General features: G+C 61.9%; 47 protein-coding genes (1 of these 47 running past the window's edge). 21 read left to right on the top strand and 26 right to left on the bottom strand.

What is annotated here, in order from left to right; all coding sequences use genetic code 11:
• Positions 1–194: 194 nt before the first annotated feature.
• Both HY962_13920 and HY962_13925 read right to left on the bottom strand, forming a co-directional pair.
• Positions 195–1,055 (bottom strand): metallophosphoesterase, encoded by an 861-nt coding sequence (locus tag HY962_13920; GenBank protein ID MBI5648023.1) that lies wholly within the window; start codon positions 1,053–1,055, stop codon positions 195–197.
• A gap of 33 nt (positions 1,056–1,088) precedes the next feature.
• On the bottom strand, positions 1,089–1,733 hold the full coding sequence (locus tag HY962_13925) for a hypothetical protein (protein MBI5648024.1): 645 nt from the start codon (positions 1,731–1,733) through the stop codon (positions 1,089–1,091).
• Between the two features lie 297 nt (positions 1,734–2,030).
• Here HY962_13925 and nth point away from each other — a divergent pair, with 297 nt between their 5' ends.
• From nth to HY962_13950, 5 genes are all read left to right on the top strand, one after another.
• A complete protein-coding gene (gene nth / locus HY962_13930) occupies positions 2,031–2,768 on the top strand; it encodes an endonuclease III (protein ID MBI5648025.1) in 738 nt (245 codons plus the stop codon).
• A gap of 12 nt (positions 2,769–2,780) precedes the next feature.
• Positions 2,781–4,148, top strand: coding sequence for an MFS transporter (locus tag HY962_13935; protein MBI5648026.1), 1,368 nt, complete (start codon positions 2,781–2,783; stop codon positions 4,146–4,148).
• A gap of 59 nt (positions 4,149–4,207) precedes the next feature.
• Complete coding sequence (locus HY962_13940; GenBank protein MBI5648027.1) at positions 4,208–5,614, top strand: M28 family peptidase; 1,407 nt, start codon at positions 4,208–4,210, stop codon at positions 5,612–5,614.
• A gap of 272 nt (positions 5,615–5,886) precedes the next feature.
• Complete coding sequence (locus tag HY962_13945) at positions 5,887–7,323, top strand: hypothetical protein (GenBank protein ID MBI5648028.1); 1,437 nt, start codon at positions 5,887–5,889, stop codon at positions 7,321–7,323.
• Between the two features lie 4 nt (positions 7,324–7,327).
• Positions 7,328–8,065, top strand: a complete 738-nt coding sequence (locus tag HY962_13950) for a class I SAM-dependent methyltransferase (protein MBI5648029.1) — start codon at positions 7,328–7,330, stop codon at positions 8,063–8,065.
• Here the strand turns inward: HY962_13950 and HY962_13955 are convergent.
• On the bottom strand, positions 8,062–9,168 hold the full coding sequence (locus HY962_13955; GenBank protein MBI5648030.1) for a CapA family protein: 1,107 nt from the start codon (positions 9,166–9,168) through the stop codon (positions 8,062–8,064). The genes HY962_13950 and HY962_13955 overlap by 4 nt on opposite strands.
• Entirely contained in the window at positions 9,165–9,491 is a 327-nt protein-coding gene (locus HY962_13960; GenBank protein ID MBI5648031.1) for a HigA family addiction module antidote protein, read from the bottom strand. Before HY962_13960 ends, HY962_13955 begins: the two co-directional genes overlap by 4 nt.
• A 138-nt stretch (positions 9,492–9,629) precedes the next feature.
• Between HY962_13960 and HY962_13965 the strand changes: the two genes are divergently transcribed.
• A complete protein-coding gene (locus HY962_13965; protein MBI5648032.1) occupies positions 9,630–10,577 on the top strand; it encodes an ABC transporter ATP-binding protein in 948 nt (315 codons plus the stop codon).
• The gene (locus HY962_13970; protein MBI5648033.1) at positions 10,574–11,344 is read left to right on the top strand and encodes an ABC transporter permease; all 771 of its coding nucleotides are present in this window, start codon (positions 10,574–10,576) and stop codon (positions 11,342–11,344) included. Before HY962_13965 ends, HY962_13970 begins: the two co-directional genes overlap by 4 nt.
• Positions 11,345–11,565: 221 nt before the next feature.
• Here the strand turns inward: HY962_13970 and HY962_13975 are convergent, their stop codons facing one another.
• From HY962_13975 to HY962_13990, 4 genes are all read right to left on the bottom strand, one after another.
• Positions 11,566–12,315 (bottom strand): L,D-transpeptidase family protein, encoded by a 750-nt coding sequence (locus tag HY962_13975; protein MBI5648034.1) that lies wholly within the window; start codon positions 12,313–12,315, stop codon positions 11,566–11,568.
• A 96-nt stretch (positions 12,316–12,411) separates the two neighbouring features.
• Positions 12,412–13,884 carry a hypothetical protein gene (locus HY962_13980; protein MBI5648035.1) on the bottom strand — a complete coding sequence of 491 codons (1,473 nt, stop codon included), beginning with the start codon at positions 13,882–13,884 and terminating at the stop codon, positions 12,412–12,414.
• Between the two features lie 11 nt (positions 13,885–13,895).
• A complete protein-coding gene (locus tag HY962_13985; GenBank protein MBI5648036.1) occupies positions 13,896–14,741 on the bottom strand; it encodes a hypothetical protein in 846 nt (281 codons plus the stop codon).
• Between the two features lie 417 nt (positions 14,742–15,158).
• Positions 15,159–16,067, bottom strand: coding sequence for a hypothetical protein (locus tag HY962_13990; GenBank protein MBI5648037.1), 909 nt, complete (start codon positions 16,065–16,067; stop codon positions 15,159–15,161).
• Positions 16,068–16,183: 116 nt separating this feature from the next.
• Between HY962_13990 and HY962_13995 the strand changes: the two genes are divergently transcribed.
• The gene (locus HY962_13995; protein ID MBI5648038.1) at positions 16,184–17,038 is read left to right on the top strand and encodes a WYL domain-containing transcriptional regulator; all 855 of its coding nucleotides are present in this window, start codon (positions 16,184–16,186) and stop codon (positions 17,036–17,038) included.
• Between the two features lies 1 nt (position 17,039).
• Here HY962_13995 and HY962_14000 read toward each other — a convergent pair whose 3' ends face one another.
• Positions 17,040–18,956, bottom strand: coding sequence for a redoxin domain-containing protein (locus tag HY962_14000; protein MBI5648039.1), 1,917 nt, complete (start codon positions 18,954–18,956; stop codon positions 17,040–17,042).
• A 272-nt stretch (positions 18,957–19,228) separates the two neighbouring features.
• Here HY962_14000 and HY962_14005 point away from each other — a divergent pair, with 272 nt between their 5' ends.
• Together HY962_14005 and HY962_14010 are read left to right on the top strand one after the other, a co-directional pair.
• Entirely contained in the window at positions 19,229–20,113 is an 885-nt protein-coding gene (locus tag HY962_14005) for an SDR family oxidoreductase (protein ID MBI5648040.1), read from the top strand.
• Positions 20,114–20,158: 45 nt separating this feature from the next.
• Positions 20,159–21,304, top strand: coding sequence for an acyl-CoA dehydrogenase family protein (locus HY962_14010; GenBank protein ID MBI5648041.1), 1,146 nt, complete (start codon positions 20,159–20,161; stop codon positions 21,302–21,304).
• Between the two features lie 336 nt (positions 21,305–21,640).
• Here HY962_14010 and HY962_14015 read toward each other — a convergent pair whose 3' ends face one another.
• A complete protein-coding gene (locus HY962_14015) occupies positions 21,641–24,220 on the bottom strand; it encodes a hypothetical protein (protein MBI5648042.1) in 2,580 nt (859 codons plus the stop codon).
• A 1,535-nt stretch (positions 24,221–25,755) separates the two neighbouring features.
• Between HY962_14015 and HY962_14020 the strand changes: the two genes are divergently transcribed.
• From HY962_14020 to HY962_14055, 8 genes are all read left to right on the top strand, one after another.
• A complete protein-coding gene (locus HY962_14020) occupies positions 25,756–27,132 on the top strand; it encodes an aspartate ammonia-lyase (GenBank protein MBI5648043.1) in 1,377 nt (458 codons plus the stop codon).
• Between the two features lie 137 nt (positions 27,133–27,269).
• Positions 27,270–28,493, top strand: a complete 1,224-nt coding sequence (gene hydF / locus HY962_14025; GenBank protein MBI5648044.1) for a [FeFe] hydrogenase H-cluster maturation GTPase HydF — start codon at positions 27,270–27,272, stop codon at positions 28,491–28,493.
• Between the two features lie 175 nt (positions 28,494–28,668).
• Positions 28,669–28,866 (top strand): histone H1, encoded by a 198-nt coding sequence (locus HY962_14030; GenBank protein ID MBI5648045.1) that lies wholly within the window; start codon positions 28,669–28,671, stop codon positions 28,864–28,866.
• Positions 28,867–28,950: 84 nt separating this feature from the next.
• A complete protein-coding gene (locus HY962_14035) occupies positions 28,951–29,865 on the top strand; it encodes a Fe-S cluster assembly protein HesB (GenBank protein ID MBI5648046.1) in 915 nt (304 codons plus the stop codon).
• Positions 29,835–31,082, top strand: a complete 1,248-nt coding sequence (locus HY962_14040) for a membrane dipeptidase (GenBank protein ID MBI5648047.1) — start codon at positions 29,835–29,837, stop codon at positions 31,080–31,082. Before HY962_14035 ends, HY962_14040 begins: the two co-directional genes overlap by 31 nt.
• A gap of 398 nt (positions 31,083–31,480) precedes the next feature.
• The gene (gene sucC / locus HY962_14045; protein ID MBI5648048.1) at positions 31,481–32,683 is read left to right on the top strand and encodes an ADP-forming succinate--CoA ligase subunit beta; all 1,203 of its coding nucleotides are present in this window, start codon (positions 31,481–31,483) and stop codon (positions 32,681–32,683) included.
• A 185-nt stretch (positions 32,684–32,868) separates the two neighbouring features.
• Complete coding sequence (locus HY962_14050) at positions 32,869–34,137, top strand: hypothetical protein (protein ID MBI5648049.1); 1,269 nt, start codon at positions 32,869–32,871, stop codon at positions 34,135–34,137.
• Between the two features lie 198 nt (positions 34,138–34,335).
• The gene (locus HY962_14055; GenBank protein MBI5648050.1) at positions 34,336–34,557 is read left to right on the top strand and encodes a hypothetical protein; all 222 of its coding nucleotides are present in this window, start codon (positions 34,336–34,338) and stop codon (positions 34,555–34,557) included.
• Here HY962_14055 and HY962_14060 read toward each other — a convergent pair.
• Both HY962_14060 and HY962_14065 read right to left on the bottom strand, forming a co-directional pair.
• Positions 34,502–35,341 (bottom strand): alpha/beta fold hydrolase, encoded by an 840-nt coding sequence (locus tag HY962_14060; protein ID MBI5648051.1) that lies wholly within the window; start codon positions 35,339–35,341, stop codon positions 34,502–34,504. The genes HY962_14055 and HY962_14060 overlap by 56 nt on opposite strands.
• Before the next feature lie 65 nt (positions 35,342–35,406).
• The gene (locus tag HY962_14065; GenBank protein ID MBI5648052.1) at positions 35,407–36,384 is read right to left on the bottom strand and encodes a deoxyhypusine synthase family protein; all 978 of its coding nucleotides are present in this window, start codon (positions 36,382–36,384) and stop codon (positions 35,407–35,409) included.
• Positions 36,385–36,580: 196 nt separating this feature from the next.
• Here HY962_14065 and HY962_14070 point away from each other — a divergent pair, with 196 nt between their 5' ends.
• Positions 36,581–37,222 carry a hypothetical protein gene (locus tag HY962_14070; protein MBI5648053.1) on the top strand — a complete coding sequence of 214 codons (642 nt, stop codon included), beginning with the start codon at positions 36,581–36,583 and terminating at the stop codon, positions 37,220–37,222.
• 42 nt (positions 37,223–37,264) lie between these two features.
• On the opposite strand, the gene HY962_14075 is transcribed toward HY962_14070, so the two are convergent.
• The 6 genes from HY962_14075 to HY962_14100 form a co-directional block, all read right to left on the bottom strand.
• Positions 37,265–39,019: a T9SS type A sorting domain-containing protein gene (locus tag HY962_14075; protein ID MBI5648054.1), complete on the bottom strand. Its 1,755-nt coding sequence runs from the start codon at positions 39,017–39,019 to the stop codon at positions 37,265–37,267.
• Between the two features lies 1 nt (position 39,020).
• Positions 39,021–39,485 (bottom strand): hypothetical protein, encoded by a 465-nt coding sequence (locus HY962_14080; protein ID MBI5648055.1) that lies wholly within the window; start codon positions 39,483–39,485, stop codon positions 39,021–39,023.
• A 3-nt stretch (positions 39,486–39,488) separates the two neighbouring features.
• A complete protein-coding gene (locus HY962_14085) occupies positions 39,489–40,889 on the bottom strand; it encodes a glycosyl hydrolase (GenBank protein ID MBI5648056.1) in 1,401 nt (466 codons plus the stop codon).
• 150 nt (positions 40,890–41,039) lie between these two features.
• Positions 41,040–41,831 (bottom strand): 3-ketoacyl-ACP reductase, encoded by a 792-nt coding sequence (locus HY962_14090; protein ID MBI5648057.1) that lies wholly within the window; start codon positions 41,829–41,831, stop codon positions 41,040–41,042.
• Positions 41,828–43,330: an NADH:flavin oxidoreductase gene (locus HY962_14095; GenBank protein ID MBI5648058.1), complete on the bottom strand. Its 1,503-nt coding sequence runs from the start codon at positions 43,328–43,330 to the stop codon at positions 41,828–41,830. Before HY962_14095 ends, HY962_14090 begins: the two co-directional genes overlap by 4 nt.
• Before the next feature lie 3 nt (positions 43,331–43,333).
• Entirely contained in the window at positions 43,334–43,732 is a 399-nt protein-coding gene (locus HY962_14100) for a methylated-DNA--[protein]-cysteine S-methyltransferase (GenBank protein MBI5648059.1), read from the bottom strand.
• A 279-nt stretch (positions 43,733–44,011) separates the two neighbouring features.
• On the opposite strand from HY962_14100, the gene HY962_14105 reads away from it, so the two are divergent.
• A complete protein-coding gene (locus HY962_14105; protein MBI5648060.1) occupies positions 44,012–45,712 on the top strand; it encodes a hypothetical protein in 1,701 nt (566 codons plus the stop codon).
• Between the two features lie 98 nt (positions 45,713–45,810).
• Here HY962_14105 and HY962_14110 read toward each other — a convergent pair whose 3' ends face one another.
• The 5 genes from HY962_14110 to HY962_14130 all read right to left on the bottom strand — a co-directional run bounded on the left by HY962_14110 (position 45,811) and on the right by HY962_14130 (position 55,182).
• Positions 45,811–46,464: a T9SS type A sorting domain-containing protein gene (locus HY962_14110; protein MBI5648061.1), complete on the bottom strand. Its 654-nt coding sequence runs from the start codon at positions 46,462–46,464 to the stop codon at positions 45,811–45,813.
• Between the two features lie 65 nt (positions 46,465–46,529).
• Positions 46,530–50,900: a PKD domain-containing protein gene (locus HY962_14115; GenBank protein MBI5648062.1), complete on the bottom strand. Its 4,371-nt coding sequence runs from the start codon at positions 50,898–50,900 to the stop codon at positions 46,530–46,532.
• A gap of 265 nt (positions 50,901–51,165) precedes the next feature.
• Positions 51,166–52,431, bottom strand: a complete 1,266-nt coding sequence (locus HY962_14120; protein MBI5648063.1) for a hypothetical protein — start codon at positions 52,429–52,431, stop codon at positions 51,166–51,168.
• Between the two features lie 122 nt (positions 52,432–52,553).
• Positions 52,554–53,786, bottom strand: a complete 1,233-nt coding sequence (locus tag HY962_14125) for a T9SS type A sorting domain-containing protein (protein MBI5648064.1) — start codon at positions 53,784–53,786, stop codon at positions 52,554–52,556.
• 160 nt (positions 53,787–53,946) lie between these two features.
• Entirely contained in the window at positions 53,947–55,182 is a 1,236-nt protein-coding gene (locus HY962_14130) for a class I SAM-dependent RNA methyltransferase (protein ID MBI5648065.1), read from the bottom strand.
• 374 nt (positions 55,183–55,556) lie between these two features.
• Here HY962_14130 and HY962_14135 point away from each other — a divergent pair, with 374 nt between their 5' ends.
• A complete protein-coding gene (locus HY962_14135; GenBank protein ID MBI5648066.1) occupies positions 55,557–56,120 on the top strand; it encodes a hypothetical protein in 564 nt (187 codons plus the stop codon).
• A gap of 39 nt (positions 56,121–56,159) precedes the next feature.
• On the opposite strand, the gene HY962_14140 is transcribed toward HY962_14135, so the two are convergent.
• From HY962_14140 to HY962_14150, 3 genes are all read right to left on the bottom strand, one after another.
• A complete protein-coding gene (locus tag HY962_14140; GenBank protein MBI5648067.1) occupies positions 56,160–56,603 on the bottom strand; it encodes a hypothetical protein in 444 nt (147 codons plus the stop codon).
• A 65-nt stretch (positions 56,604–56,668) separates the two neighbouring features.
• Positions 56,669–57,322: a hypothetical protein gene (locus tag HY962_14145; protein MBI5648068.1), complete on the bottom strand. Its 654-nt coding sequence runs from the start codon at positions 57,320–57,322 to the stop codon at positions 56,669–56,671.
• Positions 57,323–57,425: 103 nt separating this feature from the next.
• Positions 57,426–57,671 carry the final stretch of a DUF4116 domain-containing protein gene (locus tag HY962_14150; GenBank protein ID MBI5648069.1) on the bottom strand. It continues 795 nt past the right edge of the window, so the window shows 246 of its 1,041 coding nt (coding positions 796–1,041); the start codon falls outside the window, past its right edge; it ends in the stop codon at positions 57,426–57,428.

Raw genomic sequence — 57,671 nt, forward strand, 5'->3', positions numbered from 1 at the left:
CGTCGCGCTTCGACTCCGCTCAGCGAGACACTATTTCGTTGTTCCGCTCTCCCGCTATCCCGCTGTCCCGCTGTCCCGCTGTCACGTCGCGCTTCGACTCCGCTCAGCGAGACACTATTTCGTTGTTCCGCTCCCGCTGTCCCGCTGTCCCGCTCTCCCGCTGTCCCGCTCTCCCTCTGTCCCGCTGTCTCGATTTATAGCAGCAGCCGCTCAGCGGTCGCGGGAACGGCGGGATCGAAACGGATGAGAGCGAGTTCGGGTCCGTCGTGCGCGGCGCCGAAGGCGTGTGTGCAGCCGATGGTTTCGCGCCAGGAGCCGGTGAGACGGGCGGATTCGTGTATGTGTCCGTGCAGGGTGACACGGGGCTGCCGGTGCTCGATCCAGCGTCGCAGCGCAATGCTGCCGACATGCACATCGACGGGCGCGTGATCAACCTTCACGCCGTCGAGCGCGGCTCGGTCGAGCGCGCCCCCGTACGGCGGCACGTGCGCGAGCAACACGAGGCGTTCGGCATCGAGATTCAACGCCAGTTCCTGGAGGTCGTCGGCGATGGTGGCATGCACAATGCGGTGCGCTTCCACCGGCACCGTGTGCAAGCCCTGTTCGGGCGGAATGCAACCCGGATCCACGTAGCGCGACACGTCGTACCGCTCCCAATCCTTGAGACGGAACGGCGAGGGTGTCACGTACGAATATCCCGCCACCACCCAGGCGCCGGTGTCGAAGGTCCGCTGCTGCGCGTAGTGCCAGAGGCCCTCCTGTTCGCCCGCGAGCAGGCCGTCCACAAGTACGGCCGGATCGTCGTTGCCGGGAATCAGAAAGACCCGCGGATACGCGCTCCCGAGTTCGCCGTGCAGAGCACGGAATCCGTCGAGCAGCACCGTCGTGTGAAATTCCTCGATGCTCGTATCACCCGCGCGCAGGACGCGGAAACCCGAGGGATAGATGTCGCCGCCGACGCACAGCACGTCGGGCGGATTTTCGCGGCAGACGCGGAACAGCTCGGTGTAGCGGCGCGTGCGTCCGTGCAGATCGGAGACGAAATACCAGGTCATGTCGTCCGGATGTGCGCGAGAATGCCGCGCGTCTCAGCGGCGGCCGAAGTAGTACGAGACACCGACGGTGAGATACGAGAAACCGTCCCGCTGATCCCCTGAGACGATGTTGTCGAGTTCGTCGGAAGACGTGAGATTGCTTCCGTATGTAAGTCGGAGGTACAGCGGTTTGCGTCCGCGATACATGAGAATTTCCATGCCGACGCCGCCGCCGTACGTGAAGATGGTTTCCGTCTCGCCTTCCACCGTGTTGCCGTTGGTGACAAACTGCGGCTTATGTGTGAGGCCGCCGAGACGGAGGAAGACGAAGGGCACGATGGCGCCGCGGCTCCATATAAAACGGCCTTCGAACTGTGTGCCGTACCAGCCGTAGAAGGTGCTCGCCGTCTGTCCACCGAACGAGGAACTCATCGTCCCGAGACCCGCAAACAGGCCCGCGCCGAACTGCGGATGGAAGAGGTAGAGAAAATCGAGCGTACCCATCACGCCGACGCGGTAATTGTCCGACGACTTTGTCAGATCGTCGCCCAGCAGAGTAAATCCGACGTTGGAGCCCAGGCGCACCGACTTCGCCTGCGGCGCATTGCCGAACTTCCCGCGCTGTGCGGGAGCCGGTGCCTGCACGAGCAGCATGAGGAGCGCGATCCCGGAGATCATCGCGATATGCCTGTGTGCCATGCGTCCTTCCGTTCTGCAATGGGGGAAAAGCGGAATCGCCAGTCCCTTCCCGATACGGCAGAAAGTGTGAGAGAGAAACGAAGGGAAAGGGATGCTGAAAGATACAGGATTGTGCGGGAAATGCAACGGGATCGCGTGAAAAATCGCCTCAGCGCTACCGCGCGGGCTCCATGCGAGAGGACCATCCCGCCTCTTCAACGAGCCGGATCCGTGAGGATCGATACACGGCCGTATTGCCGCAGAGCGGCGTTGCGCGCATATTGCACCATTCCGTCCATCACCCTTTCCCCCGCCGCAATGAAAAAGAGCATCGCATCCCAAACTCCGAAGAAGCGTTTTCCTGCGGCGCTCGCGCTGCTGCGCGAGGTGTTTCCCGCCCCCGCATGCGCGCTGACACACCGGAACGCCTTCGAGCTGCTCGCAGCGACCATTCTCTCGGCGCAGTGCACCGACGAACGTGTAAACATGGTGACTCCGGTACTCTTCCGCGCCTATCCCGACGCGCGCGCAATGGCCGCGGCGCCGCTGGACGGGATCATCGAGATCATACGCAGCACCGGTTTCTTCCAGAACAAAGCGAAGAACCTCAAGGCCTGCGCGCAGGCGATCATGGAGAGGCACGGCGGAGAGGTGCCGCGCACGATGGACGAGCTGACCGCGCTGCCGGGCGTGGGCCGGAAGACCGCAAACGTGGTGCTCGGCAACGCCTTCGGCGTGCCCGGCTTCGCCGTCGACACACATGTGACACGGCTCGCGAATCTGCTGGGCCTTGTCGACACCGAGGACGCCGTAAAAATCGAGGCGGCGCTCTGCGCGCTGATGCCCGAGGAGGATTGGACCGACGCGAGCCACCTCCTCATCCTGCACGGCCGCGCCACCTGCATCGCGCGCCGCCCCCGCTGCGGCGAGTGTGTCATCGAACATCTGTGCCCCTCGAGCACACTCCGCGCCGAACTCCCGACCGCAGGCCGCACCTCCGCGAAGGCGACGGCCACAGCCCCACACCGGAGCGCCCGCACGCGGCGCGCCTCCTGAGCAGGACCACACATGGAGCCCGTCACCACACCCCGTCATCCGCTGCGAGAACTCGTCGAACCCTTCGTGCATTTCGCCCGCGCCCCCAAGGCGCTGTGGGGCGTTAACAGCTCGTACTTCATCGAGGGCCTGTGTTACTTCGGCATCCTGACCCTGCTCGCCATCTACTTCAACGAGATCGTCGCCCTCGACGACGCGCAGGCGGGATGGGTGCTGGGCGCCTTCACCGGCGGCATCACCCTCGCCATGTTTTTCTTCGGGGAACTCGCGGACCGCTGGGGCGTGCGCACCGCGCTGATGCTCGCGCTTATCCTTATGGTCGCCGGTCGCATCCTGCTGACACTCGCGCCCGGCTTCGGCGGCACCGGCTTCGGCTCGCCCGTGTTTCTCTCCGCCGCGGGGGGTCTGCTGCTCGTCGTGCTCGGCTATGGCATGTATCAACCCGCCGCCTACTCCGCGGTGCGCCAGTTCACCAATGCCACAACCGCGCCCATGGCCTACGCCATGCTGTACGCGCTGATGAATCTCGGGAGCTTCGTCGCCGGCCTCGTGTCGCCGCGCGTGCGCGGCTCCTTCGGCATCGAGGGCATCTACTGGGTGTACACCGCGTTGACCGTCGTCAGCGTCCTTCTTGTCGCGGTACTGATGACCCGCGCGGCAATGCAGCGCGCGCGTTCCATCGCCGGCGGAGACGAAACCGGCACCACTAAAACAGCGGAACCGAAAACAAAAACTCCCTTCGACTTTATACAGTGGCTGCGCGAACATCCGCTGCGCGACATACGATTCTCGTTCTTCATTTTTGTACTGATCCCCGTGCAGACCCTGTTCGCGCATCAGTGGCTCACCATGCCGCAATACACGATTCGTGCATATCCGGGCTGGGTGGCGGAGAACATGGAGACCTTCGTCAATCTCAATCCCCTGCTCATCTTTGTGCTGACGCCCATCATCGCGGCGGCCACCGTTCGTGCAAACGTGTACCGCATGATGATACTCGGCACCTTCGTCATGGCCCTGCCTACTTTCCTGCTCGCGCTGGGCCCGAACGTTATCACGCTGTTCGCCTACATCGTGATCGTCTCCGTCGGTGAGGCGATGTGGCAGCCGCGTTTCCTGCAGCTCGCCGCCGAACTCGCGCCCGAGGGCAAGACCGGTATGTACATGGGCATCGCGCAGTTCCCGTGGTTCCTCACCAAGGTGCTCACCAGTCTGTACTCCGGCACCATGCTCGCCGCCTACTGTCCCGAAAGCGGACCGCTGAACACGGAAATGCTCTGGCTCATCTACGGCGGCATCGCCATGGCCTCGCCGCTCGGACTCTTCGTCGCGCAGAAGTGGATGGGCAACCGGCTGCAGGGTGTGAGGGGGCAGGGATGATGAAGGAGAATGGAGTAAATGGGGGGAATGGAGTAAATGGGGGGAATGGAGGACGAGGGATGAGATGGGTGGGTGTGGTGATATGGTGTGGTCTGCTGTGTGGTGTTGCCGAAGGGTGGGCGCAGGAGAAGGATGTGTGGAGAGAGATAATCGGATCCGCATATCTGGATAACGGTTCCTACAGTTTTCTGCAGCGATTGTGCGACGAGGCGGGCGGGCGGCTCACGGGCAGCGCGGCCGACACGGATGCACGCGGCATCCTGCAGGAGGAATTACGGAAACTCGGCATCGAGTCGCGGCAGGAAGAATACCACTTCCCCGGATTCGTGCGCGGCGACGACCGCGTCACAGTACGCGCGCCGTTCGAGCAGCAATTACGCGCCGTGGCTTTGGGATACACCGATGCAACACCCGCCTTCGAGGCGCGGCTCGTCGCGCTGCCCATCGGTGATGCCGAGGATTTCCGCGGGACCGACTGCCGCGGAGCCGTGGTGCTTGCGGGCGGCGAAAACGCGCCGGGCAGGCCCACACCGCTGCGCTACGAGACCATCGACTTCGCGGCGAAACACGGCGCGCGCGCCGTGCTCTTCGTGAACAACAAACCCGGCGGTCTCACCCTGGTCGGTGTCACGAACTTCCAGGGCACACCGAGTCCCGTACCCGCCTTCAGCATCACATTGGAAGAAGGCAAACGCTTGCAGCGCCTGCTCGCTGCGGGGCGGACCGTGACCGTGGGCATCGACACGCGGTCGCGTTGCCAGCAATTGGAATCGGCGAATGTGGTCGCGACCTTCCCCGGCAAGACGGCGCGCAAAATTGTTATCGGCGCGCATTTCGATTCGTGGGATGTGAGCCAGGGCGCGGTGGACAACGGCGTCGGCTCGGCGATACTCTTCGACGTCGCGCGCCTGCTGCACCGATTCGCGCGCAACCGCGAGTACACGATAGAATGCGTGTGGTTCAACGGCGAGGAACTCGGGCTTTGGGGCGCAAAAAAATACATCGAGCGACACACGGGCGACGACATCGCCGCGCTGATCAACATGGACATGACCGGCACGCCCACCGGCTTCAACGCGATGGGCATCGATGCCCTCATTCCCTTCCTCGCGAAACTCGCGGCGGACATGCCCGGATTCAATCTCAGCAGCAATGTGGCCAACACCCCGTGGACAAACAGCGATCATCAGCCCTTCATGCTGCACGGCATTCCCGCCATCACGCTGCAGGCGCATCTCGACGAAACAATGGTGCGCCACTATCACGACTTCGGCGACACCTTCGACAAGGTCAGCCGCAAATATCTCTCCGACGCCGCGGCCGTGGTCAGCGTGCTCGTCTTTGAACTGGCGAATCACAAGAATCCCGGCCTCGTACGCCGCAGCCGCGACGCGACGATCGACTTTCTGAAAAAACACAAACTCGAAGAAACGCTGCGTAAACAGAGGGAATGGATCTTCGAATGATGGACGGATTCGATATCGTCTGTGGGGTTCGCTCTGCGACGTGGGGCCTGTGCAGGGTCGTATTGGAAGCCGATGGACACAGGACAGAAGACAGGAGTCAGGAGACAGGAGCCGGGAGAAAGGCGGTCGACGTCGCTGAGTTTTCTGGAACGACGGCGGCCGAAGACCGGACAAAAGCCTCCTTTGCTCCGTTCCTCCCTGTGTTTCTTTTTCTTTTGCTTTTGGCGTGTCCAACGCTCCCAGCGGGTGCGCAGGTGCATGCAGCGGGATACGTGACGAATTGGAGCTGGTATGCGCGCAACAAGCTCGTGCGGCCGGCGACGTTTCCGTACACACGCTACACAATGCTGCACTACGCGTTCTTCGCACCGCAGACCGACGGACGCATCCTGCTCACGGATCCCTGGGCCGATAAAAATCTTCTGCTCGGCGACATCGACTGGAGCGTGGCGCCCGCGGGTTACGACTCAGCGAACGACTTCGGCAATCCCGCCTATCACAGACCGGGCACCTCGCTCGTGGCACACGCACATGTGGCCGGAGTGCCCATCACCGCATCGGTGGGAGGCTGGACCCTTTCGACACCCTTCCCCGCCCTCGCCGCGACAGCCGCGACACGCGCGCGCTTCGCCCACGAGTGCGGCCGCCTGGTCCGCGCCTTTTCCCTCGACGGCATCGACATCGACTGGGAATACCCCGGCTACACGTCACACGGCGGCGGCGACGACGACTACAGAAATTTCACCCTGCTCATGCGCGCCGTGCGCGACACGCTCGACGTGGCCGCGCGCGAAACCGCGCGCCGCATGTATCTCACCGCCGCGCTTGGATGTGTGCCCGCACTGTTCGAACGGCTCGAGTGGGCACAACTCGGTGGGAGTATGGACTGGCTGAATCTCATGACCTACGACTTCTCCGGTCCGTGGGATGCAACGGTGAACCATCATGCCGCGCTCTACGCGTCGCCGGGCGCCGATCCGTCACTCTGCATCGATGCGGCGGTGCGCAGACTTACGCAGACACACGGCGTGGATCCCGCGTTCATCGTGCTCGGGATTCCCTTTTACGGACACGCGCTCAAGACACGCGGACCGGCCGCGCTCCACGCTCCCGCTCTCGGGCAAGCCGACGCGGCCACGTTTCCAGACGAGGGCGGCGCTCCACCCTATCACCGCATCATCACACAGCGCGGACTGTTCACGGAGCATTGGGACAGCGTCGCGGCCGCGCCCTATATGCTCGGCACGGGCGGACTCACAACCTTTGTCACCTACGACAATCCGCGCTCCGCGGCAAGCAAGGCGGTGTACGCGCGCACACAGCGGCTGCGCGGCGTCTTTGTCTGGGAGGCAAGCATGGATTGTATCGAAACGGCACCCGGCAGCGGCATCATCGCCGCGACACCACTCATCGACACGATTCGCGCTGCGCTCGACATTCCGACACACCTGTCCACCACAGCACGCCCGATATCGGATCGATTACTCCTATATCCCCAACCGGCGGGAGAGGTCTTGCACATCGACGCCTCATGGAACGTATCGACGGATGACGAGTATCTTGTCACCGACATGCTCGGACGTGTACACCGACGCGACCGCGGCGACGCAACACGCATCCCGCTCGCGGGCCTGCCCGCGGGAAGCTATCTGCTGCTCGTGTACCGCCACGGCGGCGCGGCGCAGTGTCTCGTATTTGTGAAACACTGAAACAATGCCGGGACCACACGCATCCTGGGCCGGCGTGTACGAGCAGGCCTGCCTCTCGACCTTCGGCAGGGACTACCGCCGCATGACGGAAAAGAGCATGCAGACCATCGCCGAGTGGTTACAACCGCCTGCGCGTATCGTGGACTTCGGCGCCGGCGCAGGCAGAATGGCCCTGCCGCTGGCCCAATGCGGCTACTCCGTCACAGCGGTGGATTCGTGCCAGGAGATGCTTGACGCGCTGAAGCAACAGCGGCGGGGTGCAAATCCGCGCTGCGTCGTTTCCACGATCCGTGATTTCACCACCTCGCGGCCCTTCGACATGGCCCTGTGCCTGTTCACCGTCCTTGTCTACATCCTCGAAGACGAGGACCTCGACGCGTCGATGCAGGCCATGGCCCGCGCGCTTGCGCCGGGCGGTTTCCTGTTCATCGACGTGCCCGGCGAGCAGCTTTTCCAAAGCTTCATCCATGAAGATGCAACCCTGCGTCGCGAGGTGTCTGTCGCCGATATCGGGGACGGGCGGTTCAATTACAGCGAGTGTATCACCGTCGCGGGAGATGGCGACACTGTGACGTACACGGACGAATTCCCCATCCGACACTGGCCGCTGACACACGTACTGCAACTTCTGCGGCATCACGGCTTCGAGGAAGCTGCGGATGTGTCGCGTCGATTTTCGAGAACCGGATCGATGTATCTGCTTCTCCGGAAGACCGGAACGAGGAGCGGGCGCGCGCGTTAGCGCGTCCCACGTGAAACGTCGTGCGGCAAACGTATCACACCGTCGTCGTCCACGCTCACCCCTGTCTCCGGAAAATCCGCCCGATTCAATTCGCGAAGCAGAGGAAGTACGGCTTTGCTGCTGTCGCGTTGAGCCCCGCCGGGCTTTTGCTGCACGACCGCGTGCAAGCGGCCGCGACGAAACGCACCATCGGGCGCAAGACGCGCTTCCAGTATGCAGGAGATGCCGTTCGGTCCGTTGAGATTAAACATGGCCCAGGTGGCGAAGTTGCCGAGTGAATAGGCGATGAGCCGGTCCTTATATACTTCCATGCCGCGGACGACATGCGGTCCGTGTCCGATCACAATGTCTGCGCCCGCGTCCACCATTGCATGCGTGAAGAGCCGCAGCGAGCCGCGCTTCTCGCCGAAGGCCGTCTCCTCGCCATACGGGACGTGTTGATGTTTTGCGCCTTCCGCGCCGCCGTGGAAGGACACGATCACGATGTCGGACGAATCGACCGCGCGGCGCAATAGTGCGCGCGCCGCGTTGAGGTCGCGCAGGTTGTTTGAATCCTCGTCGTAAGAAAACGCGACCAGCGCAATGCGCCGCGTCCCGGCCGTGTGATAGCGGATACTGCCCGGCGGACCCGACCAGCCGATGCCTGTGCTGTCGAGCGCGCGGATCGTGCTCGTCCGACCCGCCTCCCCGAAGTCGAGCGCGTGGTTGTTGGCGATGCTGAGCAGGTCGAAACCCGCGTCCACAAGATGGCGCACATAACGAACCGGCGTGCGGAAGGCGTAGCAGTTCGGCTCATTGTCCGCACATTTTTCCGAGCGCCCCCCGTCTATCAGCGGCCCCTCGAGATTGCCGAAGGTGATATCCGCGGCGCGGAGAATATCGCGCACATCGAGGAACAGCGAATCACCGTCCGAGGGCGGCAGCAGCGCGCCTTCAGGGAATGTGGATCCCATCATGATATCGCCCACGGCGGTCAGGACGAGCACGCTGTCGTCCGCGCGGCGAACGTCGGATGGGCGCGCGTCACGTCGCTCACCGGCTTCACATCCGGAGGCGATGAGGAGGGTACCCACAAACACGAACACTGCGTACCGGGCTATCACCTCTTATGGCTCCTTCTGGTGGAGACGTAGGGCTGGATCGACTCCGCCACCACATGTACAAGTTCCTCTTCGGCACGCTCAATATCGTACCGTACCTGCAGGTTCATCCAAAACAGCGGCGATACGTCGAAGAATGCCGCAAGACGGACGGCCGTATCCGCGGTGATACCGCGTTTCCCGAGGACAATCTCATTGATGCGACGAGGAGGAACCGCGATGTCTTTCGCGAGACGATACTGTGAGATTTCAAACGGGATGAGAAATTCGTGCAGCAGGATTTCGCCCGGGTGCACTGGGGGCAGCTTTTTATTGTAATCAGCCATGGTAATCAACCACCTCTTCGGTTTCCTTGCACTCGAACGATAGTATCATGGCCAATGATAACGTTTGTCGTTACTATTGTCAAACGATCTGTGTGCGGTTGCTTTCGCGGCACGCTTCCCACACCTATCTTCCCGCTCATGGACTCCCCCGCTATCGACGTACAGGATCTCGTCAAGATCTATAATCCCGGCAAGCCCGACGAGGTGCGCGCGCTCGACGGACTGTCGTTCCGCGTGCCGCGCGGCAGCATCTTCGGTCTGCTCGGACCAAACGGCGCGGGCAAGTCGACGCTGTTAAAAATTCTGACCACTCTGCTGCCGCACAGCAGCGGACGCGTGTCGGTGATGGGCCATGACGTGCGCCGCGATCCCCTTGCGGTGCGCCGCAACATCTGCATCGTGCTGCAGCAAAACGCCGTGGAGCAGTTCCTTTCGGTCGAGGACAATTTCAAGACTTTCGGGCGCTTCCACGGCCTCAGCGCGCGGGAGGTGGCCGAGCGCAGCGAACGTCTCTATGACGTGTTCGGACTCGAGGCCGAACGCACGCAGAAAGTGATAGACCTGAGCGGCGGCTTCAAGCGGCGTGTGCAGGTGGCGAAGGTGTTCATGATCGACGCCCCCGTGATCTTTCTCGACGAAGCCACGACAGGCATGGATCCGATCAACAAACGCGCGACGATGGACGCCGTGGCGAGCGAGGCGAAACGCGGGCGCACCGTGGTGCTGACCACACACCTGCTCGAGGAGGCCGAGGAACTCTGCGACACCATTCTCTTCATCAACAAGGGCCGCGCGGTGCTCGAGGGCGATCTGTACACGATCAAGGCGCGCGCACACGCCATCGTGGACGTCAGCGCCACCTTCGAACGCATCGACGATGGGCTCGCCGCCCGCATCCGCGCTCTGCCCTCCCTGCGCACACAGATCATCGGAAGCACGGCGGTGCTCACCGTCAACGCCGACGCGCAGCCGCCCTATCCCCTGCTCGGCAGTCTGCTCGCGCTCGGCACCGCACTCACCTTCGAGGTGCGCGGCGCGACACTCGAGGACGTGTTCCTCGACGTGATGCGGGAGGAGACGCCATGAGCCGCTTCGCCTTCATCGGCGCGGTGATGTACCGCGAATTCAAGGTGCGCACCACCAGTCTCACCTGGATACTGTTCGACATGGCCGTGCCGCTGTTCCATCTGCTGCTGTTCGGCATCGGACTCAACACCGCCTTCACGACGGGGGTCGCGGTGTCGGGCAGCACCGTGTCGTACAGCACATTTTTCCTCGCCGGCGTACTCTCGATGTCGGGCTTCGGACTCGCGATGAACGCATCGTGGGGATTTTTCTCGGACCGCGACAACGGCATCTTCTATGAGTTCCTCACATACCCGATGACGCGCGGTGAATTCCTGCTCGGAAAAAACCTCTTCTACGCGTGTTTTACCACGGTGCAGGCCTCGATCACGCTGGGCATCGGCGCGCTGCTGCTCGCCATCCCGGTGCGCTGGGACATGCTGCCCCTGCTGCTCGCGGCGAACATCGTGTTCACGGCGGGCTGGTTCTTTTTCCTCTCGCTGTTCGCGCTGCGTATCCGGCGCAACGACATGTACAACACCATCATCAACGTGTTGTACTTCGTGCTGATGTTCGCAAGCAGCATGTTTTTTCCGCTCGACAACGCGCCCGGCTGGCTCCGCGCGGTCGCGCTCGCGAATCCCCTTACCTGGAGCACCGACACACTGCGGCACCTCTCCGTGGGTATCGGAGATCCGGACCGGATACTCCTTTATGCGGGCGCCTTTCTCGCCTTCTCCGTCGTCGGCTTCATCGCCGCCGTCCGCTCCCTGCGCAGCGCCGCGTGATGTCGGACAGCGGGAGAGCGGGACAGCGGGACAGCGGGATAGCGGGATAGCGGGACAGCGGGACAGCGGGACAGCGGGGCAACGGGACAGAGACACAGTGTCTCGCTGAGTCCCGCGAAGCGGGAAAGCGCGACGGGACAGCGGGACAATGGGACAGAGACACAGTGTCTCGCTGAGCGGAGTCGAAGCGCGACGGAACATCGGAATTCCAAAACGCGGCGTCAGCGAGTACGAACGGTGTAGGAGCCGTGGGGTGTTGTAGTGACGCGCGGCACGGACTTTTCCGCCTCGAAAGCTGTGTACACTGTTTCGAGTCCGGTCCAGAAACGCAGCAGGTCGGCATCATTCCGAGCATTCTTGCGAAGCACGTCGTACACATCACCCTGCATTCTGCACGGGAAGACGTGGACGGGAATGCCGCGCTGGCCGGCGCGGCGCGCGTCGGAACACAGGATGTATAGCTCCTGTATTTCCTCGGTGCTGATCGAGATGCAGCCGATACTGACACACATGCCGTGTATGTAGATGTCGCCACCGAGACGCCGCGTGCGCGGATTCCGCGCGCGGTCGGCCGCGTTGGGGTAATCGATGCGCATGGAGAGGTGGTAGCTGCTCCACGGATTAAAGAGGTCGATCGTATAACACCCCTCGGGGATCTGGCCGTCGCCCTCCTCGTTTTTCGGGCCCGCTTCGCCCGACGTTCCGCAGATCCGGTACTGTCGCAGCTTCACACACCCGTCCCCGCGCTGCGCCCACACCTCCACCACGCGCTCCTCCTTGAACACGCGCAGATAGAGCCGCAGGGTGGCGCGTGTCACACCCGCGGCGCGCACGGCCGCTGTGAGCGCCGAATCGGTGGCACGGCGAGCCGCCGCGACACGCGGTGTTTCACGGACGGCGCGCTGCGCCGCGTTCTGCGCCGACACAGCCGCCACGAGCAGCACACAGAGCACAAAGATTCGTCGTAGCATTGTCATCCCCTGTAATTACGTGTTTGGTATTCTTGTTTGCAACGGCGGGGCGGACCGGAACACCGTCGCTTTCCGGTCCGCCGTCCGATGCCGCCCTTATTTCAACGCCGTCTCGTCGCGGTACAGCGTGAGAGGATACCGTTCGCGCACATTCCCCGCGCTGATCGACACGATGGCGGGCGTGCCCTCGGTCGAGACTTTGCCCTTCAACGAGAATATCAGCAGCGTGTAGGCCGGATACGTGCGCAGCTCGACATCGTCAAGCAGATCCCTTCCGGCCTCATCCTCCACCGACAGCGTGATCTCGCCCTGTTGTACCGGAACGCTGTACTCGCTGCGGCGTCGGCCGTAGCGCGATATCTCGACCTCGAATTTCTGGGTGATGGGATACTCGCCGTTACGCACGAACGTGGAGGGATCGATACGATACGGCGTGTCCTCGACACGGATCACAAACTCGGACGACCCCCGGCCCTTGACGGAGTAGGGCTTGCCGTCGTACGTGGCGCGGAGCACAAGATTCCCCGCCTTCACGGGTTTGAATTCCACATCCTGTCCGCTGCGCCCGAGCACTTCGCGCCCGTCTTGCAGCAGTTGCCACTTGTACTTGCTCGAGACCGTGAGGCCTGCGACACCGATACGCGCGCGGAAGGTTTCGTGCACGAACACACGCTGCGGCACCGCGGTGCCGGCCGCGTCGGACACCGACACGGTGAACGCCGCGGTCGCAGCGCTCTGCGTGCCTTCACCCCGATTGTCGTGCGCCGACAGAGTGACACGGTGTTTGCCCGGTTCGGCGAAGGAGCCCTTCCACACCAGCCCCGCGCCCTCCGCGATGACCGTGCCGCTGCTCGGGGTGATGGAGACACGCGAGGGATCCGTGCCCGACACGGAGACCGGCACGGCGACCTCGAAACCCGCGGCGGTTTCGGCGTCGGCCACGTCGAGCGAGAGCGGATCGGCGTCCGACACCACCGTGACAGCCATGCTCGACGTCACATGTTCACTGCGGCGCAGCATCGTGTCGGCGCTCATGCCGGTGAGCTGTTCGAAAACCGCGCGCTCGATTTCGAAGTCGCCGATGCGGATTTTGCCGCCGCCGCTCAATCCTGCAAAATCAGTGCCCGTGACACCCTCGAAGGTGTAGCGCCCCGAGGATCCGGGACGGAAGTCGAAGACGAAGGCCTGTTCGCCATTTTCGTTGCGAAGGAATTCACTGCGGATGTCGCGACCGAATCGCAGCGTGTCCACAACACGGCCGTCGCGGCGCACGGTGATGCGCGGACTGACGGTCACCTGCCTGTCGGGACCGAGTCCCATCACCGCAAATCGAATCGCGCGCGTTTCGCCCACACGCATCATCGCGCTGCCGCTGGTCACGGCGACGGGGATGCTGTTGGCGAGCTGCAGAACCACCTTCCGCACCATGTCACGCAGCCGTTCCTGCTCGGCGAGCAGGGCGCTTTCGGCGTCGTCGCGTTCGACGATGATGATAAGCAGTTCGCAGACCACGGCGAGGTACAGGAAGAAATAGACCTGGTACTTGGCGTAATGACGGGCGCTGTTCATGACCGGCCTCCTTAGAGCGCCTTCGACGGCCTGATCGACGACGAGACCAGCGCGCCGTGACGCTCCTCCAGTTCGCGGATCACCGACTGCAGGCGCGCCTTGACATCCTCGTACGCCAGGTCGCCCGCTGGCGGTGGCGGCGCCTCGGGAAGCTCACCGCCTGTGTCGCGCTCGTACCATGTGGTCATGCCGAGCATGCACAACACGCTGATCTCGATGATGATCGCAACGATGATGAGATCGGGCTGATGCGGCACCAGGAATTTAATACCGCGGAGTCCGATAATCAGGATCAGGAACGCGGTGCCGATGAATGCGAGTGCCGTGATGTTGTTCCGGTACAGCGGGATGAAGTCCTCGCGCATGAAGCCCGCGAAGGCGGTGCGGATGCGGCCTCCGCGCGAGAGCCATTTCTGCGGCTCGCGCGTGAACAGGCGCCCCAGATCGGGCGCGATGGATGTGGCGAGCAGGAATTTGCCCGTCGCCTTGTGCAGCGCGCCGCGGAACAGGATGAGCCCGAGCGGAGTGAAGAACAGCACGACGCAGAGCAGCGACAACGCGAGCACCGACGTGATGACACGCATGTCGATGATGAACGTCGAGGTCCCGATGCGGGTCACATATTCTCCGCTCCACAGATTCGCAAAAACACCGCCCTCGGAGGGCAGGAGGCGCTGCAATTCGGCGATGCTGGCCTGCGTGAGATCACGTGCGGGCGTTTCGGCGCGCAGGCGCGATTGTAAGTCGGACAGCGTGATGCCGCCCTGTGTATCGAAATCGGCGGGGGCGGGCATCGCGAACGCCGAAACGGCGCAGACGAGTGACAAGACGATAGCGGCCAACAGGAAGTGTTTCATGGCGCGGTCCTCCTCCGGAGTGACGTGGCGGGGATTCGACACGCGCGGGCGCCGCCCTGCATGCTGCCGCGGGCGGATCTTCGGACCCGCGCGCGCGTGTGAGTGATACGGTCGATGATACGTGTGAACATTGTGTGTCTCGTGTTGAAGTACCTACGTATCAGAGCAGTATCATGGCCACCGGAGATGTGATGAGAAGGATGTCCCGCAGAAATTGTTCAAGAACCGTACCACAACACGACCGCGTTTCCAGGCCGGAGACGAGACATTCAGCACTTCGTCCGTGAAGAGGATTCACGCCGCGGGCATAAATGTCACAATCCCCGGCTTCGACGCCGGAACGGGCCGCGCAGACCTCCCTCCCCTCGCGGCCACCCATGCTGGGCTGTTCCGGTATGCCGTGCACAGCGGACACGGTCAGGCGCCGAGACGCAGCGCGGAAAAGTGGACAAGCTGTTCGTCGACATAGAGCCCGAAGCCCGTGACCGTTTCTGTCTGGAAACGCTGTTCGGTTCCGAGAGCGGCGCCGGGGAAAGTGCTTCGTTCGACGGTGTCCATCGTGTCGAGGAAATCGAGCGTCTTGTACTCCGCCTCCGCCCGCCCGAGTTCCTTCCCGGTCGGTGCGAGAAACACCATCTCGAGTCCGATGCCGCGCAGGAGTTTGGGGAAGTACTCCGCGTAGATGTCCCGGCGGTTAAAGACGTCGACACACACAAGATCATTGTCGATAAAAAACGCGCAGCCGTTGGCGTCGGGTTCGTTTGTGAAACTCGCGAGGAAGTCGCCGTGATCCGCGCGGCGCGCCTCGAAGATGTCCGACAGCGACGAGGTCGGCGAGCGCACTTCGTGCAGATGCTGATACGAGGCGACCCTGTCCCAGATGTCGCCCTGGTCCGACAGGTAGCCGCGTTTGTTCTGCAGATTGTCGTGCACCTGCTGGGACTTGCCAGAGCGCAGCTTCGACGGCGCGACGTAGTCCGACGGCGAGAATCGTTTCGACACCATCTGCCAGCGTCCGCCCTCGACGCAGGTGACGGCGATGGTGGTTTTGGAGCCGGCACCGATGAGCATCGATGTGTTGATGACGCGGTTCTGTTTGGCGCCGATCAGGATGTCGCCGTCCATAAAAAAGACGGGCTGTGCGGCGGTGTTGATGACGAACAGTTGGTTGACACTTCCCGATTCGCTGACCTCGCGCACTTCGAGCAGGCCGGCTTTCATGGCACGGTCACCGCTGATATATTCCAGCGTATCCCGCGCGACAGTGGTGAACTGCAGGGCCGCGAGGCGGTTGTTGACGTGAAAGGCGAGTGGTTTGACGATCATGAGGTCCTCCTGTGTGATGTCGCAAATCTATCGCACCCCGGCGCCCGTTTCGGTATCATTCGATGATACTTTCGCGTGGAACACACAGCATTTATTTGTCCCTCCCGGATTCCGCCATGCACGAACAACTGACCAGGATCAAACGGCAGATCGAATTGATAGGCCTCGCCGTACACACCGACACGGGCATCACGATAGACGGGTTGGCCGAGATGTACGGCTGCGAGCAACTGACCATCAAGCGCGACCTCAGCGCCCTGCGCGCGCAGGGAGTGGACATCCATTCCACGCGCAGGAGCGGCGTACAGCTCACCGGACAGCTCGAGCGGCGCCGCATTCAGGAATTCATCATCCAGTACCTCGCAATAACGATGTCCGACAGCGCCGTCGACAAGGCCACCGCGACGATGGTGCAACGTCTGGACACGCGCGCGCTGGGACTCGTCGTGGCGCTGCAGCGCTGCGTGGAGACCTCGACGATGGTGGTGATCGACTACGAGAAGGAGGCCGGCGACATCGAGACCGGGCGCGCGCTGTGTCCGCTGCTCCTCTTCGAGAGCGACGGCCTCTGGCGTCTGCTCGCGCAGCACGACGGGCACATCAAGCAGTACCACCTGCACAAGATCCTCGCTGCGCGCGTCACGGCCAAGCCCTTCGTGCGCGTGTCGCAGAAGGTGATCGACGACATGTTCCGCCATTCGTTCCGGAGCTGGATCGGCACCGAGGCGCACGAGGTGCGCATCGAACTGTCGCCGCTCTGGGCACGCCGCATCAAGCCGCGGCAGCTCTTTGATTCACAGATCGTGGAGCAGCGCGACGACGGCTCGATCGTGTTCGAGACCATCGTCAATTCGCTCGAGGAAATCGCCTCGTGGGTGGTGAGCCGCGGCGCGGGCGTGCGTGTGCTTGCGCCCGATGCGCTGAGGGAGCGCGTGTGCGAACTGGCGCGCGGCGCTCTGTCGAACTACTGACTTACAGCTCGCTGCTCAGCAGCATGTCGATCTGCAGCGTCAGTTCGTTCATCATCTCCTCGCCGCCGTTGAAGCCGATGCTCTTGAAGGCGATTGCGCCGCGCGTGTCGAGTACGAACTTCGTCGGAATGCCGGTCACGCCGTAGGCATCGACCATTCCGTCGTCGTACAGCACGGGAAATGTGTACTTGTTGTCGGCGATGAATTTTTTGACGAGTTCCTCGCGTTTCGCGCCCTTCTCGTTTTCCCAGGTATCGAGCGCGAGGATACGCACACGGTCGTTGCCGGAGTATTTTTCGTACACCTTCTGCAGATACGGGAAGGACGCCTTGCAGGGTCCGCACCACGTGGCCCAGAAATCGATCACCACCACCTTGCCCTTGAGCGCGGCGAGGGTGACTTCGCCGCCATCCATCGTCTTGAGTGTAAAATCGCGCGCGGGAAGCGAGAGCCGCTTCTTGCGCAGCTTCTCGCGCAGCTCCTTGCGCGCGTACTCACGCGCCGCGCTGATATCGGCCTCCGCGCCCTCGGCGCTTCCGTGCACCGCGGCGTAGGCGCGGCGGTAGCGGCCCAGAAGTTCCTCGCCGCCCTTGCCCGCGCGCACCGCGGCGCGCGCCGTTTCCAGCGCCTTGTCGTGACGGCCCGCCGTGTTGAGCGCATCGAGATATCCGGACGCAATCTCCTCGTTCTCACCCTTCGCGCGTGTGTTCGCCTCCTCCATCGCAACGAGGGCCTCGTCGAGTCGGCCGATGCGCAGCAGCGCGGTGGCATAGGTGTGCAGAATCATGGCGAGCTGATAGTCGTTGTTCTCCTTCCATTCGCGCGTGCTGAGATAGGCCGGTTTTGTGGACGTTTCGGGCGCGCGCAGCAGATCGATGCCGCGGCGCGCGATGTCGGATGCGCGATGCGCGAACTCCGGCGCGCGGCCCGGCTGTGTGCTGTCTTCGAGCATCGCCCAGGCGATGGTGTTCATCATGGCGCCGTCCTTGCGCGGCGACATCTCGACCAGCATGAGCGCGCGGTCGTATTCGCGGAGCTGCACGAGACTGTTCGCCATGGTGGATTCCAGGGTCCTGCGCACCTGCTCGTCGGGTTGGAAGTCGCGCATGAAGGCCTCCACAAGCGCGAGCCGTTTCGCCGCGTCGCGTTCACGATTGATGGCGCCACGCGCGGCGCTCTCGGCGATTTTCCCGCGCGGATTTTTCGCCACTGCCGCCGCGCGTAATTCCTCGGCCCGCTGTTTGCGCCCGATCCGATCGAACACCGGCAGCAGCTCGACCTGCGCCGTCTCGTTGCCCTCCTGCGCCGCGAAGAGTTCGTCCGCTTCCCTGCCGATGGTCTCCCGCAGCTTGTCATCGGGATTCTCGCGCAGGAGGATGTTCCACAGCGCCACACGCGCGGACACATTCGACGGATGAAGTTCCAATTCCTTGCGCAGCGACACCTTGGCGCCGTCAGCGTCCTTTTTCTTCTCGAATCCCATGGATCCGCCCGACCGCAGCACCAGGGCCTGCTGCTGCAGAGCCCCCTTCACCGGCTTATTCCCCGCGTGGACAAGAGCCGTCCACACATCGCCGCCGTTGTCGTCGGTCTTGTCGCCGGCCACAAAACGGAAGAGCAGCATCTGCGTTTTTGTTTCGAGGGGCGGGAGTGTGGCAGCCCACAGCGCGCCCTTCGCGGTCATCGGGATTTCGTGCAGCAGCGGCATCTCGCCCTCGCGCAACATCAGCACATGCAGTGTCACATCACGCGCGCCGAGAAGTTTTGCCTTCGGATGTGTCGAAAGGTAGGAGACGGAGACGTTCTGGCCTATCGACGGTTTCTCCGGTTTGATACTCGCAAGCGGCTTTGGTGAAGCCAAGGCCTGCATGGAAATGGACAGAACGATGAACAGGAGAAGGGACGTAAGCAGGCGCATGATTTCCTCGAGAATGGGTCCGTGAATATACGGCGGGCGATTTTGGTGGAAAAGAAGACATACTCCCGTGGAAGAGATATCCCGGAAGGTGATCGATACAGCATCACCGACCGAATCGGTGCTGCCGGATCCGCGTCCACCCGCGCTTCCGAAACGGATCCGTGCCCCGATCCGCCCTTGTGCTCTTCATCCCCGCCTTCTTTATCATTTCTCCCAAAAAATGAATATCTTAAGGATTCATCATAGCAAACCATGAGTTTCCTTATCCGAATATGACACGAAAAGACACCAATGCATGGGCATTGATCCTGGGAGTTTCCTCGGGATTCGGCGCCGCGGCGGCGCGCGAGCTGGCACGGAACGGATACAACATCCTGGGCGTGCACCTCGACAGGCAGGCCACAATGCCCGCCGTGACCCGGCTCGTGCACGACATCGAACGCTGCGGCCAGAAGGCCGTCTTCTACAACATGAACGCGGCCGACGAGAAGCGCCGCCACGAAGTGCTCGACACCTTTGTGGACGAACACCACAAACACGGCAAGGCCGAGATCCGCGTGCTCTTCCACTCGCTCGCGTTCGGCACGTTGAAGCCGCTGGTCGGCCGCAACGACAGCGAGATGATCACACGCGCCCAGCTCGAGATGACCCTCGACGTCATGGCGAACTCGCTGGTGTACTGGACGCAGGATTGCGCGCGGCGCGGACTGATCGGCCGCGGCACACGCATCTTCACCATGACCAGCGACGGCGCGAATCTGCAACTCCCGTATTACGGCGCCGTGTCGGCGGCGAAGGCGGCGGTCGAGGCCTACATCCGCCAGCTCGCGCTCGAGCTGGGTCCGCGCGGCATCATCTGCAACGCCCTGCTGGCTGGCGTCACCGACACACCGGCGCTGAATAAAATTCCCGGCGCGCGCAACATGCTCTTCGCCGCGAAGGCGAAAAATCCGATGGGCCGCGTGACTACGCCCGAGGATGTGGCCCGAGCGGTGATGGTGCTCATGCAGCCGGGAGCGGAATTCATCAACGGCAACACCATCGGCGTGGACGGCGGCGAGAGCAAGATCAGCTACGTCGGCCAGCGCAACTCCTTCCAATACTCCGATCTGAACCTGCTCGCCGAGAGCACCTGGGATCCCACCGACGTGTCCTGAAGCACACGATAGACAACTCTTCCTGTCACAATCACGCATCAGCCCATGAACCTATTTCAGTTCACCGAAGAGCAGAACATGCTGCGGGAGATGGTCCGCGACTTTGTCAACAACGAAGTCAAACCCATCGCGCGCGACATCGACGAAAACGAAAAAATCCCGACCGACCTCATCAAGAAGATTGGTGAAGTGGGCCTGCTCGGCACCGTGTTCCCGGAAGAATACGGCGGCGGCGGATTCGGTGAAGTGGGGTATTGCATCGCGCAGGAGGAAATGGGACGCGGATGTCTTTCGACCGCGACCATGATCGGCGCGCACATGTCGATCGGGTCGAACGCGATCTACATCGGCGGCTCCGAGGAACTCAAGCAGAAGTACCTCGTGCCGCTCGCGCGCGGCGAGAAGATCGCGGCCTTCGGCCTCACCGAGGCGATGGCCGGGTCGGATTCGTTCAACGTGCGCACAAAGGCGGTGCAGGACGGCGATCACTACATCATCAACGGCGAGAAGTTGTGGATCACCAACGGCGGCATCGCCGATTACGTGTCGCTGTTCTGCCGCACCGAGCGCGGCGTGAGCGCCTTCGTGATCGAGACCGCGTGGGAAGGATTCCATGCGGGTCCGGCCGAGAAAAAGATGGGCATACGCGGCAGCACCACCAACGCGATCACCATCTCGAACATGCGCGTGCCGAAGGAGAACATGATCGGCTCCGAGGGACGCGCCTTCCTGGTAGCGATGAAAACGCTGGACGCGGGTCGTCTCGGACTCGGCGCCTGCTGCGTGGGCGCCGCGAAGGAAGCGATCGAACTCTGTACAAAATTCGCGAAGGAACGCCGCCAGTTCGACGAACCCATCTCGCATTTCCAGGCCATACAGTTCATGCTCGCCGAAATGTACGCCACCGTGTACGCGATGGAGAGCATCGTGTACCGCACCGCGGCCGACTACGACGCCGGCAAAAAAATCTCGACACAGTCGGCCATCGTGAAGCTGATCTGCAGCGACGGCCTCGACCGCGTGGTGGATCTTGCCGTGCAGATCCACGGCGGTATGGGCTACTCGCGCGAACTCCCCATAGAGCGCATGTACCGCGACTCGCGTATCAACCGTATCTTCGAAGGCACAAACGAAATTCAGAAGCTTGTGATTTCACACGATGTGCTGAAGCGCAATGGCGCGTGGGTTTGAAGCGTTAAGACGTAAAGAGGTAAAGACGTAAAGGGGTAAAGACGTAAAGAGGTAAAGGGGTAAAGACGTAAAGAGGTAAAGGGGCAAAGTGCCGTGTCATCGAAGTACCGCGTGGCGGGAAAAGATGACACGGCGTTTTATTATTGCCCGGTAAAAGCACCATCCCGCGAAACACACAAAAGAACACGGAACAAGGTTTTATCTGTTTCCATTGTCACCAGCAAATTGAGGCAGAAGACGCCAGTGTGGAGGACTCAGCGAGACACCGCTCAACGCGTCACGCCTTTACTCCTTCACCCCTTTACCCCTTTACTTCTCTACCCCTTCACGCGCAAGTCATCGCAGTACAAGTACACGCCGCGTAGAGCGATGCACGCCGGAGAGCAGTGTGAGGAAGTAGGCGCCCTCGGGCAGGGTGTGTGTGTCGAGTGTGTAGGATGACGCGGGATGGGAGCCCGGTGCGAGTTCGACGGACGCATACACGCGGCCGCGGATGTCGTGAAGGAGAAGTCTCGCGACGGATGTCCCTGCACCCGACACGGTAACGCTGACACGATCGGACGCGGGTTGTGGCGCGAGCGCAATGATGCGTGGTGTATGCGGCGTATCGGCCCGGTCGACGGACGCCACACTGCCCTCGAGCGGCCGTTCGTACACGCCGCGGCCGTGTGTGGCCACACGTATCGCACGCTCGGATGGGACGAGAGACAGATCCATCGCCTGCACCGCGTCCGGCAGACCGTCGGACCAATACCGCCAACTCGCACCGCCGTCTTTCGACAGAAACACTCCGAGATCACAGCCCGCATACACGTGGTCGGGATACAGCGGATCGATGAGCAGCGCGGTGAAGGGCAGGTCGGGCAGACCCGCGGACACATCGGTCCACGATGCCCCCGCATCCATAGTCTTCCACACATGCGGCGTGCCGAAACCGGAGAGCGCGAGGTACGCCATGCGCGAATCGACGGGGTGCACCGCGATGTCCACCGGATATCTGTCCGGCAAGCCGCCCGTGACATTGCGCCATGCCGTTCCGCGGTCGGCCGTTGCAAACACCTTCATGCGCGAGCGCAGCGGCGCCGTGGCGGCGTATACCGTGTCGGCTGAGCGCATGGAACCAGCGAGCACGAGCACGGGATTGCCGTCGAGCACCGCGCCCTTGTTCGTGTCGGTCCATGTATCACCACCGTCCGTGCTGCGGAGCACCTTCTGCCGCGCCGCATAGAGGACGTTCGGATCGGAGGGACACAGGAGCAGCGGCGACACAAACGCCGCGCGATAGTCACTTTCGAGAATCCTCTCCCACGACGTGCCGATATCCGGCGAGCGATAATGCGCCCCGTATTGCGTGGACGCGTACACCAGAAAGGCGTCGGGATTGATGGCGCACATCGCGCCATCGCCGCCCAGCACACGGCTCCACGAGTCGCGCCCCTCATACACCACGGTGCCGTTGTCCTGCAAACCACCGAGGGCCGGATACCGCGCATCGGGCGCGGATGCAAAGCCATTGTAGAACTGCGTGGTTCTGAGTCCTCCGTTCAGCGATCGGAACGTTACGCCGAAGTCCGTGCTCCGGAACACCCCGCCGTCGCAGCCGAAGAACACCGTTTCCGGATCGAAGGGATGGCGGACGATGCAGTGCACATCGGCGTGTACAAAGTTCTGCTCCCCTTCCGATTCACCCGCCTCGACAACCCCGCCATACCCCGCGCGCCAGTCCGACATCCGCTCGAGCGGCGAAGAAGAAGACTCCGTGCGCCACACATCAATACCCACCGCCAGAACGCGATCGCTTCTTTGCGCATGCGGAAGAGCCGCATGGGAATACCACCCCTGATAATCGGCGTAATTCTCCTGCGCGATCACGGTCCATGTGTCGCCGCGATCGCTGCTCATGCAGAGAGCCGTGCCGACAAACGGTTCCGTCACTCCTCCGATGGATGCATAGATCACGGAGGGATCAGACAGCGCGCGCGCAAGCGTGATCTTTCCGGACCAGGCCGTCGGCAGCCCTTCGCCGCACAGTTCCCAGGTCGACCCTCCGTCCTTCGTCCTGTACATACCCGATCCCGATTGTCCAAAATTGCCGCATCCGACCAGCACAGTCCCGGCGCGTTGAGGATCGAGCAGCAGCGACATGGCCATGGGCACATCGGAGACGCGGAGCCAGGACAGGCCCGCATCGCGCGTCACATACGTGCCCTCGGACGTTGCCGCCCACACAGTGCGGGGATCAAGCGGATCCACCTCCACATCACGCACACCGCGCTGCGCCTGCGTGCGCCAGTCGAGCGACATGTTCCAAGTGCTGCCCGCATCCGTGGACGTGAGTATGCCGATGCCGTAGCTGCCGCGTGTCAGTCGGTCGACGAGTCCACCCCAGGCGCGCTGATAGCCGTACACTTCGCCGGTGCCGATATACAAGGTTGCCGTGTCGGCGGGCGACATGGCGATGCTGCTGATGCCGAGCACGGGGAAGCCGGTGGGCACGGGGTGCCAGGCCGCTGGACCCTCTCCGCCTGACCAGCTCCGCCACAATCCGCCGCTCGCGGACGCTGCCCAGATCGTGCGCGGATTCAGAGGATTGACACAGAGGTCGAGCGTGCGTCCCGCGACATTGTCCGGTCCGATGGACTTCCACGTATACTCCGTGGCGAGATACGACGTGCGCTTGAAGGCGGCGATCTGCCGTGCTGCGTTTGCATAGCCGGCGGAGGGAAGTTCGGCGGAGGGATAGGCGCGCATACGCGTCCACGCATCGAGCGCGTCGAGAATCTCGCTCCGTTCACCTCCAGCGACACCGTCCTCCACGCCCCGTGGATCAGGCACAACGAGCGCGGACAGAGCAGCGGCAAACACATACACCACAGCCCGCATCCGCGGAAACGACATCTGCAATTTCGCCAGCATCACAACACCCGAAAATTTTCTTGATGGAATCGAAATATACGTACACGACGCGATTGACGATACACGGTTTGACGTTACACGTTACACGTATCCACGTGACACGTTTTGACGGGATGTGGAAGGTAGCACGGTGGCAAGGTGGACAAGTAAAAAATGGTGTGGCTCGGGTGGACGTTACACGTTACACGTATCCACGTGACACGTTTTGACGGGATGTGGAAGGTAGCACGGTGGAAAGGTATGTGACTGTTCAGGTGGAAAATTCAGATGTCGATTTCGGTTGAGGGAGTTCGGTTGTTTCGCTTTGCTGCTGGAGTGATGCGGAACCGTCTCCGGATGCGGCAACTCTGAGCGGCCGTCGGTGTTCAGGATGAGAATCGTGTCGGGCGACTACGGTGTTGTCATACCGTGTGTGTAACGGGCGACTGCCGGTCGCCCCTGTCGGATTTCACACGCGTGTTGCGCACACATCGAATAGATCGCCCGGAGAAACGGAGCATTTTGTCGTCTATTCGTCTGATCGTCTAATCGTCTATTTGCCTGATCACCCGATCGTCCAACGAGCCCCGCAACGGGGGGCGGCATTCTCCAACCCACGCCGTCAGGCGTGGGAGTGGGTGGCACCGCGAGATTCACAAGAGCCCGCGAAGCGGGCGGCATTCAGAGGTCGAATGCCTGGAGTGTGAATTCCTCAATGCTGGATACGCTCCAGTGTGCGAACCCGCGAGTGGACATGTCTCCCATGTTTTTCACACTCCACGGCAAGGCGTGCGAGATGGTTCCGCTTGGAGCCCTGGAATGTCGCCCCTCCGGGGCTCACGTGAAGACGTCGGTGCGCGCGTCTCCCACGCCTGACGGCGTGGGTTGATGAATGTCGCCCCGCCGGGGCTCACGTGAAGACGTCGGTGCGCGCGTCTCCCACGCCTGACAGCGTGGGTTGATGAATGTCGCCCCGCCGGGGCTCACGTGAAGACGTCGGTGCGCGCGTCTCCCACGCCTTACGGCGTGGGTTGATGAATGTCGCCCGCTTCGCGGGCTTGGGCGCTCTTCATAGCGTTACAATCGTGCTGGCGCAAGCCCGGCTATGCTCTCCCCCGGCCCGTTCTCGTTTCCCCAATTTCCATGTACCCTTCGCCATTTCCCATTCCCCCTTCCTAAATCCTATTCGCTCTCCTGCGCGCTGTTGACGCTTCGAGTGATAGGTGGAATGAGTCGGACGTGTGTAACGGGCGACCGACGACGGATTCACACCGCCTGTGTGTCGGGCGACCGCGATGTTTTCATACCGTGTTTTTAACGGGCGACCGCCGGTCGCCCCTGTCGGATTTCACACGCGTGTCGCGCACACATCGAATAGATCGCCCAGAGAAACGGATCATTTTGTCGTCTGATCGTCTGATCGTCTAATCGTCTGATCGTCCAATCGTCTGATCGTCTAATCGTCTAATCGTCTAATCGTCTAATCGACTGATCGCCGATCGTCCCCCATTCCCGCGACACCGCCATTCTTCGTAGATTGGAGGTTGGAGAAAAAGATGCCCCGTATTGAAAACGACCTGCTTGGACCGCTCGAAATTCCTGACGATGTCTTGTACGGAATACAGACCGCGCGCGCGCGGCTGCATTTCAGCGCGGCCGACCGGCCCGTGCTGCCCGCGCTGATACGGGCATACGCGCTGGTGAAAAAGGCCTGCGCGCTGACAAACGCGGAACTCGGACACCTCGACGCGGCGCGGGCGGACGCGATCACGACCGCCTGCGACGAAGTGGCCGCGGGCGAACACGCGGAGCACTTCGTGGTGGACGCGCTGCAGGGCGGCGCGGGCACTTCCACCAACATGAATCTCAACGAAGTGATCGCGCGCCGCGCGGCGCTGTTGAGCGGACTCGACATCTCGCCGCTCGGACATGTGAACCTGCATCAATCCACCAACGACACATACCCGACAGCCGTGCGTGTCGCGGCGCTCGGCGCGCTGCAGCAGCTCGAGCGTGCCGTGCTGCAGTTGCAGGATGCCTGTCAGGAAAAGGAGCGGGCCTTCGCCCATGTGGTCAAACTCGGCCGCACGCAATTGCGCGACGCCGTCCCGACAACACTCGGCAGAAGTTTCGGCGCCTATGCCAATGCGCTGGCGCGCGACCGCTGGCGCATCTTCAAATGTGCCGAGCGGCTGCGCGTCGTGAATCTCGGAGGCACGGCGATCGGCACGGGCATCGCCGCGCCGCGCACGTACATCTTTCGCGCCGTCGAACGGCTGCGCGAATTGACGGGCCTGCACCTCGCGCGCGCGGAGAACCTCGTCGAGGCGACACAAAACCTCGACGCCTTCATTGAAGTATCGGGCATACTGCGCGCACACGCGGCGACACTCGTAAAAATGGCGCGTGATCTGCGCCTGCTCTCCAGCGGCCCGAAAGGCGGACTTGGCGAGATCGAACTACCGGCGGTACAACCCGGCTCGAGTCTGATGCCGGGCAAGGTGAATCCGGTCATTCCCGAAATGGTCATGCAGGCGGGTTTCCGTGTGATGGCGCACGACACCGAGATCAATACCGTGGTGATGTCGGGCGAGCTGGAACTGAACGCGTTCCTGCCCTTGCTGGCCGACGCCCTGCTATCGTCCATCGGTATTTTGGAGCGCAGCACCAACGACTTCATGCAGCATTGTATCACGGGCATCACCGCAAATGAGGAACGCTGCCGCGCGCTGATGGAGGCCTCGACGGAGACGGCCACCGCGCTTATACCCGTCATCGGACACGAAGCGGCCGTGGCCCTCGCGCAGCGCATGCGCGAGCACAACGAATCCGTGCGCGACGCGGCTCTCGCCACGGGTCTGCTGACCCATGCACAACTCGACACCCTCCTCTCCGCCGAAGCCCTCTGCGCCCTCGGCTGGAAAGAATCCTGAAGATTTGAATGAGAACGACCTCGTTCAACGCTCTACCACGTACACATTATCCTTCCAACTCCCTCCTCCCAACTCCCTACTACCAGATCCTAGCTCCTATCTCCCAGATCCTAGCTCCTATCTCCCAAATCCTCCCAATGCAATCCACCCCCAAAGCTCTTCGACTCCATATAGGCATTTTCGGCCGGCGGAACGTCGGCAAATCCTCCATCCTCAATGCCCTGACCCGCCAAAGCATCTCCATCGTCTCATCCGTCGCGGGTACCACCACCGATCCCGTCGAAAAGGCAATGGAGTTGCAGCCGATCGGCCCCGTGCTTTTTGTCGATACCGCGGGTATCGACGACGTCGGATCACTCGGACGTCAGAGAGTGGAGAAGACACAGCGCGTGATCGAGCGCGTGGATCTTGCCATTCTCGTGACCGATTCGTGGCAGGAATACGAGCGGGGACTGCTGGAGGTGTTCCGCAATCGCGCGGTACCCGTGATCGTGGTCGCGAACAAAAGCGACACACGCGCGGATTCGGCACTCGAAGCGGCGATACGCGCCGACGGTGTGCCGCATCCTGTGACACTGAGCGCCGTCACCGGCGAAGGCCTCGCGGCACTGCGCCGTGCCATCATCGACGGCGCGCCCGAGGACTTTGTCAACGCACCATCGATACTCGGCGATCTGGTACCCGCTGGCGAGTTGGTGATGATGGTGGTTCCCATCGACATCGAGGCGCCGAAGGGCCGGCTCATCCTTCCGCAGGTGCAGACATTACGCGAGATACTGGATGTGGACGCCTACGCGATGGTGGTGAAGGAGCGTGAACTCGCCGATGCGCTCGCGCGGCTCACCCGTCCGCCGGCACTTGTCATCACCGACAGCCAGGAATTCCTGAAAGTGTCGGCCGACGTCCCGACCGACATTCCACTCACGAGTTTTTCCATTCTCTTCTCCCGTTTCAAGGGCGACCTGGCCACGGCCGTCGAAGGCGCGCGCACGATCGACCGGCTGCAGCCGGGAGACAAGGTGCTCATCGCCGAGGCGTGTACACATCACCCGAGCGGAGAGGACATCGGACGCGTGAAGATTCCGCGCTGGCTCGAGCAGTACACGGGCGGCAAGCTGCACTTCGACATTTTCAGCGGACACGATTTTCCGGACGATCTCTCCAGCTATCGACTCGTGATACACTGCGGCGGCTGCGTGATAAACCGGCGGCACATGCTTTCGCGCATCGAACGCGCGAAGGAGGCGGGAGTGCCCCTGACAAATTACGGCCTGGCAATCGCCTACAGTCTGGGGATCTTCGATCGCGCCCTGCAGCCCTTCCCGTATGCATACGAACTGTACAGGGCGACACGGCCGTGAAAGGAACGTGTCAGTATTTGCGAAATTGGGCTTAATCGCTATATTCGTCGGAGATATCCCCAACGCGATCCCGCGTGACCGGGTGTTTGCCCTTCGGACAGGCACAGCGGCACGACCCTGAGATTCTACGCAATCGACGCTGCATTTTTCTTTCACGATACACAACGGAGGAACCATGAACCGCTTCAACGAACTGGTCGAACTCGTCCAGAGCTTTGAGAAGGATTTTGAAAAATTCTTCGTCAAGGGGAACAAGAGCGCGGGCACACGCGTGCGCAAGCACATGAACGAACTCAAGCGCAAGGCCCAGGAGATCCGCAACGAGATCCAGGCGATCAAGAAAACCGACGACACAGAGACTCCGAAGGCCTGATCCCACGCGCCGCGGCGCGACATTCCGAGAGCAAAAAGCAACGTCCGCCACGGCGGGTGTTGCTTTTTCCTTTGAGAGAGCACCATGCCATACTCCATACGTCTACCGCTCCCCGCACGTTTCCATTTCCGCAACACCGTGTACTCGCACGGATGGTGCGCGCTGGCACCCTACCGGGTTGAGACGAGTCCGCGTCTGCGGCTCACGTACACCCTCGCGCTGACCGACGGCACCATCGCGGATATTCGGATGGACGAGTCGGATATTTCCGGCACCGAAATGGTGCTGCGCACGGATACACGCCTGAGCGCCGCGCAGAAGCGCGAGGTGACGGCTGCGATGCGCGGCTGCCTGAATCTCGAACTCGATCTGGCGCCATTTCACAGAGTGGCGCGACGCACTGCGGGCAGCGGCTGGATGGCGCGTCAGGCGGCCGGACGCCTGCTGCGCGGCGCGAGCATGTTCGAGGACACGGTGAAGATGATACTCACCACAAACTGTTCGTGGTCGCTCACAACTGCGATGAACGCGCGCCTGATCGAGACCTTCGGATCCGCGGGTCCATCGGGAGCACGGGCCTTTCCGACACCCGCGAGCATCGCGGCGAGCGACGAGGCGACACTGCGCGCGCGCTGCTCGCTCGGCTACCGCGCTCCGTCGGTGCTCGCGTTCGCGCGCGCAGTGGACGAAGGCCGACTCGACCCCGAGTCGTTGCGCGGAAGCACGGCGCCCACCGACGAGTTGTACGCCACGCTGCTCGGCATCAGGGGCGTCGGCGAATACGCCGCCTCGAATCTGCTCAAACTGCTCGGGCGTTTCGACCGGCTCGGCCTCGACTCGTGGTGCAGATCCGTGTATGCGCGACTCCATACGGGCGGCACACAGGCGTCAGATGCGGATATTTATGCCCATTATGATGTATTTGGAGAATACCGCGGCCTCGCGATGTGGCTGGATCTGACCAAAGAATGGTACGACACAAAATTCCCCTTCGATTGAGTGTCTCGGTACGCGTCTGCGCGCTCGGCCTGCTGCTCCACTGTGCCGCCTCTGCCGCCGAGTCCGGTCACCGCGGTGAGAGCGATTCGCTGCGACGCGTGGCCGACCGCGTTTTCATGCGCCTCCATCGCGAGGCCGTTGTTGCGGACGGACACAACGACGTGCTCGGCAGTGCGCTGGCCGGACGCGACCTGACGCAGCGTGGCCGTACAGGACACTCCGATCTCCCGCGTTTCATCGAAGGCGGACTCGACGTGCAGGTCTTTTCCGTATGGGTCACACCAGCGCGCGCGCAGAACAACACCGCCTTTCCCTACGCGCAGCGCATGATCGATTCGTTGCGCGCGCTCGCGCGGCGCAGCGGCGGACGCTTCAGCATCACACGCAGCGCCGCCGAATTGCGCGAGGCGCTGGCGCGCGGAAACGTGGCGGGCATCGTGGGTCTGGAAGGCGGACACGCGGCGGCGGGTTCATTGCAGAATGTGCTCCGGTTGTATGAACGCGGACTGCGCTGTTTCGGACTGACGTGGAACAACAGCAACACGTGGGCCGCATCGGCGCAGGACGAGGCGAAGGGTCTGCGCCGCGGACTCACGGCGGAAGGCCGCCGGCTCATCCGCCTGCTCGACAGCGCGGGCGTGCTCATCGACGTGTCGCACGCGGGGCCAGCCACAGTGCGTGATGTGCTCGCTGTGACGCGGAACCCGATCATCGCCTCACATTCCGCATGCGCCGCTTTGCGTCCGCACGCGCGCAACCTCACCGACGAACAGATCCGCGCCATTGCGAAGGCGGGCGGTGTGGTGATGATCAACTTCTTTCCCGTCTTTCTCCGAAGCGGACTCCCCGCCGACGTCGCACGGCGCTGCGCTTCGATGGAGGACCGCCTGCGGAAACTCCATACGCGCGCACGCGCGGGCGACATGCAGTCACTCGCGCGTTTTGATGCCCTGCTGCAGGAGGCGCGACGCGACGGACTCCCAACCCTGCTCGACGTGGCCGATCACATCGACCACGCCGTGTCGATCGCGGGAGCGGAGCACGTCGGCCTGGGCAGCGACTTCGACGGCATCGATTACGCGCCCGTCGGTCTCTGTGATGTGACCTCCCTTCCCTTCCTCACGCGTGAATTGCTTGCGCGGGGATATTCGGACCGGGACATCCGTAATATCCTCGGCGGCAACTTCGTGCGCGTCTTTTCTGCGGTATGCAAATAGGTAGAAAGTAGCAAGGTAGAAAGTAGCAAAGTGGAAGGTAGTGAGGTGAAGGTGGGAAGGTAGAAAGTAGAAAAGTGGAAGGTGGCCAAGTGGAAAGTAGAAAAATGGTAGTTGGTGAGGTGAAGGTGGGAACGTAGAAAGTAGAAATGTGGAAGGTGGCCAAGTGGAAAGTAGAAAAATGGTAGGTGGTGAGGTGAAGGTGGGAAGGTAGAAAGTGACGAGGTGGCAAGGGGGACGGGGTTTGGCACTTTGCACTTATCCGCGCTCCATCAGGATTCCAGCAAATCGTCTATCTGTATGTGGTAATCGATCAGCCCGCCGATTTTTCCGACAGCGACTTTTTCGCGATATTGGCGCGATTATCTCTCCGCTCCGTTCATCCAGCACAGGTAGCATCCATGAAAATCCACGAGTACCAGGGGAAGGAAATCCTCCGCACCTTCGATGTGCCCACACCCGCGGGCCGTGTGGCATTCACGCCCGACGAGGCAGTCGAGGCGGCACAGTCGCTCGGCGGCTCCGTGTGGGTCGTCAAATCGCAGATACACGCGGGCGGCCGCGGCAAGGGCGACATCTTCGATCCCGCGACACGCGCGCTCGTCATGAACGGCGGCGTGAAAGTGGCGAAGTCGCTCGACGAGGTGCGTGAATACGCGACAAAGATGCTCGGCAATCTGCTCGTCACCATACAGACCGGCGCCGAGGGCAAGATCGTGTCACGAGTGCTCATCGAGGAAGGCATCGGCATCGCGAAGGAATTGTACGCGGGCATGCTGCTCGACCGCGCGCAGTCGAAGAATGTGATGATGGTGTCGACAGAAGGCGGCATGGAGATCGAGAAGGTTGCAGCCGAGACACCGGAAAAAATCATCCGCGTCGCCATCGATCCCGCGACGGGATTCCAGGCCTATCACGCGCGGCAGCTCGCCTTCGGCCTCGGCCTCACGGGCGATGCGTTCAAAAACGGCGTCAAGTTCCTCACCGCGCTCGCGCGTGCCTACGAGGCCATCGACGCGAGTCTGTTCGAGATCAATCCCCTCGTTCTCACCACCGACGGACGCGTGCTCGCGCTCGACGCGAAGGTGAACCTCGACGACAACGCGCTGTACCGCCACCCCGAGTTCGTCGCGCTGCGCGACCTCGACGAGGAAGCGCCGCTCGAGATCGAGGCCTCGAAGTACAACCTCAACTACATCAAACTCGACGGCAATGTGGGCTGCATGGTAAACGGCGCCGGACTCGCGATGGGCACGATGGACATCATCAAACTCGCGGGCGGCGAACCTGCCAACTTCCTCGATGTCGGCGGCGGCGCCAGCGCCGAGACGGTGGAAAACGGCTTCCGCATCATCCTCAGCGATCCCCACGTGAAAGCCATTCTCATCAACATCTTCGGCGGCATCGTGCGCTGCGACCGCATCGCCAACGGCGTGGTGCAGGCCGCGCGCAATATCGACATTCATGTGCCCATCGTGGTGCGCCTCGCCGGCACCAACGCCGACGAAGCGGCCGTGATCCTGCAGGAATCCGGTCTGAACTTCGAAGTCGCCGGCACACTGAAGGAAGCCGCCGACAAGGTGACGCGCGCCATCGCCGCCTGAGCCTCCCCTCACTCCCCGACATTCCGCCGCGCGGCCACACGCCGCGCGGTTTTTTATACTACTTTATTCTGCGAAATGCAGGAATTTCATAGAGGGTTGACTGTGTGCTTGTTTCTTGGGCCATGCTTCCGTAAATAGGATACAGGCAGTTCGTATTTTTCTCTCATGGGATTCCGAGGTCTCGCATGCGATCGTTACTTCGTTTTATTCTCTTGTTTGCAGTGTTGCTTTCGACATCGGTCCTGGCGCAGGAATTTGGCTGGAAACGCCTTTCCACAGCCGAAAAACCTGAACCACAATTCTACGGCACCGATTTCCTGAATATGCACACAGGGTGTGTTGTGGGAGACAGCGGCGCGATTCGACTGACAGACGACGGGGGCGCCACATGGACATCCGTCCAGAGCGGTACGTACTCCCGCCTCACACGCGTGCGCTATGTCACTGCCTCGCATCTGTATGTCACGGGTGCCGACGGCACCCTCCTGCGCTCGTTGAACAGCGGACATACGTGGACGGCGATTGACCTCAAAACCAAGATGACATTAAACGACGTCTATTTTCACAGTCCCGATACGGGCATGGTCGCGGGCCAGGCCGGCTTCCTGAAAGTGACTTTCGACGGTGGCGTGACGTGGTCCGACCGCGACGCAAAATTCGGTCCGAACAACATCTACTCGATCACCTTCCCCTCGCGCCGCGTGGGCTACATGTGCGGCAACCAGGGAAACATTTCCAAAACCACCAACGGCGGAAATTCGTGGACGGATCTCAACACCGGCAAGACCACCATCCTGCAGGCGATATCCTTCGGCAATGAAAAGACCGGCATCGCCGTGGGCGACGTGGGCATGATGCTGCTGACAACCAACGGCGGCACACGCTGGACGCAGGTGTACGCCACCATCCCCGTGACAAACGCGCTCAACGACGTGCAGTATGTGGACTCGTCACTTGCCTACATGGTCGGCTGGTTCGGGGTCGTTCTGAAATCCACCGACGGCGGACGCAACTGGGAGCCGCAGGAATGGGAAGGCACCGACGTACTCGAATCGATTCGTATGCTGGACAGTAAAAACGGCTTCATCACGGGGTACGCACCGGTTGTATGGACCGGATCGGTTCTCAAAACCTCGAATGGCGGAGGAATCGTATCCGCCAACGGCCCTTCGACAGCTCCCGCGGCGCTGGATCTTCGCTCGCTGTACCCCCAGCCCATCAGCGGCGGAGCCGCATCGGCCACAGTGGCCTTTTCTCTCGACCGGCAGGCACAGCTTTCCATCCTCATCCACGATGCGATAGGACGAGAGGTGCTCCGTGTTGCGGACGGATTCTATTCTGCCGGTGAACACACGGCGGCGATGTCGTTGCGCGGCCTCACACCGGGCACGTATTTCGCACGGCTCAGCACCGCGCAGACCTCGGTCGTCCGGCCCTTCGTCATTCTGCCCTAGCTCTCGAGCTTAGTACAGGGAAGCGTCCGCATACATCACGGCGGGCTTGTCTGCAATGCGCAGGCAGAGGCCGAACACATCCGAGCGAGATGCGCCACGTGTGTGACAACACAGGCGGTTCCGCACACACATCTCACAGACAGCTCACGCAGGTCGAACATGCCGTGCACATTTTTGTGCACACTCAAAGGAGATCACATGTCCGACCTACTCGAAATACTTCTTGCACCGTCCAACGAAACACGGCTGTTGCTTCTGCTCGGCATCACCCTCTGCGTTGCACTCGGCATGATCGGCACTGCCATGTACCAATTGCACAAAATGGGCGCCCTGTTCCCGCGCGCCAAGAGCCGGCGTATTTCCGCTAGCGAAGCGCGGAACGAAGCCAGTCTCGCGTTCGATCGATCGCCTGCTGCATAAGGTCGGGCATCCCCGCATAGGGATGCTGCGCGCCGAACACATGGTCGGCCGCGGGGATGATGTGTAGTGTCGTCGACGCGGGATCCGCGGCGTCACGCAGCGCGTGCGCCTCCTCGACAGGCACGGAGACGTCCTGCTCGCCGTGCACGATCAACAGCGGAATCGTGAGCCGCGACACCGCGCGGGGCACATCGAGTGTGTCGTGATTGCGCTCGAAATCCTCGAGCAGTTCAAGGCCGAGAGGCATCTTCTGTTTTGTGCGCTGGTTCATCACCTCGAGCACACCGCGCTCGCGCCACTGCGCCTTGAGCTGCGGACCCCATCGGTCGAAGGTGGACACCGACGCCCACGCAGCCACCGCGCGCACACGTCTGTCGCGCGAGGCGTGCAGCAGCGCGATGCCGCCGCCGCGTGAGTGTCCGAGCAGCGCGATGTGTGAACGATCCGCCCCCGAGGGAAGCAGGTCGCCCTCCACGAGTCTGTCGATCACATCCGCAAGGTCCTCACACTCGCGCGTGTACGTGTTGCGACGGAACTTCTCGAGTTCGGTAAAAACGGTGTCGTCGTCGCCGATGCCGTTGAGCGAGAAGTTGAATCGCACGGTCACAATGCCATGCCGCGCGAAGTCGTCCGCGATGGCGGGAAACGCACCCCAGTCCTTAAAACCCTTGAAGCCGTGGACGATCACGAGCACGGGTGCATTCACGGCGGCATCGGGAACATGCACGTTGCCGCGGATCACGTCGCCGTGCCTGTTGGTCAGCGCAAACGATGTCTGTGTCATACGACGAAGCGGATCAGCGGCGTGTTACCGCGTGATGTCGCGCGCGCGGGTCCATCGGCAGGTGATCACCAGCCGAGCACCCACGCGAACACGAGCGGCGCCACGATGGTGGCGTCGGATTCGATGATGAACTTGGGTGTGTCCTGGCCGAGTTTTCCCCAGGTGATTTTTTCGTTGGGGACCGCGCCGGAATAGGAGCCGTAGCTGGTGGTCGAATCGCTGATCTGGCAGAAGTAACCCCACAGAGGCACGTTGTCGCGCTGCAGATCCTGATGCAGCATGGGCACGACACAAATCGGGAAATCGCCCGCGATGCCGCCGCCGATCTGGAAGAAGCCGATCGAGTTCTTCTCGGATGTGCGCGTGTACCACTCCGCCAATTCCATCATGTACTCGATGCCCGTGCGCACGGTGTGCACGTTTTTGATATCGCCCGAAATGCAGTGGCCCGCGTACATGTTGCCGAGTGTCGCATCCTCCCAGCCCGGTACGATCATGGGCAGATTCTTCTCCGCCGCCGCGATCATCCACGAGTCCTTCGGGTCGATCTGATAGTACTTCTCGAGCTTGCCGGAACGGATCACACGGTACATGAACTCGTGCGGGAAGTACCGTTCACCCGCCGCATCGGCCGCCATCCACTCCTCGAGCACCGCGGCCTCCAGCCGCCGCATCGCCTCCTCTTCCGGAATACAGGTGTCGGTGACACGGTTGAGATGGCGTTCGAGCAGGGCCTGCTCGTCGGCCGGGGTGAGGTCGCGGTAGTGCGGGATGCGGACGTAGTAATCGTGGGCGACGAGGTTGAACAGATCCTCCTCGAGATTCGCGCCGGTGCAGGTGATCGCGTGCACCTTGTCCTGACGGATCATCTCGGCGAGCGAGAGTCCGAGCTCGGCGGTGCTCATGGCGCCGGCGAGAGTCAGGAACATCTTCCCTCCCGAATCGAGATGCGCGACGTAGCCCTTCGCGGCATCCATCAACGCCGCGGCATTGAAGTGACGGTAATGATGTTCGATGAAGTCGGATACGGGGCGTGTGCTCATGGCTGCTTTTGCTCGGGTGTGAAAACGATTGTGTGTCAAGACTTCTAGAATACCGTTTCATTGCCGGATTATCAAGCGCGCTCCGCGATACGCGCGGAGCCGCGACACCCCCGGCCGCACACCGCGCGGTACACGGATATCCATTGATCCGCGTGCGGCATTGCGCTAGATTTTCAGCACACACACCGGAGAAGACATGCCCCGTATCCTACTCATGATCTGTGTATTCGCGGCCGCCCTGCAGTTCGTTTCCTGTTGCTGCGACAGTCCTTCGCAGCCGACGCCCGATCCGACCGGCGCCTGCGCCCTGATCCCGGGAGGGACCGGCACGCGCTGGGTGTACATCGATTCGAGCTGGCGCGACGGCGTGCTGCAGCCGGTGCGCGAGGTCGAGTGGCGCGTGACGGGATACACGACACTGGACGGCCACGTGTTATACCGGACAACGGCGGTCGACTTTCTGCCCGGATCCTTCACCGTGGCTTGTGACACGGCATATACGGAGACACTCGGCCTCGGCGGGCATGCCTTTCTCACACCCGTGTACCTGCGCGGCGGTCTGCGCCCCGACACTTTCATGACACTGCTCGGGGATGTCGGTGTATTTTACGCGGCGCGTATTTCGTCCGACACCGTGCGAACGGCAGCCGGAGATTTCACCACACATACACGGATCAGCAGCGTGTGGCGCGAGCCGGGCTACCTGAAGGACGAGACAGACGTCTTCCCCGGCCTCGGCATCATACGGCGCGAATACACGAGCGACACACGCGCGCCGTACACGCTGCGCACAGTGCTGACACTGAAGTCGTCGAGCCTGCTGACCCGCGGATCGTGAGTCCGCTCATCCGCACCGGACGTGCGGTTGCGGCGGGCCGCGCTAACGGCGCAGCATGAGTGCCCGCGTGCCTTCCTCTTCACCGACGCAGATCCAATACACACCCGGCACGAGGCCGCGCAGGTCGAGACGCGTCACACCAGAGCCGGAGTGCACCTGCGTCGTGAACATCAGACGGCCCGCGGCGTCCACTACACGCACCTCGCTGCCCGCGGTGCTGGAGTGTCGAACAAACACGGCATCGCCGGCGGGGTTGGGATAGATCTCCTGAGGCACCGGGTGTTCCGACGTGAAGCGTCCGAGATGCAGCGTGCCGAGAACCTGCTGCCGTCCGTCGGCATCGATGTGCCGCAGCCGGAAGAAGGCCGTGGCCTCGGGAAGGTTGACGACCGGAAGCAGTACGGAGTAGTCGGCCCCTTCACCCGCGCGCGAACGTGATGGCACCGACGCGGCCGTCACAAAACGGCTGCCCTCGCGGGAGGTCTCGAGCAGAAATCCCACGCCGTTGCGTTCGGCGGCAGTGCGCCATGCGAGATGCACATACGCGCCGCTCCACCCTCCGTGCAGCGAGAGCAACTCGACAGGCACCATGCCGAGTTCGTCGGCGCCGACATCGTAGCTGCTGCCCGCGGGACGCGGCTGTCCCTCGAAATCACACGGGACATCGCTGCCGAGGTCGACTCCCGCGTCGATGGCGGGCGATGTGTTCGCCAGCCGCAGATTCAACTGCGAATACGTCCCCGTCGCCGTGACAAAATCCGCATTGGTCGCAGCAAGATTTGCCTGATTCGCGAGGAAGGTTGCTCCGTCACGCAGACGCACGACGGGTTCGGAAGGATTCGAAACGGATCGTTTGACGAGATTGTTCGACACGTATCCCGTGGACTGGATAAAACGGAGTTGAATCGTGAGTTCACATTCGAACAAGGTGTTGTTGTATACGCGGCAATTCACACCTTTGTTGATGTAGACGCCCGCGTCGGTGCAGCGCATGATGATGTTGTTGCGAATGATCCCGTTGCGGTGTTCGTAGGTTTGATCGTTGTCGCGGAAATACTGCGCGCCTGTTCCGCCCCCGCCGAAGGAAGCGCCGATAAAACAATTCTCGAAACGATTCCCCTCGATGATGGTGTTGGAGGAATTGCCCTTCGTGAAAATCGCGTACGCCGGGGCACCGCCCTTCTGTACATTGACGAAACGGCTGTTGCGTATGATCCAGTCGTTCACACCAACACCGTCGACACCTTCCACCACCGACCGTGTGCCGCCGTTTGTGCTTGTGAAGCCGATGTCGCAACTGTCGATGAGCAATCCGTCGGGATACACGGCCGCGGCCGGATCGCTGGTGCCCTTCACACCCGATTCGCCGTGATCGCGCATCACGACACGTATGAGCCGGCAATTGGTGGAAGCGCGGTCAAATTTAAAACCGTGATAATAAGAGCGGCGTGTGGTCAGATCACGAAAGGTCCAGTCGGGGCAGTTGTCGAGATTAAACACCATCTGCACCGCGCTGTTGTCCTGCCCCTGCCCTTCGATGATCACATCGTCGGGATTGCCGCTTGCACCGCGCAGCAGCACGGGTCCGGGCCTGTTGGTGATCATGATGCGCGAGGCGCCGCTGATTGTGTACGTACCCGCTGCGAGCACAATCGTGTCGCCAGGCTGCGCGGACTGGCAGGCGGCCACAAGCTGCGCATATGTTGACACGGGCACGATACGCGCCCACAACGGTGTTGGCACAGACAGACCGATCAGCGCCGCGCAGAGGAGCATTGTGGAAACACAGCTTCGCATATCAGACACCCATCACATTCAGCAGCAGCAGCACGACGAGGATGGCGCGGATGCTGCACAGCAGCGCGAACTGCCAGTGGAAACAGAGCAGCCGCCGGTACTGTGCCGCGGAGAACTCCGTCGCCAGCGCTCGCAGCACACGCCGTTTCGGAAACAGCGCGAGGGCCGCGGTGCCAAACACCGCCGCCGCGCCCGCGAGCGGCACGACAGGCGCAACGGTCACCGGTACCACAAAGAGATAGACGCAGGCGGCGAGCATATCCACGGCAAGCAGCGGTCCCGCCACGATGGCATCCACCGTACGCGCGCCCGCAAGCGCGCGCGGGAAAAGGCGGCGGCCGACGCGGTGCACAGTCATGTACACCGCAAAGTGCCTGTACCATGCGATGCCCGCCAATCCGCAGGCGGCTGCGATCTGCAGGATGAGCGAGATGCGTTCGACAGCGAAGACCAGCGACGGAACCATTCGTCACACCCCCGCCGTCATGAGTCCTTCGTCGAAGCGCGGCAGCGACGCTCCGTCGGCGAGACGTAGCACGCAGAGCGCAAGCTCACGCGCGTGGTAATCACCCCACTGTGACGCTTCTCCACGCGGTATCTTTGAACCCGGAGGAAGATGATCCCAGCCCTTGGGCCGGTGATAGACCGAATGGAGCAGGAGTCCTTCATGGTCCGGTGAGAGGGACAGATACGGTTCGTCGAACAGGCGCGAGGCAAGGCCCAGGCCCGCCGCGGTGCAGAGGGTGCCCGCACCATCGCCCGACGAGGAGCGGGAGAGAAGCCAGGCGCCGAGGCGGAGGAAGCCCTGCGCAGCTATCGCCGCGGCCGAACTGTCGACCGGCTCGACGTCGTTGTACGGATCCGCGTCGCGGGCGCGCCAGTCGCCGAGAGCCGCGAGACCCGGCGCGCCGTCGTCCCAGAACGGAATGCCGTCGCGCGGCGTATTTCGGATATAGTAGTCCGCTGTTGCTCGCGCCGCGCGTTCGAAGGCGGCAAGCACAACATCCTTCGGCTGCGCGGCGGGAAAGGCGTCGGCGGGAAGTGCATCGAGGAAAGGCAGCAGTTCGGAGAAACCGCACAGGGCCCAGGCCAGGCCGCGCGACCAGGTGCTGTAGGCCGAGTAGCCCTGATGCGTGGCGGGCGTGCGGAAGCTGCCGTCGTGCACGTTGAAGACGGCCTCGTGAGCCGTGCGTCCGGGCACGTCGTACACATCGCGCCCTTCGCCGTAATACACGTTGTAGGTCGCGGTGCTCAAGCCGTGCCGCACGAGACGGTGCAGTAGACTGACCCGCGCATCACTTTCGGAAAGCAGGGACTGCCCGAGGAGATGCGCCAACGCGAGCACACGCAGTGTGCGGATGGTGTCGACAAAGAGCGAATGTGGTCCGTTGAAGGAATGGATGAATCCCAGATCCGGCGCGAGAGCGGTCCAACGCCCTGCCTGTACGGCGCCGCTCACGGCGAGCGCCAGGCGCGCGCGTTCCGCGTCGGCTTCGTCGAGACCCGACCATCCCAGGTGACAGCCGCGTAAAATGTTTCCGTAGGTGCTCACGATGTGGAAACCGTGATCGTGTATGCCCGCATGTGTGAGGTGCGAGGTCATGTGCGCGTATGTGCCTGCCTTGCCGCGCGCGAGGAAGTCCGTGTTCCCTGTCGCCTCAGCGTGAAGCAGCGCCGAACCGAAGTGGAAACCGAGAGTCCATTCGGTCCACCCGCGCGGCTGATACACACCACCGGCGGTAATAACAGGTGCGCCGCGGTGTACATCCCAACGATCAAGCAGCGCGCGCAGCCGGTCTTCGGAGCATGCGAACACCCGCGCCGCCTTGCCGCGCAGATCCTCCGCACGTATCACCATGTCAACAATCATACATCACCCGACCGCTTGTGTTGTGAATGTACCAAACAACCGAAATCCGTACGCGCTCCTCTCTTCTCTCTTCTCTCTTCTCTCTTCTCTCTTCCCTCTTCTCTCTTCTCTCATCACTCCTCGCCTTTCCCTATTTCCCCGCCCGAGCCGCTACAATCGGCCCAGATGCAGTCCACCGTCCACATGGATGACTGCTCCGGTGGAGAAAGGCAGATCGCCGCGCCAGACCGCCGAACACACACGCGCCACATCGTCGCCGTCGCCCCAGCGTTTTTGCGGAACAAGACCCGCGCTGATCATGGGTTCATACTTGTCCCGCACACCCGCGGTCATGTCGGTCGCCATGATGCCCGGCCGCAGTTCCAGCACCGCGATGCCGTGCTCCGCAAGACGGAGAGCCCACAGGTGCGCGGTCATCGAGAGGCCCGCCTTCGACACGCAGTACTCGGGGCGGTTGAGCGAGGCGAGTTCAGCCGACACCGACGAGATAAAGAGTACCGATGGTCCGCCCGGCAGCGGAGATAGATCGCTCTGCGAAAGACGGTACTTCGCGAAATCCTGTGTGAGGAAAAACGAGGCATGCAGATTCAGCGCGAGCACTGCGCGGAAGGACGCCTCCGTCGTGTCGAGCATGTCGCCACGTCGTGCCGGAGCCGCGCCCGCATTGTTCACCAGCGCATCGAGTCCGCCCATACCTTCGATGACGCAACCCGTCAAAGCAGCGCGTTCCCTCGCGCGCGACAGATCTGCGCGGAAGCCCGAGAAGTGCTGCGCACGCGACGCGGCGGCGGCACGGCACAGGCGCAGCGTCTCAGCGGCCGCGTCGTCGTTGCCGCGGTAATGCACTGCAACCGAGTACCCGTCATGCGCCGCGCGTACGGCGATCGCGCGTCCGATGCCGCGCGACGCGCCTGTGACAAGCACCACGGGACGTCTCTTCATGCGTCCGGCTCCTGCGTACCGAGCGCGGGCGCCTCGGGCGCGGGCGCGTTTTTGTCGGACTGCGCGCCGGTCGGACGGCCGATGCTCTCGGCATAGAGATCCGCGTACATCGCATCCCGCGGCACGCAGCCGGTCGGATACTGTCCGGCCTCGTTGTTTTTCGCGCGCATGAGATCCGTGCAGAAACTCACCGCGAGGCACACGCGTTTCGAATCGAGCACACCCTTCTCGCGCGCGTCGCGTGCAAAATCGGGATAGGCGAGCGCGCCGCGGCCGACGCCGGCAATCGTCACCGCACCCTTGCGGATATTGGCCGCCGCCGCATGGACCAGCCAGCGCTGCAGCCAACTGTACCCGGTGCCGACCACGGCGAGATCCGGAAAGGTCCGCTGCACCGCGGCAGTCAGTCGGAAATGGCGGGCCACGCCCAGCAGCGGATGTTCGGGCGGCAGATAACTCCCGCCCGACGGGCGGTCGAAGGGGCGGCCGAGATGCGGGTTGATGTAGGGAATACCAAGCGACACATTGAGCAGCTCCACGCCCTCCACGGCGAGCAGACGTGCAAAAGCCAGCGGCTCGTCGAGGTCCTCGTGCAGCGGATCATCGGGATTCACGCCGAACGCATGTATGTAGGGAACGGGAAAAGGACCGGGCACTCCGATTCCCGTGGCGGGATCGGCGACGTAGGGGACGCCGTCGAACACATTCACGCGCGCGGCGAGCAGCAGCGCTCCGCCCACCTCGGCGCGAATCTTGGCCAGGGTGTTGCGCGCAAAGCGTGTGCGGTTTTCGAAGCTGCCGCCGTAGGGTCCGGGCCGCGATCGCGCGCCGAGCAGTTCGTGCGGAAGGTAGCCGTGGCAGTGTTTCACATCGATAAAGTCGAACCCCGCTTCCGCCGCGCAGCGTGCTGCTCGTGCGTATGCGTCCTCGAGCCGCTCGATGTCGGCATCGGAGATAAGCGGGTACGCCGCGTCCACGGTGATGCCGTGCGCGCGATCGACAAAGGTGCGCGCGTCAAGAGCGGGATTGTGCGCGGCGATGACGGGCCGCGCGTGGCTGTAGCGTCCCGAGTGTGTGAGCTGCAGGCCGACGAGGAGGTCGCGGTCGTGTCCGAACGCCTCGCGATGCGCGGCGCGCGTCTCGCGCACAAGGCGCGCATAGACACCGATCCGTTCGGGTGTGAGAAGAAGCTGCCGCGGATTCGCGCGTCCTTCGGGCAGGACGGCGGTGGCCTCGCCCCATATCAGCGCAGCGCCCCCCGCGCCGAAACGGCGCCAGCGCCGCAGAGTCAACTCGCCCGGTTCGCCGTCGGCTGTGCCGTCACATCCTTCCATCGGATGTATGGCGAGCCGGTTTGAGAGCGTGCGTCCCGCGATGGTGACACGCTCGAGTGCGGCGTCGGGTGTGTCGTCGAATTCGACGTCGCCGTCCACACCCAACGCTGCTGCGTCGGCGCGCAGCGCGTCGAGCGACTTATACGAGAACCAGCGTTTCCACACGGCTTATACCAGCAGGGCGCCCTCGTTTTGCAGCAGCCACTTCTTGCGGTCGATACCGCCCGCGTATCCGACCAGGGTTCCCCGTTCACCGATCACACGGTGACAGGGCACGATGATGGAGACCGGATTCCGACCCACCGCGCCGCCCACCGCGCGTGTCGCCTGTTGATTGCCGATCATCTCGGCCACCTTCGAGTAACTCGTGGTGACACCAAAGGGAATTGTGCGCAGAGCCGTCCACACCTGCATCTGGAAAGGCGTGCCGAAGAGGTGCAGCTTCGTGGTGAAGCGCCGCAGTTTGCCCGCGAAGTACTGGTCGAGTTCGCGGTGCACTTTCGTGTGTTTGCCGGGATCAGGCGCAAACGCCGCGCTCGACACTTCCCGAAGGAAATGCGCCTCCATCGCCGCGCGGTGCGACTCGTTGTCGAAGCCGATCCACGAGATGAAGTCGCCGATGCCGGCGATGTGCAACAGACCCAGCGGCGAGTCGAGCTGCGAAACGTATATGGTGGGAATGGAAGACTTCGACGAAGGGGGCGTCATATGTGGACCTGCTTCGGAAGCGCGAAAGTGGATTCGTGGTAATCTACACGAAATTGCGGCAGAAGCAAGCTGTTGACAGACCCGCGCCCGTGTAGTAATTTCCGCGCTTCGGACATCATACCTTCCCGGGAGTGTTGTATGGCATCACGTGTGCGCGAGTACTGCCGCCTGGCGATCTTCGGTTTCCTTCTCTCCGCGACGGCCCCTGCGCAACGCCAGGTCGCGCTGCACGCGGACAGCACGCGCGGCCCGGTGACCCTGCGGTTGGGCACCAATGCGGGACCACGCGCCATGGGCACTGTGCGGGACAATTACACGCCCTACTTCCGGGCCTGGGGCTTTACCTCGATTCGGACACACGACTACTACGGACCCTGCGACTGGATGACAATATTCCCTCGCTGGGACGCCGATCCGACGCTCGCGTCGAGCTACGACTTTGCGAGCAGCGATGAAGCGGTGCAACAGATCATCGACGCGGGATTCGAGGTGTACTTCCGTCTCGGTTCGAGTTGGCGCGGCAACAATCCCCTCTTCACCAACGATCCTCCAGGCACAATCCGCGACGCGTCTGGCACTGTGACACATGCGGCCGACACGACGGATTTCAGGAAATTCGCCGAGATATGCCGGCACATCGTCATGCACTATCGCGAGGGATGGGCAGGCGGGAAAAACCTGGCCATTCGCCACTGGGAAATCTGGAACGAACCGTCCGGACGCGAGCAGTTCTGGTCGGGAACGCCGCTGCAGTTCCAGCAGCTCTTCGCCATTGTCGCAACAACACTCAAGGCGCATGATCACACACTGATCGTGGGCGGGCCGGGCCAGGCGGGCCACACCTCGCCCGGGTACTTCGAGAACCTGCTCTCGTACTGCCGTCGTAATGGCGTGCCACTCGATTTCTACTCATGGCACAGCTACGGCGATCTACAGAGCGCTGCGACTCCGTGGGAACTCGGGAAAAAGGCCCTCGATGCGAGGCGCGTCCTCGACCTGATCGGCTACAGCGCCGCCGAGCAGCATTGTACAGAATGGAACGCGGGCGTGAATCAGAACAATTTCGCGAACAGCGGCCGCGGCGCCGCATTCTACGCGGCCACACTCACGTATCTCGCGCAGTTCGGCGTGACGGAAAGCCATCAGTACCGTGCCGACAATCACCCGTTGGGACTGATTCTGCAGAACGGCTCCGCCAAACGCGCCGCGGACGTCTTCATCACATGGAGGCGGCTCACCGGAGGCACGTCAGTAATTCGGAGCGACGGATCCGATACTCTCGGCTTCACCGCCCTCGGCACGCGGAGCGGCACGGGTGATACGATCCGCTGCCTGCTCGCAAATTTCCCCTCGGCCGAAACGGACGTGGTCATCAACACGGCCGGGCTGCCGGCAGGACGCGAACGCTGGGCGGTGGTCGTGTACGGGATCGACGACACGCGCGGTCTGTCGCGTGTGGACTCGTTCACCACCACACGCTCGTCCCTTGTTTCTCTCTCGCTGCGTATGCCCGCGCAGAGTGTGCGGTACCTCCAGTTTTCTCCCGAGCCGCCCACGGGCATTGCGGATCCCTCCGCCACAACCGCGACGGAACTCGTCGTCTTCCCGCAACCCGCATTCCGCGACGGTGTACACGCGACATATCGCCGAACACATCCGGGTGCGGCGGTGCTGCGTCTGACCGATCTCCTTGGCCGCGTCGTGAGCAGCCGGGACATAGACGCCTCGTCGCTTCAGGGCACCGTGTTTATTGAGACGCGTGCGCTGGCAGGCGGCACGTACATCGTGGAGTACGCGGGGCCGAGCGGTATCACGCGGCGGCTCGTGTGTACGCGATGACATCGCGGGCAACCCTCCGCCGCTGATGCACAACACGGCGCGGCTGCGGCCACGGAAGGCCGTCCTTCCGTGGCCGCGCACAGTGACAGCCGCAGTTGTTACTGTTTGAGCAGTTTCATCATGCGCCGTTCCTGCGGCGTCACCATCTCCACAAAATACACGCCGGATGGGCGGTCGGATAAGGATACAGACATCCGATATTCTCCCGGCTGATAGATACCATCGCGCAGTGTCAGCAAATGGCGACCCGAGGCATCGGTGAGGCGCAGGAGTACACGGGTCTCGTGCGACAGCGAATATGTGAGCATAGCCGACGCGGAACCCGACAGTGGATTCGGATAGACGGGATCGAGCGTAAGTCGCGGCAGCGCAGGCACTTCGTCGCTTCCGCTCACAATTTTTGGATGGGCAAAACGGGCTGCCACCAGATCCACCTGCGCCTGCGTCAGCGGATTACACCCCGCGATCGTGATGGAACGATCGTCGACGAGCAGGCCGGAGGCAAGCACGACGACACCCGGGGCGGGCGCGGGAAGACGCCGGCTTGCGACAGACGCACCATCCGCGCTGAATATCGCGACACCGAGATCGCTGCGGCCACCGGTGTTCATGGAGACGAATCCGACCACAACACGCCCGGACGGATCAACCACTATGGATCCGGGCACGACAGCGCCCTGCGCCGCGGCGCGCGGCATGGCAAGGAAGGATGTGATACACATCACCGCAAATACCACCTTATATATTCGCATATTGCACTCCGATATCAAAGTAATTTTCCGGATGGGAGAACGATCGATGAAGGAAATCCTGGCCGTCACGGACCAGTACATTTTGCGGTCTGCCACCACCAGTTGAATCGGACTGGTGTGTACACAAGTACACGAATTTCGTCGAACCGTTCGCCGGGCGGCGCCTCGATGGTCACAGTGCCGATGCCCGTAAGCTGCTGCGTCTTTGTTGCGACCTCCTGCCCGCCGCGATAGCCGGTCACGGTAACCTCACCCGGGGTGATGGCCATGGCACAGAATGTAAAATACGTGCACGTCCATTGTTTCGATGGTGAGTTGAGATCTACTATTGAGGCGAGGTTGATTATCATACCGCCCGATTGAATTCCAACGTCCGTGTTCTGTTCGAAACACTGGTAGTTGACAGGGCCACCGGCCTCCTGGTCGGTCATGTACCGCATCGAGAGATTTGCGAGGTGTGTTGTCTGCGAGGGGTTCCAGATTTCCCACGTGTTGACATTTCCCGGCGTGATGGGCACGGCAGTGCCGGTACACGGTGTTTTAAACTTCACAGGGACCGGAACAGGACAACACAACACGCCCGGAGCGCCGGGCGCACCATCTGCAATATCGTTGGGCGTCCCGGTACCGGCACCCAGCGCTCCGCCTGCACCAATCGGACAGCCGTCACCACCATTTCCACCGGACCCTCCGCTGCCGCCGGCTGTTCCATCCACCTGCGCGTTGGCCGTTGCCGCACCACCCGCTCCACCGTCACCACCCTTCTTGGGATCGGGACAGCAGGAACCACCCGAGCCGCCCTTTCCGCCCGTGGCTGTGGCATCACCGTCGATGCCATCGATGGAGACGAGCGCGCGACCTCCATTCACTCCGTGTTTCCCGGACGTTGCTGTCGCCTCGCCTCCGTTGCCGCCATTACAGCCGCAGGCAGTACCATTTCCGCCATTGCCGCCCTGTGCGGTGGCGCTTCCTCCGTTGCTGCCAATTTCGACGGAGGCACCATCAGGTGCCGGACCCGTATCACCCTTGCCGCCCTTCCCTTCTTTCGCACTCGCGCGGCCGCCGTCTCCACCGGTAGCGGTTGCGTCACCGCCGTCCTGGCCGGGACAACCATCCGCGCCCTGCATCGGATCGCCCTTGGCATCGGCGTCACCACCGGCGCCAGGAGTAGCGTTGGCGTGACCTCCGAGACCACCATCACCTACGGGTGCCACACGCACTCCGATGCCGCTGTAGCCGCCATCGCCGCCCTTGCCACCAGTCGCCGTGGCGTTACCACCCTTGCCGCCGGTCGCAGTGCTCTTGCAGTTTATGGCACTTCCCCCCTTGCCTCCGACTGCGGTCGCAAGACCACCGATGCCGCCGATTGCGCCGCTCACGCGGAACAACCCGGCACCCTGCACATCTCCGAAGGCGACGCCGCGTTTCTTCGCAAAGCCGCCCACTCCGCCCTTCGCCGTGCCGGAACCTCCGTCCTGACCACGCGTGCAGCGGTCGATACCAGCTCCGCCGGTCGCGTCGGCCTCACCGCCCGCGCCGCCGTTGCCTAAAATGACGGAGACCGGAGCGAGAACGCGGATGCGCTTTCCTGCGCGAAAACTGATGCTGCCGGGTTTGCCTCCGTCGCCGCCGTACGCCGATACAGACTGTCCGGGTCCACCGACTTTCACATCGGCACCACCAGCCCCGCCGTCGCTGCCGAAAAACACACCACCGCTGATGTCTATCTCATGCGCCTGAAAATTCATGTCGCCGCCGCGTCCTCCCGGTTTGCCCGAGCCGAACTTCGAGGCATCTCCTCCCGCACCGCCGTTCCCGGCACCGTAGACCCCGCCGGTTATGGTTATTTTTCCGCCGGCCCACATGGTGAAGCCGGTCCCGCCCAGCCCGCGTCGACCTTCTCCGCCGTTGGCACCGTTCGCTCCGATGATTCCGGCTCCGGGAATAAAGTTGATATCGCGGCCGGGGAAGACGACACGGTCGCCTTTGTTTCCGAAAATGGGAACGCCCACAATAACAGGCGGCGGCGGTGCAAGCGCGATCGTGTGACCGCCGCGCGGTGCCAGGAAGCGTCGTGCAGTGTCGGGACGGTACACCCAGAGCCACATAAAGGACTCACTCGTCCGATTATTGTCGTCCCCGACCGTCAACGACACGCGATATCGACCCGGCGCGGCAAATGCGTGTTCCGAGATTCCACTTGTGGACGTGGCACCATCGCCGAAGTTCCATAAAACCGAAAGAAGGGTGTCTGAACCGAGCTGCCCTGCATCGAGGGAGAAATCGGTCGTGTCGCCGACAGGTATCGCGTAGGACCGTGTGTGTGCTGTGAGCGCAAGACCCGCGGGTGTCTCTCCCGTACTGTCGGCGATGAGAACGGTGAGGGATACACGTGCCGTATCGCCCTCGTCGTCGTGAATCACGAGTGTGGCGCGGTATGTGCCCGCGGCCGTGTAGGATTTTTCGATCGTTGCACGGACGCCATCGTCGGGTTGAATCGAACTGCGCGTCTGTCCGTCGCCGAAGTCGATATCGAAGCGCACGGGTCCGCCGTCTGGATCGGCTCCTTCGGCATAAAACGTCACATCGGCCGGGGTGTTCCCCGTCATGCCGACGAGCACCTGTGCCGCATCGAGCGATCCCACCGGCGGCACTGGAGTCGCGGAACGCGCGAAGGGCGGGATTGCAAGTTTCCAATCCGCAAACGTCGAATCGTCGGTCACAAGGATGCGTCCGGAGGAGTAAAGCCCGCTTCGATTTGATGCGCTGTCCAATGTCAGTGCGCCAAGTGCGAAGAGTGTCAGATCGCCCGCACGTGTTGAATCACCAGTCACGCAGCGATTCTCGATGCGGCCCCTCACACTCAGGTCTCCGTTCGATCGGACCACCAGTGCATGACAGTCGGCCTCGACGGTGCCGGCGATCACGATGCTGTCGCGCGCGCACAGTGTCGCGGGGCCGAGGAAGCGCAGCTTCGCGCCAGCCGCCACATGCACAGCGTCGAAGCAGTGCACACCCGCGGCCAGCACCGTGTCGCGGCGCACATCGAGAAGCAGACGCGGCGGCGCGGGCACGGTGATGCGCACTTCCCGCGTATTGCGGTCGCCGTTGCCCGTCGCATCGAAGGCGCGGACAACAACAAAGTAGTCCCGTCCCGCCTGGAGGGCGGGCAGTTCCGCGTGTGTGACACCGAGCGTTTCCGCCGCGGGAGCAAGAAAGTCCTGAGAACCGGATGTTTCAGACACATATATCTTGTATCGAATCCATGACGGCTCCGAGTAGTCGTCGAACGCACCCGACCATTCAACGAGGCCACCCCGTCCATTTTCGAAACGCCCGATAGCCGCGCCCGCAAACAGCGGCGGCTGCGTGTCGGATCCGGCCGCGGACGAATCATACCGGCCCGCCCATCCGAAGATTCCCGTCCGTGAGTATTTGACGACGGCAAGCGCCGTCGAACCGTCCGCATTGTCGCTCCGCAGCGACGCGAACATGTTCCCGGCAGTGTCGGCTGTGAGCGCGGCGGGTCTGTCGTCGCGTCCAGCGGGTCCGGCATAGATCTGATGCCAGTCGATCGTGCTGTTCGCACTGACACGCGCGAGGAGCACGTCGGTGCCGGTCGCTCCGGCCAGGGTGGCGGCAAGGAAGACGGCATCGGGGGCCGCCTGGACGATCGGTCCGCAGTCCGCATGCGCGAAGGCGGGTATCGCCTTTTCCCAGAGCACGGCGCCCGCGGCGGAAACGGATACAACACTCGCGCGCCGCAATGCTCCTCCGCGCGTTATTCCCAGCATGATACTGCCATCATTGAGCACCACGACACCGGCCGCGTCGGCCGAGGTTGTTGTGTCGACCGCGGCGCGCCAGCGCAGATCGCCGTCCTTCGAATACGACACAAGTTCGGTGTAGGATTTCTGCGGGGTCTCCGAGTGTGCCGCCGCGAAGATGTTGCCCGCGGCATCGAGCGCGATAGCGCGAATGGCGGTTGTGCGTCCCCCGAGACCGCCCACATTCCTCATCCACACCTGCGTGCCGGCGCTGTTGTATGCAAGCAGGATGCCGCGCCAGCCTTGCGCCGACGACCAGCCGCGCGCGCCGACGTAAATATTCCCGCCGCCCGCGACGGCACAGAGCGCGCGTTCGTCGTTGTGATCCGGGCCGTCATAACGCGCGTTCCAGAGAGGCGTTCCTGACGAGTCGACCGCGGCCAATACTACGTCCCATCCCGTGGTTGTTTGCCACCCCGCGCCGTTTGCGATGGACGAGCCAACGATGATCGATGCACCATTCGGTCCGCGCAGCAGGAATCGTCCTTCGTCGATGGATGCGCCCTGTGCATCGTGGCGCGCCGTCCAGAGAGGCGTTTGCGCCTGCGCGGCCGCGGCAAGGATGAAGAAAAGCGGGAGCTGGAGCAGGAAACGGAATCTGTATACCATGACACACCTCGCGTTGGATCCATGATGATCATGTGGGAGCGGCACGTGAATCGTTCATCGTGCCGGGCAGATCATGTGCGGACGGGAGTTGCCTCCGCTGCGCAGGTACGCCTAGTGATGCCGGGTACTAAGAATGGAATGGTGTTACAGTCTGAACCTCATAATATTTCAGACAAATGTCAAGCGATTAGTCTGAATATTTAATTCACCGGATCCCTTTCCGTTAGGTTCCACGATGTGGGTATGGAGAACGTGCATCGTCTCGTCAACGAACCCATTCGAGGGTGAACTTCGCACCGGGCTCGAATCCGATTACATCAGACATTTCCAAAATCCATGAAGATCGTGTATTTCTCGACCCCACGTCCCAACTCCGAGAATAATTCTGAAACCACTGCGAGAGAAGGTGGCCGGAACTTGTAGGAAATGATTCATTCGCTGTCATTGATCCCTTGCCAAACTGCACCGGAACATCACGAAAAACGTACGTAATCCAATGCTCGTCCCACGTTCCGCTACTGTTGCGCTCTGTCCGCCCTTTGACAAGTGTGAGCGTCCGGATGAGCCGCGGAGTGGCGAATTCCGCCGTTGCGCTGTGACGTAGTATCAGGTTTTTTCCGCCGGAACCATAGGACACCTTGTGCCACCGGTACGCTGTCTCCATCTGCATCGCCTCGTGGAAACCTTCGATCGGTGGCAGCGTGAAGATCGAATCGATGGGAATCTCCCGGCGAATGCCTCCGGCTGCTGAATCGAAGGTGAAGGTCCCTTTGGCACGTATGATGGGCCCGAACAAGCGGATGTTCCAATCCAAAAGATTGAGTACCACGATACTCAAGGTTGGTCCGCTGGAATGAATGCCGGGATATGTGTGCCACTCCAACGGCCCGGAAATATCTTGTTTTAATGAATTATTGCATCGGAAGGCCACGGTATCATTTCGCACCCACAAAATGGTCTGCCTCTGCCCGCCGCACTGCAGCCAGCTCGCGGTGTTGTAGGGAGGCGGAGGGAAACGGGTTCCGGCAGCATACAGTGTATCACCAACAAATGCCTCGGAAGCGCTAATCCAATTGATACGCTGAGGAATGATGAGGTGAAGCTTCGGCGCCTGGCCCGGAGGTAGTTGCCCCGTACTCCAACGCACTTCGACGGTGGTGTCACTCACCGACGGTCTGCAAATAAAGGCCGCACTGTCACCTCGGCACCACAGCACGTATGCAGCATCTTTCCCGTAGAGAATTCGTTTCGAGGCGTCATACGGAGGACCGGGGAATCGCACCCCGACAACGATGACGGTGTCGCCTGGACAGGCTTCAGACGGGGACACGGTATAGATTCCTGGTACGTCGGTACCGTTCGGTTCCACCTGTGAAAGGACGGCAATAGGAGGTTCCTCTTTACACGCCGCGAGAAATATTGCGCACAGCACGCAGAGCAACATGAAGTGTGTACCCTGATGCAGGATTCTGAGATTCATCATCACATGTCGTGGATCCCTATCGGCAAACGCATTCGCACGCAACGTCATCGGATCTCTCTCCTTGCGGTATGAACATAAACTACTCACACCGCAGATAGCGTCCAACCGCAGCCGCACCCTCAGGAGAACAGCTCTCGCGCTGATTGATCATGCGCGACGAAATGCGTTTATCACCGCCTCCCGACGAGCAGACAGGTGCGCACAACCGACGTGTTTCCGGCGGTGAGACGGATATGGTACATCCCCGATGGCAGTTGTACAGCATCCCACGCGCTGTGGTACTGGCCCGCCTCGAGCACCCCCTCAACGAGAACCGCGACACGGCGGCCGAGGGCGTCGTACACCGCGAGCGTAACGGAAGCACGCTGCGGAAGCGAGTACCGTATGACGGTGGAAGCGGAGAAGGGGTTCGGCGCATTCTGCTCGAGTGTCGGTGACGAGAGTCGCAGCGCGGGAGTCTGCGTCGAGGTCACGGGTGAGGCGCTGCGGAACACGCCGCTTTCGGTGCCCGCGAACAGGCGGCCGGAGGCGTCGAGCGCGAGTGTATTGACGTGAAGATTCGCGAGTCCGTCGTTCATCGGCGCCCACACGCCGCCGTTCACATGAGAACGGAACACACCGCCGCCCGCGGTTCCGCAGAACATGTCGCCATTCGACGCCAGCACAAGCGCCTGTACTGCGTGAGCGGAAAGACCGTCGCTGATCCGCACCCAGTTTTCGATGTGGTCCACCAGTTTGTACACGCCCGAATCGCTGCCGAGAAACAGCGTCCCCGAGGCGGTAATGGCAAGCACGTTGCAGCCCTTCTCCATGTTCGCAAAGTCCCAGTGATTGCTGTGCGGCGTGGATCGCACCACGAGGTTGCGCTGCGCGGTGGGAATAGCGAACACCTCCTGCGCCCAGTTCAGAACCATGCTGCGGATGAGCGGCGTGTATTTGAAGTACGGGAGTCCGCTCCAGGTATCCCCGTCATTCGTGCTGAACTCCACCGCCTGCGCGCCGACGTACAGGTACCCTTCATCACTGAGTGCGAGCGAGGCGACAGGCCGCGTGAACAACCGCGCCACATCCCAGCTCACGGCGGCGTCGCGTGAACGGAAAAGCGTGGTGTCGTGTGTGAATCCCGCGAAGGCCGCACCGCTCGGCGCGATAATCACACAGGAGACCTCGCGTCCCGCGCCGAGGGCCTGCTGCCACGAGGCACCGTGATCCACGCTGCGTTGCAGTCCCGCGCGGCGTGTGCCCGCCAACAGCAGACCGTCGCGCAGGGCGAGTGTGGTGATACTTTCACCCGCGAGTCCGCGTGTTTCCCAGAGCGTCTGTGCGTGCAGGAACGCGGGTAGAACGGTCAATACAAGACAGGCGGAAAGGAACAGAGCGGAGGGACGCGTGGAAAGGATCATGACGGTGGGGGGGATATGTGGGGAGAGGGCTGAACGTGCCGCGTCGTGGCACGACAACAAATCTACACGCCGCCGCGCTGCAATCAAATACATTAACGAGTATGTTAGTCCTAATTACCGGCAACACCACTCCCCTGTGCCGATCACGACACTCAGCGGATCACGAGGACTCGTCGCCGGGAGTGTCGCCGACGGCGGCTCCCCCGCCGGACTCCTGCTCCTTGTACGCCGCGTAATACCGTTTTTTACTGCCCTCATAACTGTCGAAACGCAGCAGCACACCCTCGAGCTTGCCGTTGACCAGCGGCACGCGGCGCGAGGTGCGCAGGCCCACGGCCTTGCGCAGCGCTGGATCACCTGTGTAGATGTAACAGGTGCTGCCAGTGCAACGCTGCTTGATAAAATCGCCCAGCGCGGTGTACAGGGCCTTGGCTTCGTCCGGACTGCCGAGCCGGATGCCGTACGGGGGATTCGCGACCATGAGACCGTTCTCGAAGGCCGGTGCCGCTTCGAACGCCATACGTGTCAACGATACCGAATCGGAATATGGCAGCCGCGAGAGATTTTTTCGCGCGACACTGATCGCCTCGCGGGCTATGTCGCTGCCGCGGATCAGACCTTCGGGCGCGGGCCGCATCAGCGCGTTGTACTCATCGGTGACTTCCTTCCACAACGCCGCGTCAAAATCGGGCAGCGCGAAGACACCGAACTTTTTCCGTAGGTACTGCGCGGGGATTCGGCAGTAGTGCATCAGCGCCTCGCACACAAGCGTGCCCGAACCGCACATGCAGTCCCAGAACGGCACTCCGCCATCCCACCCCGAAAGCCGGATGATCGCGGCCGCGAGCGTCTCCTGCATCGGGGCCTCGCCCGCAAGAAGACGGTAGCCGCGCTTGTGCAGCGATTCACCCGAGGTGTCGAGACTGATCACGGCATGATCGTGATCGATGTGCAGGTTGAATCGCACGTCGGGATTCACCGTGTCGACATTCGGCCGCTTGCCCCCGCTGATCTCGCGGAAATGATCGGCGATGCCGTCCTTCAAACACTGGGCGGCGTAGAGGGAATTCGTGATGGTGCTGGCGGCGACGGTGGCCGTTATCGCAAAGGTTTTGTCAATAGTGAGGAAATGTTCCCAACGGATTTTCCGCGCACCGGAGAGCAGGTTGTCCGGCCCCTTGCAGGGGAAGGAACGCAGCGGGGCCAGCACACGTGAAAGAAGCCGTGAGGTGTAGTTGATCCGATACAGGGTTCGCGCGACGGCCGTGAAGGTCACGCCGCGATACCGTGTGATGATGCCGGTTGCGCCGAGTTCCGAGAGTTCCTCGGCACAAAGTTCCTCCATCATCCCCGGAACCTGGGCGAAGTACGTGTGAGATTTCTGGTATTGGTACATGGTGGATGGGAGCTATGGCCGGTGGCTGAAGGAGCGGGATCCGCTGTGTGCTGTGTGAGGATCCAGGAGACAGGATACAGGAGACAGGAGACAGGCGACAGGAGGGTCGGTGGATTGTCCTGCACACCATGTACCGCGACACGAAAGATACGGCAAATTCCCCGCCTTCTCGCCTGCCTCGAGAAAAGAGCGTGACAATGCAAGACACGATTCGGCTGACAGAATACAGCGATACAGACGCATACAACGACGCTGATGATGTGTGGAGATATGTATCCGTCAAGACCTCCACGTAGAATGAGGTCTTGATATTCCTGCAGCATTGCTCTATGTTCCCTGCTCACACTTCCGTCCATATTCAGCCAGAGGTCCCCATGGTCTCCATCACCTCCTTGCTGCTCCCGATACTGTTGTCCGCGGCATTTGTTTTTATCGTCAGCTCCATCATTCACATGCTGCTCCCCTATCATAAAAGTGATCGCGGCAAGCTGCCGAATGAGGATGCCGTGATGGATGCACTGCGTCCGTTGAATATTCCGCCGGGCGATTACTCCGTCCCCTATCCGGAAAGTATCAAGCACATGGGATCGCCGGAACATATCGAGAAGATGAAGAAGGGTCCCGTGATGCTGATGACGGTGATGAAGAACGGTCCGTACGCGATGGGTGGTCCGATGGCGCTGTGGTTTGTGTTCGGCGTGCTGGTGAGTTTCTTCGCTGCCTATGTCGCGGGACGCGCGCTCACACCCGGCGCGCACTATCTCGCGGTGTTTCGGTTTACGGGAGTCACCGCATTTCTCGCCTACGGCCTCGGCGCGCTGCAGGAATCGATCTGGTATGCGCGTCCGTGGAGCACCACGATAAAAAACGTGTTCGACGGACTCGTGTACGCGCTTGTCACCGCGGGTACGTTCGGCTGGCTCTGGCCTGTGGTCTGATCCACCGGCTGCGTATCTCCGTGTTCATTCCGTTCTCCGTCACTGCGATCCCGATTCCATTTGTTGACTGCCGCCCAGCGCGCAGGGTTCCGCCATGGCCTCACGTTGAAGCGCCACGCGTGTGCTTTCACTGGGCAGCTCATATGCTGCACCGGTGAGGAAGTCGATTCCGACGCCGATGGGCGCGCCGATATACCCGTAGAGCACATTGACGAGTAGCAGAGTCGACACGGAACCCTCCAACACGATGGAGGTGTCCCTCCACCCGGTTCTGCGAAACTCTACCGTAAAATCTCCGTCTCGTCTGAGCGGAACCTTCACCGGTGAGTACCCCGCTCTGATACCATTGATCAGAACCTCTGCTGAATCAGGTATCGTCACAATGTCGACATCCTGATACCTGCCGTGCAGCAATGTGGCGCAACCGGGGCCGGCGAGCACGGAGACCGCCGCGATGAGAAGTACGACTGTGGTGCGTTGCATCATCGCTCCTTTGGAATATTCCTGTCTGATATGCCGGGATGTTGATGACGGTGCGCGTAGGTGCATTAAAACAGAAAGCCCAAAGAACCGTACAGTCCGCGTTCCGTGCCGTATCCCGCTCCGAGGAACAAGCCCTTCACGGCACCTTGGCCAGGGTCCGAAGAGAAATGATACCGCGTGCCGAGGAACCATCCTGTGCGTCTTTCGGTACGGATGTTCGGCATATCGAAGAAGACTTTATGCCACACAGTCTGAGGATATTCGGCGCGATACGAAACGTGATCCACTCCTCCAGTAACACTCCATCGGCCGACCGGCACCACGAGCCCGATGCCAAATCCGAAACCGCTCACCTTGATAGGATTGTACTGCGGATCAGGACTGGGGCTCGAGTCATCAAATGGATTTGAATACGGAATCAGGATATCCAACTGCAGATAGAGGGAGCGGACTGCAATACCCACGGCCGACGCCGATGTTCCGCCCGTTCCTACGATACTCCATCCCCACGACTGCGACGGGTATGAGAGAGGCGTCACGTCTTGACTCACTGCATATTCGCGCGATACGGGTACTGCAGACGCGGTCGTATCAACGGGCTTCGCTTTTCTTCTTCCACCTTGCGGTTGATTTTGCGCGACGACATTGAGTGTTATGGCTGCAGCGAAGATACATAACCAGCTTGCTGACAGGCGATATGTACTCGATATTCTGTTCATTATGCCACCTCGATAATGTATTCTGTGGGAAAACATGTGTTCAGTCTCGTTGATCATTCGTTATTGCGATCCTGCGGAATCACAAGTATTTCCTCTATTTCAGTCAGCGTATCACTGACACATTTCGTGCACAGGGATTTTGAGCGATCGCGGCCAGGACGATGTTCCTGTGTCCGCGCAGTGTCTCAGAAGCGAACTCCAGGGCCATTCCATTGCTGCGCACCGCGTGCATGACAATGACGGAATCGTTGCGCAGTGTATCGGATGCGAAAGCCAGGGCGCGCCCGTCCCTCGTCACTGCTGTCGTGACGATATTCCGTCTGTCACGGAGGGGAGCAGACGCAAATTG

The organism is Ignavibacteriota bacterium (assembly GCA_016218045.1).
In the GTDB taxonomy this organism is placed as follows: Bacteria; Bacteroidota; Ignavibacteria; order SZUA-365; family SZUA-365; genus JACRFB01.

Excerpts from the sequence above, each read along its gene's own strand:
- HY962_13920 (MBI5648023.1), bottom strand. The coding sequence starts at position 1,055 with ATGACCTGGTATTTCGTCTCCGATCTGCACGGACGCACGCGCCGCTAC.
- HY962_13925 (MBI5648024.1), bottom strand. The coding sequence starts at position 1,733 with ATGGCACACAGGCATATCGCGATGATCTCCGGGATCGCGCTCCTCATG.
- nth (MBI5648025.1), top strand. The coding sequence starts at position 2,031 with ATGAAAAAGAGCATCGCATCCCAAACTCCGAAGAAGCGTTTTCCTGCG.
- HY962_13935 (MBI5648026.1), top strand. The coding sequence starts at position 2,781 with ATGGAGCCCGTCACCACACCCCGTCATCCGCTGCGAGAACTCGTCGAA.
- HY962_13940 (MBI5648027.1), top strand. The coding sequence starts at position 4,208 with ATGAGATGGGTGGGTGTGGTGATATGGTGTGGTCTGCTGTGTGGTGTT.
- HY962_13950 (MBI5648029.1), top strand. The coding sequence starts at position 7,328 with ATGCCGGGACCACACGCATCCTGGGCCGGCGTGTACGAGCAGGCCTGC.
- HY962_13960 (MBI5648031.1), bottom strand. The coding sequence starts at position 9,491 with ATGGCTGATTACAATAAAAAGCTGCCCCCAGTGCACCCGGGCGAAATC.
- HY962_13965 (MBI5648032.1), top strand. The coding sequence starts at position 9,630 with ATGGACTCCCCCGCTATCGACGTACAGGATCTCGTCAAGATCTATAAT.
- HY962_13970 (MBI5648033.1), top strand. The coding sequence starts at position 10,574 with ATGAGCCGCTTCGCCTTCATCGGCGCGGTGATGTACCGCGAATTCAAG.
- HY962_13975 (MBI5648034.1), bottom strand. The coding sequence starts at position 12,315 with ATGCTACGACGAATCTTTGTGCTCTGTGTGCTGCTCGTGGCGGCTGTG.
- HY962_13980 (MBI5648035.1), bottom strand. The coding sequence starts at position 13,884 with ATGAACAGCGCCCGTCATTACGCCAAGTACCAGGTCTATTTCTTCCTG.
- HY962_13985 (MBI5648036.1), bottom strand. The coding sequence starts at position 14,741 with ATGAAACACTTCCTGTTGGCCGCTATCGTCTTGTCACTCGTCTGCGCC.
- HY962_13990 (MBI5648037.1), bottom strand. The coding sequence starts at position 16,067 with ATGATCGTCAAACCACTCGCCTTTCACGTCAACAACCGCCTCGCGGCC.
- HY962_13995 (MBI5648038.1), top strand. The coding sequence starts at position 16,184 with ATGCACGAACAACTGACCAGGATCAAACGGCAGATCGAATTGATAGGC.
- HY962_14000 (MBI5648039.1), bottom strand. The coding sequence starts at position 18,956 with ATGCGCCTGCTTACGTCCCTTCTCCTGTTCATCGTTCTGTCCATTTCC.
- HY962_14005 (MBI5648040.1), top strand. The coding sequence starts at position 19,229 with ATGACACGAAAAGACACCAATGCATGGGCATTGATCCTGGGAGTTTCC.
- HY962_14010 (MBI5648041.1), top strand. The coding sequence starts at position 20,159 with ATGAACCTATTTCAGTTCACCGAAGAGCAGAACATGCTGCGGGAGATG.
- HY962_14015 (MBI5648042.1), bottom strand. The coding sequence starts at position 24,220 with ATGCTGGCGAAATTGCAGATGTCGTTTCCGCGGATGCGGGCTGTGGTG.
- HY962_14020 (MBI5648043.1), top strand. The coding sequence starts at position 25,756 with ATGCCCCGTATTGAAAACGACCTGCTTGGACCGCTCGAAATTCCTGAC.
- hydF (MBI5648044.1), top strand. The coding sequence starts at position 27,270 with ATGCAATCCACCCCCAAAGCTCTTCGACTCCATATAGGCATTTTCGGC.
- HY962_14030 (MBI5648045.1), top strand. The coding sequence starts at position 28,669 with ATGAACCGCTTCAACGAACTGGTCGAACTCGTCCAGAGCTTTGAGAAG.
- HY962_14035 (MBI5648046.1), top strand. The coding sequence starts at position 28,951 with ATGCCATACTCCATACGTCTACCGCTCCCCGCACGTTTCCATTTCCGC.
- HY962_14040 (MBI5648047.1), top strand. The coding sequence starts at position 29,835 with ATGGTACGACACAAAATTCCCCTTCGATTGAGTGTCTCGGTACGCGTC.
- sucC (MBI5648048.1), top strand. The coding sequence starts at position 31,481 with ATGAAAATCCACGAGTACCAGGGGAAGGAAATCCTCCGCACCTTCGAT.
- HY962_14050 (MBI5648049.1), top strand. The coding sequence starts at position 32,869 with ATGCGATCGTTACTTCGTTTTATTCTCTTGTTTGCAGTGTTGCTTTCG.
- HY962_14055 (MBI5648050.1), top strand. The coding sequence starts at position 34,336 with ATGTCCGACCTACTCGAAATACTTCTTGCACCGTCCAACGAAACACGG.
- HY962_14060 (MBI5648051.1), bottom strand. The coding sequence starts at position 35,341 with ATGACACAGACATCGTTTGCGCTGACCAACAGGCACGGCGACGTGATC.
- HY962_14065 (MBI5648052.1), bottom strand. The coding sequence starts at position 36,384 with ATGAGCACACGCCCCGTATCCGACTTCATCGAACATCATTACCGTCAC.
- HY962_14070 (MBI5648053.1), top strand. The coding sequence starts at position 36,581 with ATGCCCCGTATCCTACTCATGATCTGTGTATTCGCGGCCGCCCTGCAG.
- HY962_14075 (MBI5648054.1), bottom strand. The coding sequence starts at position 39,019 with ATGCGAAGCTGTGTTTCCACAATGCTCCTCTGCGCGGCGCTGATCGGT.
- HY962_14080 (MBI5648055.1), bottom strand. The coding sequence starts at position 39,485 with ATGGTTCCGTCGCTGGTCTTCGCTGTCGAACGCATCTCGCTCATCCTG.
- HY962_14085 (MBI5648056.1), bottom strand. The coding sequence starts at position 40,889 with ATGATTGTTGACATGGTGATACGTGCGGAGGATCTGCGCGGCAAGGCG.
- HY962_14090 (MBI5648057.1), bottom strand. The coding sequence starts at position 41,831 with ATGAAGAGACGTCCCGTGGTGCTTGTCACAGGCGCGTCGCGCGGCATC.
- HY962_14100 (MBI5648059.1), bottom strand. The coding sequence starts at position 43,732 with ATGGAGGCGCATTTCCTTCGGGAAGTGTCGAGCGCGGCGTTTGCGCCT.
- HY962_14105 (MBI5648060.1), top strand. The coding sequence starts at position 44,012 with ATGGCATCACGTGTGCGCGAGTACTGCCGCCTGGCGATCTTCGGTTTC.
- HY962_14110 (MBI5648061.1), bottom strand. The coding sequence starts at position 46,464 with ATGCGAATATATAAGGTGGTATTTGCGGTGATGTGTATCACATCCTTC.
- HY962_14115 (MBI5648062.1), bottom strand. The coding sequence starts at position 50,900 with ATGGTATACAGATTCCGTTTCCTGCTCCAGCTCCCGCTTTTCTTCATC.
- HY962_14120 (MBI5648063.1), bottom strand. The coding sequence starts at position 52,431 with ATGACGTTGCGTGCGAATGCGTTTGCCGATAGGGATCCACGACATGTG.
- HY962_14125 (MBI5648064.1), bottom strand. The coding sequence starts at position 53,786 with ATGATCCTTTCCACGCGTCCCTCCGCTCTGTTCCTTTCCGCCTGTCTT.
- HY962_14130 (MBI5648065.1), bottom strand. The coding sequence starts at position 55,182 with ATGTACCAATACCAGAAATCTCACACGTACTTCGCCCAGGTTCCGGGG.
- HY962_14135 (MBI5648066.1), top strand. The coding sequence starts at position 55,557 with ATGGTCTCCATCACCTCCTTGCTGCTCCCGATACTGTTGTCCGCGGCA.
- HY962_14140 (MBI5648067.1), bottom strand. The coding sequence starts at position 56,603 with ATGCAACGCACCACAGTCGTACTTCTCATCGCGGCGGTCTCCGTGCTC.
- HY962_14145 (MBI5648068.1), bottom strand. The coding sequence starts at position 57,322 with ATGAACAGAATATCGAGTACATATCGCCTGTCAGCAAGCTGGTTATGT.